The organism is Paraburkholderia sp. BL6669N2 (assembly GCF_003387275.1).
In the GTDB taxonomy this organism is placed as follows: Bacteria; Pseudomonadota; Gammaproteobacteria; order Burkholderiales; family Burkholderiaceae; genus Paraburkholderia.
Genome location: NZ_QUNA01000003.1, coordinates 111715 through 169385 on the forward strand (window position 1 = coordinate 111715; position 57671 = coordinate 169385).

Here is a 57671-nt window from a genome sequence, read left to right on the forward strand (position 1 = left end):
CGCAAGCTTCCGAGTCTGATTGGTACGAATAGGCGATCTGCTTCGCGAACGACGTGATCTGCCTCTATTGAAAACCTACCAACTAGTTGGTACTATCCCGGTACAGTGGATTTGGTCGCGATGATCTGGTCGTGGGGACCGGGGATTCGTCGGCTGGAGGAGCGGAAAAATGGATGCGTACGTTAATGGCATTGATATCGCTGCAGTTGCCAGAATGTCGGCTGTGGCGGGTTCGCCGGGCACTAATCCAAAAGCGAGATTTGGAGTGAAAACTGCTTGGGACGGACAAACTAGGACTGTTGCTACAGTGGATGGCTACAGCTTGGGCGACGAGTATTACAAGCGCAGCTTCACCATTGTCGGCGACGAGCCGACTGAGTTAGGTGGCCGCGATACGGGCCCGAATCCTGTCGAGTTGCTGATGGCAGGCTTGAATTCTTGCATCTCGGTAACGTACGTCACTGTCGCGGCAATGAAGGGTATTTCTATACGCTCATTGCAGATCGAGACGTCTGGCGAACTCGACATCCGAGGCTTCCTCGGCATTGACGAGAGCATAAATCCCGGATTCGATGAGGTTCAATATACTATTCTGATCGATGCAGACGGGACGCCAGAAGAAATCGAAGACATTCATCAAACAGTTCTTAAGAGATCGGTTAATCTGGCCAATCTCTCAAAAGCCGTTCGCATGGTGCCGACGCTCGTAGTTGCTCACAACTGAGGATCACGCGTCCTCGAATATCGAAGCAGAGTTGTTCCGGACTGACCGATGCAACAGAACATTCCAAACGTCCAGTTAATTCGGAGTCCAAATCTAGAAGGGGAGATTCTACATGTTCGACTGGAAAGAAACCATCCAAAGTATCAACGTACGCCTCAAGGAACTATCCACCCGCACACCGGACACCTTGCGTGGCGCTGCTCTTATGGGCAGCGCCGGTGTAAAGACGAATCACCTCGGTGCCAAGACGCGAGAATTGATCGCGCTGGCCGTCGCAGTTACGACGCGCTGCGATGGTTGCATTGCTTTCCATGCTGCCGAAGCCGTGAAGCTCGGCGTAACCAACGAAGAGATGGCTGAAGCGCTCGGCGTTGCCATCAATCTGAATGCCGGCGCGGCCATGGTGTACAGCACGCATGTACTCGACGCGATGGACGCGCTCAAGCAAGCCTGACCACTTAGAAACTGAAAGGAAATGACAAAATGCTCAAAGGAAAAACTGCACTTATCACCGGCGGAGCCTCAGGTATCGGACTGGCCACTGCAAAATTGATGCATGCAAACGGCGCACGCGTTGTTATCGCCGGACGCGAAGCGAATAAGCTTGAGGCCGCACGCAAGGAGATTGGCGACGACGTGATTGCACTCCAGGTCGACGTGCTCTCGCGAGACAGCCTTGCGAATATGGTTTCAGCGATCAAGGAATCAATCGGCGGCCTGGACGTGTTTTTCGCAAACGCCGGGGTGGGCTTTCGTTACGCCGCTGGCGACGACCACCGAGGAAGCCTATGACGCGCTTATGGATACGAACGTCAAATCCGTTTTCTTTTCCCTGCAGGCTGTCGAACCCGTCCTGCGCGAGGGTGCGTCGGTGATTTTGAACACCGCTTGGCTCAACCAGGTCGGCGTCCCAGGTCGCGCGGCGCTGTCCGCCAGCAAAGCGGCGGTGCGTTCATTTGCTCGAACGTTTTCGGCTGAGCTGTTGCCACGGCGGATCCGCGTCAACGCGGTGAGCCCCGGCCTGATCGACACGCCTATCCTTCGGGGTGTAGGACAGTCGGAACATCCGGGGCAGACCGAAGGGGAATTCAAGGAGTACCTGGCGGGCGCAGCGAAGATGATTCCGTTCGGGAGACTGGGACGACCCGATGAAATCGCGCAGGCCGTGCTCTTCCTGGCAAGCGATGCATCCGGATACATGCTCGGCTCCGAACTGGTGGTCGATGGCGGCTTTGGCGAACTCTGACGAGTTCCGTCCGTACGAGATCCTTCGCGTTACCAAACGCGAAGGTCACCGGCAGCGCTGACACATGTATTGCCGCGACCAAGCCAGCATTTGTCCGACTGCCGTGAGTTCAACTTCGGCAATATGTCCCCACTTCCCGCGGTCGGATCCGCCTTTAGGTGCCTAGCATGAGAAGGCGGTTATATGCAGGGATCAACCCCAGCTTCCGCGATGTCTACCATGATCCGCCGGCATGCTGCGACGTAAGCACGGCCCGCGTCGGTGAGCACGAGCTTGCGGTTGCCGCGCAGCAGCAGGCGGATCTTCAGATGCTCCTCCAACTCGGACACCCGTCGGCTGACGGTAACCAGCGGGATGCTTAATTGGCGGCTCGCCGCAGAAAGACTCCCGTTATCGACGGCCGCAAGCAAGACGGTCATGGCATCAGGTCGATCCATCGCCTTTCACCTCGTGGAAGGATGTCTCTTAAAGATATCGTCCATTCGACATGTTTCGAAGGGGATAAATTCTGTTCCGGGCGCGGCCCTGACGGCGGACTCATTCAACGTTCCAACTCAACGGAAGAAGTTCAACGGAAAAAATGATGATCAAACTGACTTCGGCGGCCATTGCCGCTGCTCTTGCACTCTCAGTGATCAGTCACGCGGCGTCAGCGGACGAATCGGGGGTCGTGCAGCCCCTGCATGTACAGAATGCCCTGGCACCGGATCCTGTGAAGGCCATTCGCCCATTCCACATCCACGTTTCCGACGCACAGCTCGCGGATCTGCGCCGACGCATCGCTGTGACTCACTGGCCCGACAAGGAGACGGTGGCGGATCGGTCCCAAGGCGCTCAGCTCGAAGAGATGCAGAAGCTCGTCCGCTACTGGGGAACGAACTACGACTGGCGCAAGGCCGAAGTTCGGCTCAACGCATTGCCGCAATACACGACCAACATCGACGGCGTGGACATCCATTTCATATGGGTACGGTCCGCACGTCCCAATGCGTTGCCGATGATCGTCACTCACGGTTGGCCAGGCTCGGTGTTCGAGTTCACCAAGGTCATCGGTCCGCTCACAGATCCCACCGCCTACGGCGGCAGCGCAGACGACGCGTTTGATCTCGTGATCCCGTCCATTCCGGGCTACGGCTTTTCGGGCAAGCCGAAAAACACCGGCTGGGATCCTGATCACATCGCGCGGGTGTGGGAGGAACTGATGCATCGCCTTGGCTACAGCCACTACGTTGCTCAGGGCGGTGACTGGGGTGCGCCGGTTACTAGTGCGATGGCGCGCCAGGCTCCAGCGGGCTTGCTCGGTATTCACCTCAATCTGGCGGCAGCGATTCCGCCAGAGGCGGCAGCGGCGCTTGCCGCGGGCGGGCCCGCGCCGGCGGGCCTTTCGGCAGACGAACGGGCCACGTTCGATGCGCTTTTGAACTACACGAAACAGGGAAACGCGGCCTACGTCACGATGCTTGGGGCGCGGCCCCAGACCATCGGCTATGGCGTGGCCGATTCGCCAGCCTTCCTCGCGGCGTTCATGCTCGGCCATCCTGGTTTCGCCCGGTGGACATATGGCAGCGATCCTCAAACGCCACCGACAAAAGACGATGTGCTCGACGACTTCACGCTGTACTGGTTGACGGGTAGTGCTGCATCGGCAGGGCGGTTGTACTGGGAGAACATGGGGCGAAGCCCGCTGTTTGCGGCCGCCCAGAAAACCAGTGAGATCTCGCTTCCGGTCGCCGTCACTGTGTTTCCGGAGGACGTCTATCGTCCGCCGCAAACGTGGGTGCGACGCGCCTATCCAAACCTCATTTACTTCCACGATGCCGCCCGAGGCGGGCACTTTGCGGCATGGGAGCAGCCGCAACTGTTCTCTGAAGAAGTCCGCGCTTCATTCCGGCCGCTGCGCACCAGGGCAGCAGGGACAAGCCCATGAGACGAACGGTTTCGATGCTGACGGCGACTGCGGCACTAGCGGGCGCCTGCATGGCACATGCCGGCTCCCGTGCGGGCGATACGACCTGCCAGCCGGATACCGCAACCGGACCTTGATCACACGCGTCTACACCGACAACCGTTACCCGGGACAGCGAAGGACAGTGAAAGACCTCGTTGCGGACTCTCAGATTTGGCAGATGAATGTCCGATTTAACGTTCTTATCGGTCTGTGGCTCGAATTATCCGTCAAGTATTTCCAGTTTAACGACGGCAGTGCTTCAGGGCAGGTACACGAGGCAGTTCACCCACTCACTCACCCAGATAAGCCGCCCGCACCTTCGGATCATCCAGCATCTGCTTCGCGTCACCCGACATCGTGACCAGACCCGAGTCCATCACGTAGCCGCGATTCGCCGCCTGCAGCGCGAGACGCGCGTTCTGTTCGACCAGCAGCACGGTCATGCCTTCAGCCGAGATCGCCCGCACCACTTCGAAGATCTTCTCGACCATGATCGGCGACAGACCCATCGACGGCTCGTCCAGCAGCAACAGCTTCGGACGCGAGATGATCGCGCGCGCCATCGCCAGCATTTGCTGTTCGCCGCCCGAAAGCGTGCCGGCGTACTGCGCCGCACGTTCCTTCAGACGCGGGAAGAAGCCGAACATGCGATCCACGTCCGCCTTGATGCCGTCCGTATCCGTACGCAGATAAGCGCCCATCTGCATGTTCTCGACGATCGACATGCGCGCGAAGATGCCGCGCCCTTCCGGCACCATCGCGAGACCTTTCTTGAGCAGCAGATGCGGCGGCACGCCCTTGATCGATTCGCCCATGTACTCGATGTCGCCGATCGTGTACGGCTTGAGACCCGTGATCGCCTTCATCGTCGTGGTCTTGCCCGCGCCGTTCGCGCCGATCAGTGTGACCAGCTCGCCCTGCGCAACCTCGAGGTCAATCCCCTTGACTGCCTGGATGCCGCCGTAATTGACCTGCAGGCCCTTGATTTTCAACATTGCTGTAGCCATTAGTGGACCCCCGCACCCAGATAAGCTTCGATCACCTTCGGATCCTTCTGCACGTCCTGCGGCAGACCTTGCGCAATCACCTTGCCGTAGTCGAGCACCGTCATCTGGTTGCACAGACCCATCACGAGCTTCACATCGTGCTCGATCAGCAGAATCGTCTTGCCGTCCGCGCGAATCTTGTCGAGCAGCTTGGTCAGCTCGACCTTTTCCGTCGCGTTCATGCCGGCGGCCGGTTCGTCCAGCGCGAGCAGCTTCGGATCGGTTGCCAGCGCGCGCGCGATTTCCAGTCGACGCTGATGGCCGTACGACAGGTTGCGCGACGTGTAGTCCGCGTACTGCGCAATGCCGACGTATTCCAGCAGTTCGATCGCGCGTTCCTTGATCTCGCGCTCTTCCTTGCGCTCGGCCGGCGTCTGGAACACCGCGCCCAGCAGGCCGTGCTTGGTGCGCACGTGGCGCCCGACCATCACGTTTTCCAGCGCGGTCATGCCGCCGAACAGACGGATGTTCTGGAACGTGCGCGCGATGCCGGCTTTCGCCACCTGATACACCGCGGTCGGCGTGTAGTTCTCGCCGTCGAGCTTGAACTCGCCCGAATCCGGCGTGTACAGGCCCGTGATCACGTTGAAGAAGGTCGTCTTGCCGGCGCCGTTCGGGCCGATCAGACCGTAAATCTGGCCGGACTTGATTTCAAGCCCGACGTCGGACAGCGCCTGCAAACCGCCGAAGCGTTTGTTGACCCCTTTCACCGACAGTCGAATGTTATCGCTCATGTTTTTTCTCCGGCGGTGCTTAGGCGCGCACCGGCTTCTTGCCGCTGCGCTTCGACAGTTTCGCGATCTTGTCTTCATGCTTGGGCGACGGCCACAAGCCTTCCGAGCGGTACAGCATGATCAGCACCATCGCGAGTGCGTAGACCAGCTGACGGATCACTTCCGTATCGACGATTTCATGGCCGAACACCATGTTCTGCAGCGGGCCCATCGTCGAGCGCAGGAATTCCGGCAGCACCGCGAGCAGCACCGCGCCGAGAATCACGCCCGGAATGTGGCCCATGCCGCCCAGCACCACGCACGCCAGCACCACGATCGACTCCGGCAGCGTGAACGATTCCGGCGACACGAAGCCCTGGAACGAGCCGAACATCGCGCCGGACAGGCCGCCGAACGACGCGCCCATCGCAAACGCCAGCAGCTTCACGTTGCGGGTGTTGATGCCCATCGCCTTGGCGGCGATTTCGTCTTCGCGGATCGCGGCCCATGCACGGCCGATACGCGAGTGCTGCAGGCGCGTACACACCCAGATCACCAGCAACGCGGCGAGCACGAACAGGTAGTAGTACGAGTACACCGACGGGAACTGGAAGCCGAACAGCGAGTGCGTTTGCGCGAGGCTGAAGTCGCCGACGTGCACCGGGTCGATCCCCGTGATCCCCTTCGGGCCATTGGTGATGTTCACCGGACGGTCGAGGTTGTTCAGGAAGATCCGCACAATTTCCCCGAAGCCCAACGTCACGATGGCGAGGTAGTCGCCGCGCAGACGCAGCGTCGGTGCGCCGAGAATCACGCCGAAGAACGCGGCGACGGCCATCGCGCACGGCACGATGATCAGGAACGGCACGTGCAGGCCATTCGGCGCGAGATGCGCGATCCACTCGAACTGCGAGGACAGATGCGGCGAGGATAACAGCGCCGCGGTGTAGGCGCCAACCGCGTAAAAGGCGATATAACCCAGGTCGAGCAGGCCGGCAAAGCCGACCACGACATTGAGACCGAGTGCCAGCATCACGTACAGCATCGCGAAGTCGAGCACGCGGACCCAGTAGTTGCCGCCGGCGGTGCCGATGATCATCGGCGCGGCGATCACGAAGATCGCGGTGATGATGCCGACGGTCAGCGTGTTCGTCAGGTTCTTTTCAGGGATGAGCGTCGTGGACGGCTCGATCGGTTGAATTGAGGTCATGTCTGTTTTCTCCCGGGATCAGGCGCGATCCGCAACACGTTCGCCAAGCAGGCCCGACGGACGGAACACCAGCACGATGATCAGCACGATGAAAGCGAACACGTCCTGATAGTTACTGCCGAACACACTGCCAGTGAGGTTGCCGATATAGCCGGCGCCCAACTGTTCGATCAGCCCAAGAATCACGCCGCCCACCATCGCGCCGCCGAGATTGCCGATCCCGCCGAGCACCGCTGCGGTAAAGGCCTTCAGGCCGGGGATGAAGCCCATATAGAAGTGCGCGTTGCCGTATTCCGACGCGATCATCACGCCGGCCAGAGCGGCGAGCGCCGAGCCGATCATGAAGGTGGCCGAGATCACGAAGTTCGGGTTCACGCCCATCAGCGAGGCATTGCCCGGGTTTTCAGCGATGGCCCGCATGGCGCGGCCGAGCTTGGTCTTGTGGACCAGCAGCAGCAGGCCGCCCATCACGAGGAACGCCACCACGATGATCACGATTTCAGTCATCGAGATCACGGCACCAGGCGTCGTGTCGGTGGCCTTGATCACGTTGAGCGGGTCGGTGGGCAACAGCTGCGGGAATGGCAGCGGGTTGCGCGACCAGATCATCATCGCGAGGGTTTGCAGCAGGATCGACACGCCGATTGCGGTGATCAGCGGGGCGAGACGCGGCGCTTTGCGCAACGGCCGGTAGGCCACGCGCTCGATCGTGTAGCCGACCGCCGCGCACACAATGGCCGCAATGATCAGCGCGATGATGAGCGTCGGCACATTGCCCAGGCCTGGGAAGTGGTTCTGCAGCACGCCTATGGCGGAGAGCGCGACCATCGCGCCCACCATCAACACATCGCCGTGAGCGAAGTTGATGATGCCAAGAATGCCGTAAACCATCGTATAGCCCAGTGCGATGATGGCGTAGACGCTGCCAAGCACCAGCCCGTTGAGAACCTGCTGGATGAAAATATCCATGTCTCCTTTTCCTCGTATCTGCGTGAATCCTGGTCCCTGCCACGCCGCACTGGTGCGCATCTGGACGTTGAGGTCCGGTGCTTAAAAAAACGGCGCAGGGGGCATGCTCCTGCGCCGCTGAGCGACTACAAGCTGGAGACCATTCCGGTACAACAAGAAACACGGCTAGACTTCGCCTATTTCTCGACGACACCGAGCAATGCCTGTTTACCGCCGACATACTTGTAGAGCGAAATCACACCATGCCGCAGATCGCCCTTGGAGTCGAACTGCGTTCTGCCGAGTACACCCTGATGATCGGTCGCGGGCATCGCCGCGAGGATTTTTTCGGCCTCGGTCGATTGCGCGCGCTTCATCGCGTCGACGATGACACCCACCGCGTCGTACGCAAACGGTGAATTCAGAACCGGCGCGTAACCAAAGCGCTTCTTGTAGCGCTCGACGAATGCCGGCCCACCGGCCATCTTCAGCAACGGCGCGCCAGCAATCGAGCAAATGACGTTGTCGGCTGCGTCGCCAGCGAGTTTTGCGAGGTCATCGGCGCACAATCCGTCGCCCGCAAGCACTTTCACTGCTATGCCCAACTGCTTCGCCTGTTTCGCGAACGGTCCGCCCGTGCCGTCGAGCCCGCCGTACATGATGGCGTCCGGCTTTTCGCCCTTGATCTTCGTGAGAATCGCCCGGAAATCCACGGCCTTGTCGGTGCTCGCATCGTGCGACAGCACCGTGATGCCGTTGGCTTTCGCCTGATTTTCAAATTCGACGGCAAGGCCTTGGCCGTAGGCGGTCGAGTCGTCGACGATCGCTATCGTCTTGACTTTAAGCGTCTTGGCCGCATAGTCGGCGAGCGTCGGACCTTGCTGCGCATCGGTCGCCACCACCCGATACGCGGTCTTGAATCCTTGCTGCGTATACACCGGGTTCGTAGCGGATGGAGACACCTGCACGATGCCTGCGTCGCTGTATATCTTTGACGCCGGAATGGTGGAGCCGGACTGCATGTGGCCGACCACGGCGACGACCTTGTGGTCAACCAGCTTCTGGGCGACCTGGGTGGCCTGACGCGGGTCGCCGGCGTCGTCCTGCGCGTCGAAGACAAGCATCACCTTTTTTCCGCCAATCGCGAGACCCCTCTCGTTGATCTCCTCAATTGCGAGGCGGGCGCCATTCTCGGTGTCCTTGCCGAGATACGAAGCGGGTCCTGTCACGGGCGCAGCCTCCCCGATCTTCACTGTCTCGTCGGCACGGGCAACTCCCACCGCGGCCGCAGCCAACATCCCCAGAATGCCGACCGTCGCCATGCAGCGACCCGTGGTTGTGTTTTTACGCATGCATCACCTGAAAAAAAAGTTGTGGTTGGCCAGAACGAAAGGAAAAGGCCGCCCGCCGAAGGAAACACACGGCCGTTTGCTGGATCGTTGTCGGTTTTCCTACTGCCTTCGTCCGATGATTCGCGCGCGAGGCACGGTGTCGTTGGTCAGCGGGATTGAATTTAAGTGGCCACAATCCGTTGGGATTGCATCGATCTGCCGGGAAATAGAAGAATTGCGGCAGGTCGGCTTTGCAGCGAATCGCCATTGCTCCACCGTATAATTGACGCCATCTACCTAGGAGGTCGCGCATGCTAGCCGCCGACGATCCCACCCGAGCGACTCGTTCTGCTCAGCAACTGGTCGAACGACTGGATTCGGTGCCGCGTACCGTTCAGGCTCGCCCAAGCCGTTCCGGTGCGGAACTGAGCATCGGCATTCTTCTATGGCCGCGTTTTCCGATGCTGTCGCTCGGCGGCCTTTGCGATGCGCTGCGTCACGCAGCGGACCGCGGCGACCAGAGCCGCCAACTGCGGTGCCTATGGACGATTGTGGGCGCACAGAACGAATCGATCGAAGCCAGTTGTGGAATTCCGGTACAGGCGCAATCCACGTTTCCGGACGTCGCGCAGTTTGACTATCTCGTCGTGATCGGCGGCCTGCTGCCGCATCTCGATCAGGTCGATCGACGCTATTGGGACTATCTGAAGCAGGCGGCCGAGGCCGGCATTCCGCTCGTCGGCATATGTACCGGCAGCTTCGTGCTGGCGCGTGCGGGACTGATGGAAAACCACGTAGCCTGCGTGCACAGCTTCCACCTCGACGATTACCGCCGCTTGTTTCCGACGCTGCGCGTGTCGACGCACGCCGACTATCTGATCGATGGCGTCCGTACTACCTGCGCGGGCGGCATTTCCATCGTCGAAATGGCCGCGCGCCTGATCAGCCTGCATTGCGGCCCCGACCGCGCGTCAAAGGTGATTCATCAGATGACGGTTAGCCGCGCGGGTGGTTCGTCTTTCGTTGAGCGGCGCGCGGCGCTCGGTTATATGTCGGTCGAAGATGCTACCGTGCGCCAGGCGGTGTTATTGATGGAAGAAAATTTCGAAGCACCGCTCAATATCGCCGTCATTGCAAAGATGATTGGCACTAGCGTGCGCAATCTCGAGCGGGCGTTCATCGCAGAGATGAACACATCGCCGAACGAATTCTACCGCCGGATGCGATTACGTTACGCGCGCTGGATGCTGGTCAATACGAGCCGCACGATCACGGAGATCGGTTATGAATGCGGCTTCGCGGACGCCGCCCATTTCATCCGCGTCTTTCGTGAGGCATATGGGATGACACCTGGCAAACTGCGCGCGCCGCGCGGCGCTGGCGCCATCTGACCGCCGCAGGTCGGCTTGACGCCGACAGTCTCGTTTGCACGCGCCTGTCGCGTTTCTTCTACTTTCCGGCAGATCAATGCAATCCGGTACGCCGACTGCACCGTACAGTCCGTTTAACGGGCCGGCGACAGACTTGCGGCATGCGGCCCTCCCCTCCAACACCTGAAAAAAGCGAGTGCGGCGGTATGCGGATATTGATTCTGGGTGCCGGCGTCATTGGGCTGGCCAGTGCGTATTACCTGAGTCAGGCGGGACATGAGGTCACGGTCGCGGACCGGCATCGGGACGTAGCGAACGAGACTAGCGCCGGCAACGGCGGCCAGTTGTCGTATACCTACGTCGCGCCGCTAGCCGGACCCGGTGTGGTCTCGAAGCTGCCGCGCTGGCTCACGCAAAGCGATTCGCCGGTGCGCTTTCGTCCGCAGCTAAGCATCGAACAGTGGCGCTGGTGCTTTCAGTTCCTCTCGGCGTGCACACGCGAACAGAGCGAACTCACGATACGCAAGCTGCTGCCGCTATCGTTCCTCAGCCGGACGCTGCTTCATGAACTGATCGCCGCTGAACCGTCACTCAAGTTTGACTTCATCCGCTCCGGCAAGCTCGTGCTACATCGCGACCCAAGCGCCATGCAGAGTGCGATCGGACTGCTTGAATTCCAGCGTTCGCTCGGCTGCGACCAGCAGGCGTTGAGCCCTGACGCATGCGTCGAACTGGAACCGACCCTCGCCGATTTGCGCCCTTATCTCGCGGGCGCGATCCATACCGCGAGCGAGGACACGGCCGATTGTCAGCGCTTTTGCAAGGGACTCGAAGCGTTGCTGCGCACTCGCGGCGTGCAGTTCCTGATGGACACATCGATCGAATGTCTCAAGTCCATTTCGAACGGTCGGGTCGAAGCCTGGAGCAACGGTGCGCCGCTTGCGTCGGATCATGTCGTCGTCGCCTCAGGCGCGGCTGCCGCCCACTTGCTCAGGCCCGTGGGCATCCATGTGCCGGTCTATCCGCTCAAGGGATACAGCCTGACATTCGATCTGCAACCGCAGACCGCCGCGCCTCGTATCAGCATCACAGACTTCAGCCGCAAAGTGGTGTACGCCCGGCTGGGCATGCGGCTGCGCGTGGCGGGCATCGCCGATATCGACGGCTATTCGCTCGAGTCCGATCCGGCACGGCTTGCGATGCTGCGAGCGGAGGCGGCCGCCGTTTATCCCGACGCCGTCGCAACCTGCCCGTCTAGCGACTGGATCGGGTTGCGCCCGGCGACGCCGCGGGGCACGCCTATTGTCGGACCGACGCACTACCGCAATCTGTGGCTCAACGTCGGCCATGGCGCGCTCGGCTTCACGCTTGCTACGGGTTCCGCGGCCCTGCTGACGCAGTGGTTCGCAAGCAGTAACGGCGACGAATTGCGCAGCACGTTTGCTCTTTCGCATTGAACCCCTGAGACCCCGTCTCCGTGACGTGCTCACTTCACCCAAAGATCAATATCGCATGATAGAAAAGGCCAACATCGTAGTTATTGGCACTGGCGGCACAATCGCCGGCCAAGGCAAAGCCGCGAGCAACACGTCCGCATACATGTGTTCGGTGCTCGGCATCGACGACATTCTCACCACCATCCCCCATGCGTCCCTGCCGGTGAATCTGCGTGCGGAGCAGTTGCTGCAAACCGGCTCTGAAAATTTCACCAACGAGCATCTGCTCGCAATCGGCAAGCGCGTGTCGACCTTGCTCGCGCAAGACGATATCGACGGCGTCGTAATCGCGCACGGGACAGATACAATCGAGGAGACCGCTTACTTCCTCCATCTCACGCTCAAGAGTCGCAAGCCGGTGGTGGTAGTCGGCTCGATGCGCCCGCCCTCGGCGATGAGCTCCGACGCGCCGCTGAACCTCTACGATGCGATCGCTGTCGCAGCGCACCCTTCGTCGATTGGCATGGGCACGCTGGTCGTCGCCAACGACGAGATTCACACCGCACGGGACGTTGTCAAAAGCAACAGCTTCAAAATCGAGGCGTTCCGCTCACCATACGGTCCGCTAGGATATGTGATCGACGGTCGGCCACGCTACTACCGTCATCCGGCCCGCGCCCATACGCTCGCGACACCGTGGTCTGCCGGGACGCTCGGGTCATTGCCTGCGGTCGACATTGTCTATGCCTACGGGGCGCTTGAACCGGCAACGGTGAACGCTATCGCCGCACGTGCGCAAGGGTTGATCTTTGCCGGCACTGGTAACGGCAGCGTCGCGGCTCATCTAATCGAGCCGTTGCGCAATGCGGTCCGGCGCGGCGTTCATGTAGTGCGTGCATCGCGCACAGGCAACGGAATCGTCGTGCAGAACGGAGCACAACCCGACGAGGCATACAGCTGGCTCGCCGTCGACGACCAGGTGCCCTCAAAAGCGCGCATCCTTCTGATGCTGGCACTCACCCAATCCCGCGACTTGCAAGTGTTGCAAACCGTCTTCGAGCGCTATTGAAGTGCTCACTCTTCACCAACTCTCACATACAAATCATGCACCTGATTACTGATGACGACGTGCGGCGCCTCATCACGATGCGCGACGCGATTAACGAACTGCGCCTCGCGCTTTTAGAACATGGCAGAGGTCACGCACGAATCCAACCCCGCGTCAAAACGAAGGTTGGCAACATCACCCTCAGCACAATGGGCGCGATCCTGCCGGATGCGGGTGTGTGCGGCGCGAAGGTGTATTCAACTCACGCTGGCAAGTTCGACTTTGTGATCCCGCTCTTTTCGAATGACGACGGAAGCTTGCTTTCGATCGTCCACGGCGATGCGCTTACCGAGTACCGTACCGCAGCGGTCACGCGCGTCGCATCCGAAGTGTTCGCGCGAGCCGACGCGCGGGTGCTCGCTGTGTTCGGCACGGGCCTTCAGGCCAAGGCGCATATCCGCGCCATCGTCGCGGACTCCAGCATTGAGCGCGTCCTGATCGTGGGGATCGAACGTGTCGCGCAGACGCTCGAGGAAATGCAAATTTGCTTCCCTGACAAACGCTTCGAAGCAAGCGACGCGCAAGCGGCTGTTTCGGTCGCGGACATCATTGTCACAGCTACGCGCAGCACCACACCTCTCTTCGACGGCGCGCAGGTGAAACCCGGGGCATTCGTCGCCGCAATCGGGTCGAGCAAGCCGGATGCGCGCGAACTCGACGATACGGTACTCGCCCGCGCCGGCAGGATCGTCGTCGAATCGCTGGAACAGGCACGACTCGAAGCAGGCGATCTGCTGATGGCGCAGCCGGGTATCGTCAATTGGGACCATGTGATCGAGCTTGGCCACGCCGTTTTCAACGGAACAGTTCCGTCGTTTGCTGAAGATACCACCGTATTCAAGTCGCTCGGGTTCGGGCTCGCCGATGTGGCGCTCGCCCAATTGGTCACGCAGCGTGTGATGGGCGAGCGCTTGCAGTAGATAGCTTCTCGCACCATCACGAGCCCGAAAAAGACCCGCAAGCGCGAAGGCGCGCGAAATCAGGATCGCATTGCCTTTCGCGTACCGCAGGTGCGGCATAGCGAATGATGTTTGAACGATATCGATCGGTATTCGCGGTCAGAAATACGTTGGCATGAAAGGCGGCAATGGTGCTGCATCGAGTCATTCGATGGAACGGAACGAGCGTCGCCTTTTGGGCCGAATTCGCCTATTCGCCTCCATAGGACGGACAACACGCGCGTAGCCGGGCCTTGGCTCGCACGAACCAGAACAGTATTCGTGTTGCCTCAGCGGCCACCGAGCCACCTGGTAATCGCAGGTCCCGCTCGGCAACGGATCGGCGCCGCACGGCATGATCGTCGGTCCGCATGGAGCATGCATGGATTACCGATGGCGGGCTGAACGCGATCGTCCGCGTCGATTCGAAGACTCTCGCTGTCGCGCGCTTCCCGTTGCCCAAAGACCGACAGAACGCCAACCTGAACACGGCCGTTTTCGACAAACGCGGGCACCTGTGGCTTACCGGACAAGGCGGAATCTATGGTGAGCTTGACCCAGGAAGCGGCAGCATCCGCATGTTCAATGCGCCGCGCGGGCCGGGCGCCTATGGAATCTGTGTCACCCCTGACGGCAGCTTGTACTTCGCTTCACTAGCTGGCAGCTACCTCGGCCGCATCGATCCGGTGAGCGGCACGGCGCAAGTCATCGAGCCGCCAACACCGGAACAGGGAGCGCGCCGGGTGTGGTCCGATTCAAAAGGTCGCGTCTGGATCAGCGAGTGGAACGCAGGAAAGGTGGGCGTGTTCGACCCGGCGGCGCATCGGTGGCGCGAATGGAAACTGCCGGGTTCCGGTCGCATGTGTATGCGATATTCGTCGACGACAAAGACATCGTCTGGCTCATCGAATGGAGCGCTAACGCGCTAGTGCGCCTCGACCCTCGAACGGAACGGTTCGAGATGTTTGCGCTGCCGCGCCCACACGCGAACGTACGCCAGATGAGGGAGACACTTTCTGTCAGTTTCGGTCGCCACGACATTTCACCGGTTAGACACGCGGTCCCTTGCTGCCTGCCTATCTCAACGCCGTGCTTATGAACGGCACCCCCTTTCTGCGACGGCGAGTCCGCTCACTCACTCACGCGCTGTCTAGTTCAGTCTCGTTATATAAGCTTCGGCTGCGTGTTCTGCTGCGTCGTTGGCGAGCGGGATCGCTCACTGGAGTCGATGATCCGGGAGCCTGAGCATGCGTACATGTCTGGCCTCAACGACTTCCGGAATTATCTTCTGGCCACGCAATGGGACATGAACCGGCGTGAGCTGGTGGGGCGCTCCCTGAATGACGATGGTTGTGTGCGCATTCAGGCCGATACACTGAGTTTTCAGGCGCGTATGGATCTTCTGCGCTATCTGTTGACACTTGACGCACTCGAGGTCGAGCGTGCGGAGCAGCACGACGCGGATCTTGCGTCGGGACGCATCGAGGACAACGCGGAGAATCGCGAATTGTGCGAGGTGCAGTTTGAGATGATCACACCAGCTCAACTGGTGGCGATCGACTTCATGCTGTCGATGCACCACTATGCGCCGCACGCGTTTCCGGCGTTGTCAGCATGGTACGAAGTGAACCGGCTGGGTAGACGCTACGTCATTCCAAAGGTAGAGCCTTTCCCCAAGGTTCCGGTTCCGAACCACGGCTGGTACCACGTCGGGCGTTTTGATGCCGAGGCTCCGGCTGATGGTTTGCGTGATTATCTCGCTGAGCAGTGGAATCCATATCGGCACCCCCAGCGCGTGTCGACGTATGCGCAAACGAAGCGGGGTGAGCGGGTTGTGTACTTCGAGGAAAGCGATCAACTGCACGTCGGCGCTGTACGCGCTTGTGAGTTTGTCACGTGTTCGTTCGACCATGCCTGGTACTCGCGTGTTCAGGGCCATACGGCGATCGAGTCCGCGCGCTTCTGGCTGAACGAAGCGATCCTGAAGCTGCCGGCCGGAAGCGCCCAACGCTATCAGGACATGGCGGTGCGGGGTCAATACTTCGCGCGGCTAGCGGAGCGTTTGAATCTTTCGCCGGCGGAGCTCGACCGGTATCTCATCGAAAACGCGATCAGCGACGCACAATCGCACCACGTCGAGAAGGCCCAGCTGGATCTCTTTGCGATGGCTGCGTAGCCATTGAATTTTTTCTCTATCCCTTGCGGGGCACGCCCGCGGGGGGCTGCTCCGCACTTTTTTTTGGAGTGGCAAATGACAATAGGACCACGCGTGCCCGGCATGCCGGTGCTGCAGAAAAACGCTAATGTAGATGACGGGCTGCTCGTTCGGGTGGGCATCCCGCATAGTGGCGGTCGGCTCGCATTTCACGCCTTCAACGAAGGGTATCCGGCGATGGTCTCGGCGTCCGCGTTCTGGAACCGGACGACGGGGCGCTTCCGTATCCCGCGAGCGACCGATCTGACGGAGATTGACTTCGCCCTCGATAGCGCGGGTTTCTCGGCGATGAAGCTGTTCCAGTCAAAGGGTGGGCAAAGCGGGATTGCGGGCGTCTACCCCTGGACCATGGAGCAGTACGTCGAACTGGCGTCTTCCTCCGGAGCATCCTGGGTCGCCCAGCCGGACATGTGCTGTGAACCGGAGCTTGCTGCGGATCAGGATGCAATTGACTATCGGGTGAATGCAACGGCGACGTTGCTGGAAGCCATGTTGCGCGTGGTCTATGCGTGGCAGGACCAGCTTGCGGCAACTTGCAGCGCGGAGGTCGTTCAGAACACAATCCGGATTCCTGTGCCCGTCGCGCAGGGTTTACGGATAAGTTTTGGATAAAATGCATATCAATGTAAGTTCTTGTGAAATGGACAACGCAGCTGAGCGATCGCATGGTGGCGGCATGCTCCTCGTTCGCCCGGCAACCGTCGAAATCGGGGTTTCCTCGCGACTAATCAAGCTGCAACCAAACCCGCCGCGCTCTTCGGAGCCGGCGGTTTTTTTACGCTCACAAATAGTTTGGTAAGTTTGGGAAAAAAAATGGATATCGATGTGTTCTAATTTACCGCTGATCTGTAGCTGTCTACCGATTTCTTTCTTATTTGGGCAAGCCCGCGTAGCGGGCGCGTCACCGAGTGTGGGCAACTTCGGGACCGGCTGCAGGCCGGCTGTACACAGGCTTGTCCTGTGTACAGCGAAGTTGTCCATACGGGGAGCTCCTGCTGCGGCTTGAACTGCCCGCTCAAAGTGCGACTTGAACAGAGAGCCAAATGGGAGAAGAAGAGTCGGGGAAGATCGTTAGGAAGGTTATCCTTCCCGTCCTGGCCAGGAGCTGGGTGTGCTCGGCAGAGGATATTGGCGCGCAGATGCGCGAAATCGGTAAGGACGGCTCGGCGACCGTGGCGTACCATTACCGACACGTGAGCGGCAAAAACGCGACTGATGCCGAAGGCTATATCAAGGAACACTACAACCTATTTCCGCTTGTCCTGAGTCGAGATGGCGCTCCGTGGGAGCCGGCCGTTGCATATATCTTCGGCCGACTTCAACGAAAGGCTTTTCCCAATATGCGGACCATTCACGGAATCGCGGATGACCTCGGCTACTTCCTCGATTTTTTGGAGGATCGTGGTATCGAGTACGACGATTTTCCATCGAACAAACAAAAGCGGCCCACCTATCGTTTCCATGGTTACCTCAAGCAGCAGATCCATGCGCGCGAGATGGCCCCGTCGACCGCGCAAAGACGCATGGAACCGTCATCGGCTTCTATCGGTGGTTGCTGGCTGAAGGTTTGCTCGCCCCTGAACATCCCCTCTGGCAGGAAACGGATCATTACCTGAGCTTCAAGGACGCGCGTGGGATTGCGCATGCGAAGCAGATCAAACTGACGGACGTTTCAATCTCGGCGCCACGGCAGGCCGATCCCTTCGACGGCCACATAGACGATGGTGGCAAGCTTCGCCCGTTGGCGCTGGGCGAGCAACATTGGATCATCGAAGCGCTGGTCGCGCTGCAAAATATCGAGATGCTGTTGATCCACGCACTGATGCTCACGACCGGGGCTCGCATCCAGACGGCGCTGACCTTTCGCGTTCGCCACGTCGTCCAGGAGCCGCCCTCTGGTGCTGCCGAGGTTCGCATTCGGGTCGGCTCGGGAACAGGCATCGACACGAAGAACAACAAGTTGATGACCCTTCACATTCCGTGCGCGGTCTACGAACGCCTGCGCCTGTATGCCCTCTCCGAGCGCGCAATCGCTCGACGCTTGCGGGCACAGGGGGGCGACGGACCAGACCAGTATCTCTTTCTCACCCAACAAGGCGCACCGTACTACGAGGCGGACGAGCATTCCGGCGTGTTTGACCCGACCTTCTCGCTGCGACACCGAAAGCGAGGCCAGACGGTGCGTGTGTTCATCCGCGATCATGTGCTGCCGTACATCCGCGAGCACTTCGATCGAGATTTTCATTTCCGAATTCACGATCTACGAGCCTCGTTCGGGATGAATCTGACTGACAGTGTGCTACGGCGTGTCGAGCAGAAGGATATGACCCTGCTCCAGGCCAGGCAGTTTGTCTCGACACGGATGGGCCATGAGCGGACTGAGACGACCGACCGATATCTGGGCTTCCGGCAGACAATGGACGCGATCGTCTCCGCCGTGGACGACCACGAGCAGTACATCCAGTCGTTGATCGCGATGGCTTGGGGAGGAAATCTCCATGCCGAATAATGGCGTAAGCTTTGAGGCCCGGGCGTTTGAAGTCCTCGATTTGCCGTTCGACGACGAGGTACCAATCTCACACCCGGAGCGAGTGATCCTGAAGATCGGGAGATCGACTGTCGATATTGGTTCGCTTTGCTACATCCGCCGTAGCGAGGCACGCAGGAAAAACAGCACGCGAAGCCAGATTTACCCGCGCCATGTAGACCTTTCGTCTTTCTCGTTGGAGAGATCTGAGCAAGTCACGAAATTGCTCCAGTTTCTGAACTACCGAATGATCGTAGGCGGGTACCGGCCCTCGGCAATTCAGGGCAGCTGCGGCGAAATCAGAGCGTTTATGGACTGGTGTGATGCTCGACAGCTGCACGACGCACTGAGCGGGGAGGTCGGTACCTACCGTGCCTTTGCGGAGTATGTGGAATATCTCCGCGAGCAGGTCAATAACCACACAATGCGTCAGGCCTACGCCTGGGGCACGCAACACAAGATCGGGAAGTTGCTTGAGTCGATCTTTGACCTCCATGATCTGGAGCGAGGCGTGAATCTAATGCCCTCCTCTTGGAGGGATGTGGTTCAGACGGAGCCGCCATCTGAATCCGATCTCGCGAAGCTCTGTGGGCTATGCGCGGCGGTCTTCGAAGGTATGTCGGATTTCGTTTTAAATGCCAAACCCTACCCCTTCCGGGTCGAAATGCCGAGGTATCTCGACTGGTCGGAGCAAGGGCTGTGGATATTCCCGGAGCAGCAGTGGTGCATGCCTCCTCATCTGCTTGAGCTGCGTGAGCGCCGAGCAGGACCGGCTCGGAGAAATCCGAATTACGACTACCGGAACGGCCGCGTGCTTAGCTTCGAGCAAGCTATTGCGACGCGGCGGGCCGGGAGCAAGGTGACTCGACAAGCCGCCCAGGAAGTGCTCGATCTCATTGACGCGGCGAACCGAGATCCCCGCAGTTACCACCGCCAGAAAGCTGCGATGCTGGCACACAACTGCTTCCTCGTGCTGTTCATTGCCCAAACAGGGCTGAATCCCTCTGTCGCTTGCGAACTGAAATGGGCCGACGACATGTCGGTCGATTCCGCCCAACAGGGATTTCGCGAATTGAAATGGCGAGCAGGCAGAAAGGCCGTTAGCGTTGTGGTTCGAGCTACTTTCCTCCCGCTCTTCAAAACGTTCGTGTCGCTTCGCTCCTATATTCTTGGCGGGAAGTGTCATGGCAGTCTGTTCCTTACCCGAGGTCCCAACCTTGGCCATGATCTCGGACCTGCGTCCCCGTCGACCATAAGTGCCGTGCAGACGGTCCTCAGACGCATAGACCCCGGCCTCAAGACTGTGCCGGCACGGGCGCTGCGTGCTCCAAAACAGGACTTTCATATCACCCAGTCCGACCCGGCGACTGCGGCTCAGATCATGGGGCACTCCGAGGAGATCGCGCTTCGAGCGTATTCGGCGGGCACGAAAGGCCGCCACTATGCTGAGATGTCCGGGTTCCTGGAGAGTATGAAGCGATCGGCCGAGCGGCGGGTGGTCCTCTCCGAATGCGACTCCCTCTCAGGCGCTAAAACTGGGAGTCTTGGAACATGCGTTGACTTCAATTCCCCCGTCCCGATCTCTGGCAACATTCCGATCGCACCGGATTGCCGCAAGCATGAAGGTTGCCTGTTTTGCGATAAGTACCGGGTCCACGCAGACGCTACCGATGTGCGGAAGCTGGTGAGTTGCGCCTACGTCATCGAGCAAACACTGTCCGTGCCGGGTGCCGAAGATCATTTCAGGCCGGTGCTGGAGCGTATTAGTGAGGTCCTGGGAGAAATCTCGAATCTCTCGCTGCACGCCGACATGGTCCCCCGCGTGGTGCGTGAAGTCGAGGTCGAGGGCGAACTCGATGCATACTGGGCCGAAAAGCTGACCCTGCTGACCGAAATTGAGATTGCACGATGAGCACAGCGCCGCTACCGATCAGGCGAGGCCAGGCAGCCCACGACAGTCGTTTCCGACCCAATGTCGATTTGGCTGTTCGGCTCCCAAGTGACCATGTCGTAAGCCGGACTCGCGACGGTTCGGTCGCGTCTCGCCTCGGGGATCTTCACTGGGACTGGTCCGCCTACGTGTTAAAGGGGACACGGGCAGTGTTGAGTTTCGACTACTGGAATACCCCGCTTCATCGGACTCACGCGTTGCTAACTGCCGTCCCGTCTGAGCGGCGGGAAATGGTCACTGATATGCAGCACATCATGAGCCTGGTGCTATTCAGGCGAAGGGGCTCGACCTATACATACGGAATGCTGTTCGCCTTCCTGTCACACCTGAAGCGCATGGCCCGTTTTTGTGACGAGAGCGGGCTCTAGCTTGATCAGCTTCTGGGGGACGCTGACCGCCTGGCCGCTTACGGCCGGACGATTGAAGGCGGAGCGCTCGCACGCTTTTGCGGACTCATCGGCATTCTCGTCTCCCTCGATGCAAACGAGGACATCGGATTCTATGTGGCGGGCAATCCGATTCTTCGAGAACTGAGAGACCGTGTCACCAGCATAATGAACGAGGCGGACCAGACCGCCCCGGTTCCCACTCGGATCTATTCTCACCTGATCTCGGCGCTCGGGACAGAATTAGCCTCAATCGAGAAGGTCTTGCCACACTATCTCAGCATGATTCGGACGTGCCTCGCGATGCAGAAAACGCATCCGCCCGGCACCGATCGCTGGCAAAACGTCGCCCGCAGACTTATCGAAGCGGATTCTGTCCTCGAACAGTATTTCGAGGAACGCGGTATGGCAAAACACCCCAAGGCGGTGATGAAAGGTCTGCGTGAAATGCAGGTGGTTTGCAAGCTGATGATTCAGACGTTCTCGGGCATGCGGGATGCGGAGGCGTTGATGCTCCCGTTTCACTGTATCGAGCGAGAAGAAAGCCATGGCCATACCCACTACGTGCTGTGTGGCCCGACAGCGAAGTTCAATCGGGGAAAGATGCGGCGAACCCGGTGGATCACCAGCGAAGATGGTTGTCGAGCGGCGACCGTTGCGCGTGGCATCGCCAAATTTGTCTACGACACGTTGGAGGTAACACCCGACCAGGCCGCGGCTCGCCTGAACCAGTACCCACTCTTTGTGCGTCCATCCTATCTCGGGCTCGGTGTGCCGAAGCCGGTCCAGAAGGATGGGTTCGCCAGGCCGGCGAGCCTTAACCCGCACGACGAAGGTTACGAACGGCTTCATGACGTACTGTGCCCTGCCATTGCCGAAGCCGACCTCCTAGAGCTTGAGACGATCGATCCTCACCGGGCCTGGAGAGCCGAAGCGGACTTCCAGTTGGGGCGACCCTGGTATCTCAAATCGCACCAGCTGCGACGGTCGCTTGCACTGTATTCGCAGCGCAGTGGTCTAGTCTCTTTGCCGTCGTTGCGGAGGCAGCTTCAGCACATGACGCGCGAAATGTCCCGCTACTACGCCAAGGGCGCAGAGTTCGCAATCAATTTCATCGACTTCGATGAAGACGAGGCGAAGAAGCACGTCGCCCGGGAATGGCGAGACGCGAAGCCGTTCTCGGAAGCTCTGGCATTCCTCCGCGACGTGGTCCTGTCGGACGAGGAATTGTTTGGCGGTGCCGGTGCGTTCGAGCAAGGCAAGAAAAACCGAGGCGAGATTACCGATCGCGCTGCAACCGTTACACGATTCAAGCGCGGTGAGATCGCCTACCGGGAAACTCCCCTCGGGGGCTGCATCAAAGTCGGCGATTGCTCCGTCGTCGGCCTGCGACTCGTAGATACCGACTGCCTGCGGGGCTGCGAGAACATGATCGGAAAGATGTCCCGCCTCGACAGCGCCATTCGACACCAGGAAACCTTGGTCGCGACTCTTGACCCAAGCAGTGTTGCGTACCGGATGGAAGAAAGCGACCTACAGGCTTTGTGTGCCGCTCGGGATCAATGGCAAGGCGCCTCAATGAGGAGAGAAAATGTCAAACGCGCTCGATGAATATCGCCAGGCGCTTCAGCGTTTCGAGGAAGGTCGGCCGCAGATCGTTCCGAAGGGAACACGGATCACCAATGACGCAGTCGCACTTGAGGCTGGACGCGGAAAGGGCAGTATCAAGAAGTCGCGCGAGATGTTTGCCGAGTTGATCGCGGAGATTTCGGCGGCGGCGGCCCGGCAAGCGAAACTCGGTGCCAATGACGCCGGGCCAGCTATCAAGGCAGCAAAGCACCGGGCAGAACAGTATCGTCGGCTGTGGGAAGAGGCGCTTGCGCGGGAGGCATCGCTAATGATGGAGCTTCTCGAAGTACGTCGGGAAATGGCACGGCTGACTGGCGAGAAGGTCCTACCCATTCGTCGGCGCCGAGAGGCTTGACCGATAGGGCACAGGGATAGCGTGCCGGGGATTCGGTGACAACGAAAGACCGTGCATTTTCGTTGCCTTTCCGGGCTGGACTGTCGCTCGTCGGCCTATCCCCATCAATATCCCCCGCGCGAAGGCGCATCGAAACGGCCGCTCTTGCGCCAATTTGATGCGCATTTCGGCGGCCGTAATCAGCCAGTTCGGCATCGCGAGTGCTGCAATCGATGTTCGCGAATACCCAAGCATCAGCCGAACCGAAGACCGTTGCCGACCCACTTCTGCCGGTCGGACCGGCACCCCCGTAAGGGCCGCTGCTAAGGTTCAACGGACATTCATCCCGTCGCCGGCAGTATTTGCCACTGCCGCTCGGTTGCTTCCGCTGGGCATTCCGTCAAAGAAACGGGCGCACCTCGACCGACGCCCGACATGCGACGATGACCTTGCGGTCCCACGTCAGCCCCTCATCCAGACCTGCGGCTTCCAGCATTCAAGAACCACCCACATGCTCCTTGGTCTCCAGCTACGGTCCGTCGGTGATGCGCACTTCGGAAATGTTCACGGCCCTTACTGGAAAGACGACCATGTGAATGGTAGGAACTCGGGTTCGTCAATTGTCACAGAGACAATGTTGAACTTGACGCGCTCGGGGTTCGCCAGCGTCCGCGCTTCGTTGATATTGACTATTTCCGCGTCGCCTTGCCATCGCAGAGGTGGCCATGTCACCGCTTCGACGATGCCGAATGAAAAATGTAAGTAGCTGCCAGGAAAGCCGAAGTATTCGGTCTTGGAATAGATGTTGAACTTTGAGGACCCGTTGTGAGACAGCAAAATCTCTCCTTCGGGAAACACGTCCCTGAAGGTGTCCCTGCCCAGCACGAACTGCAACGGATGCACGCGGAACCGATGCGGCCAGCGCGGCTTGAGCGTCGCCAAGGTCACTGCGGTAATGACGTTGTCGTCGTCGCGTTCGATCTGTAGCAGAGAATCCGCGAACCGATAAGACGCTTGCGCCTTCCATACGTGGTGAGGCTCGCCCAGCAATTCCGCGACTTTCCCGTAGTTCGAGAACGGTCGAATCACCTCCAGCAAATTCGAGGGAGTCAACTGATACCCAACTTTCGGCGGGAAGAACCGCTTGCGGGCGTATCCGACTGCGGACTTTGCAAAACCTCCTAGCCCCTTAGCTGCACCGAGTAATTCCAGCGGCATGGTCTTCTCTCAGAAGTCTTATTTTTGATGCGGCAGTATCGCATGCTCGACGGTCTCGGTGGGCTACCGCTTACCTTGGGGCTTCCCTTGGACGGCCTTGGGCGCGACGCCCTTTGATGCCTTGCTACGGGTTTTGCGGATTGTCGATAGTGGCCTGTATGCCTCGGACGTCGCCGGGGTCTTAGCGGGCTTCGAGCCGTCCCATTCGGTCGGTGACTCGGGCTTGATGTTCATTCGGTTCGAAGTCATGCAGATTGAGTTGGGCCGGTCAATTCGATCCCGTATTGCTGTCGGGCAGCGTCGATAAACTGGACGTCTGAGTCAGCGACCAGCCTCCGACACCCAGCCGGGTCACCAGGCAGAAACACGAAGCCCACTTTACCTGCATAGAAATAGATGGCCGTCGCCCGAGTGCCAGTGTTTGCAGCAAGAAGCGTATAGCCGGTAAGCCCTTCTTCAATCGACCGCCCCACGTACACCGCTTGCAAATACTCCAGTTCTCCGGAAATTCTGGCATTCACCACACGGGTAATCGCGTCAGTTACTGCACCGACCGTCTGGACACACTTTTTATGACACAGCGCCTCTAATGCTTCCGTCGCAATTGCGAACCATTGCTCGCCGTCCATTGGCTCGAAAGGCTCCGTTATGAATGAACCGTTTGGCTGTTGCACCATGCGTATCTTTGGTCCAGCATACGCGCCCAACAGTCCGGTTAGCTGTCGGTAGCCTTCTGCGTCACCTATGTAGGCCCTTTCTGCATTCCGTACGCCGTCCTCTAGCGTCACCTTATCAAGCCTCGGGCCATCATCCAGCAAACGCAGAATCAGAAAATCTGAGCGTTTGGCCTCCAGTACCTCGGTTGCGCGTTGCCGGTACTTCTCGAAAAGACGTTGCGGCACATCAAGGTCCTGGTTCGCCTCAGTCTCAGCTTTTAGCTCGGCAATGACGTCGCAGGCCAAGCTAGGGTCCCCAGCGAACGCGACCGCAAGGCGGCCTGACAGTATGTGGATCTTTAATGTATGACTGACACCGTTGAACGGACCCTCATCGCCTTTCAATGGGACGGGTGAGCTTAGCAGGGTGTCGGCAATCAAAAAGCCTATTTCTTTCGTGGCGTGTCCGATAACCAAAGTCATCTTATGTCCTTGTTCGAGGGGCCCCACCTGACGCGGTCCGGCGCCTCAAGCATAACCGGCAGGGACACAGCGGGGTGTATAGCTTGCGACTACTTGACCCAAGGAAGGACGCGGAAAGACCGCTTTCAGAGCACAACAGGTCAGTCGTTTGACGTTCATTTGCGCCCGCCGAAGGGCTGAAACTGGCCGAGGCCGTGTGAAAACGCGAAAGTACTCGGTTTTCGGGTGTCGCTTTACCCTTCCCAAGTGGCCAACAAGCCAATACAGCGCGATCTGAACGGTCGATTTTTCAGGAGGCCACATTCAGTGCGCGTTTTCACACGGCCTCGGCCGGTTGCTGCCTGACGGCGTTCAAGGCTGGATCGCGTTAACGCCGAGGATCTGCATCAAGGTCTTCGCGTTTCGCTGTCCCTGATCTTCCCAATTGTTGTTAAAGACGACGTGTGTGCGTTGCACGTGTCGGGCTATCTCTCTGATCTGTTCGGCCAACGCGGTCAGCTCCTCGTCCGTATAGTCGTAGTTAAACCGGGATGAAGCAGCTGCCGCGTCCTTAATGTTCCACGTTGCGTGATTACGCCCATGAAGGCGAACAAGCGCCAGTTGCGGATTGGTGTACTCCCATACTGCCGGTATTGAATTGGTCGACGTGTTTGGCTCGTCCACAATCACGTTGACGAGATCGAGCTTCCGCTCAAGTGCCAACGTCTGAGTACCCGCTTTCGCGGAAAACCACGATTTGTGCCGAAACTCTGCAGCCAACGTAAATCCTTTCATCATGTCTGCCAGTGCTCGACGTGTGTGCGTCCGTCCTCGTTGTTCACTACCCATGGCGCAAACTGGAAATGGACCGCACCGAGCTTTCCCGCCTTCTTTAGCGGATCAACCGCTTCAATATAACGACGCCACAGTTCCTGAAGTATCTCGCCGGGGGTGTCCTTGTAGTACAGGTTTTTCTTGTCGCTGGCCGGCAGCGCCGCCAGGATGTCCTTCAGAAGTTTGGCGCGATCCGTCTGGTGGCCGGTGAAAAGTCGGAAAGCCTTAATGTTGAATATGAAGTTCGCGGGAGTGCGTTCGACCCAGAGGACTGAAATGGATGCGCTCGGCATCGCGTAATAGCTGGAATCCACTTCCACCAGCGGAAAATGGGTGGCATAAAATCGCAAGCGCGCTTCCGCGCTAGTGCATCCAGGCGGATAAAAACGCTTGGACGCAATTAGGATTGGGTCAGTCCAGGATGCGGTCCCCACAAAAATTGTCATTTGACCTCCGTCGTCATAGCGCTCTCACGGCATATCTTGTGCCTGACCGACCCAGCTTCGCCTTGCATACGATGAGCTTCGAAGAATGTTCAAGCAGGTCAAGGACGGCATGGATGGCAGATATCTGCGGCTGGTGCCAATGCTCTGTACCATCTTCTTCCCGTGAGTGTGGGCGCCATCCGTTCGTCGGCAAATGAAAAGCGTTTGTCGACGTATCGCGCCTAACCTGCAAGCCCATCATTCATTTTTTCTCGCCCAGCGGCAACTCGCCAGTCAGATAAGCATCGCGCCACGCCTTGGTCGCGCGGACGGGCACGAGTCCATAAGCGTTCTCCAATGACTGACTGAACGCGACCAGCGTGTCGAGAACTCCATCGTCGACAAGAACCGCCGGCGCAACGTCGATATCCGTGTACGTTGCGATACGCCCCGACTTGAGCGACTGAGCGACGACATGGTCAACGTTGAGATGAAATAGATCGCTGTCGTTGTCAGTGATGTGATACTTCTCGCGATAGGTCGTGTGTTCGATCAGTGGGATCCAGCCGGCTGGATCGCCTTCCCGGATATCCATGATTCGTGCCGCGAGCAAGAGCGGGTTGTCGGTCGATGCCGATGCGCCGGCCTCTCTGAGTTCGGCGAACGTTGTGTCGAGATTGTCGATCCAGTTGAATTCCAGCCGCGCAATCACGCCGCTGTGTTCGTAAGCAACCAGCGGCAACTCGAGGTTGAGCGCACGCGCTTTCTCGTCGGCGGTCCACGTCATAAAGGAGCTGGTCTGCACACGTTCGCGCATCGACATCATGCGCGGAATCAGATGCGCCGCGTGATCTGCCATCGCGAGGTCCCAATAGTGGTCCACGCTTTGCGAGCCCTTGTCGCGTTGCTGGTGACGGACGGTAAGATGAGCGAAGCGCGTGTTGCCCGGCAACAGGACGTTGCCCGTCGGCATCGCGTGACTCGCCGCGAGTTGTTGTTTGATGTGCGCGAGGATCGATTCCGAAGATGCGCTCAGGCGTGCCTCGTGTTCGAGAGACAGCTCGACCGGTTTGTTCGCGGCGTTCGCTCGCGATGGCTGCCAATGCAGTACCTGGAAACCCCGTCTATCGGTTGTTTCGGTCACGTTGGGAGTGTCCTGGCGCACGCGCTCGCGGGCCTTCGCCAACGATTCCGGTTCGACGGATAACGTGACGTCTGCAGTGACTGGCGCGGGAGCGGGTACATGTGAAGCGCGCAGGCGATCGCAGAATTGTTTCAGCCAGCGCAGGCCTTCACCGTAGAGAATCAGCGCGGCATCAGGCCGGCCTTTTTCGAGTCGGCCGGGGGGCAAGCCGAGCAGGTTGGACGCCATCGCCAGTTCATATCGCGCCTGCCAGTGGATATCTTTGTGAGCAGAGGCAAATTGCTGGACGCGTTCGAGACAGGAGTCCACGATCGATGGCGTGAAGGGCGGCGGATCGAACTGATAAGAAAGCTCGTCGACGCCGTCCTGTTCCGAATAATCGGCCTTGACTGCGACTCCTGAGGCCGGCTTTTCGATCGGGCCAGTGCCCTGAACGAAGTGGGTCAACTTGGCGATATCGAAGAGGTAGTCACCCGTTTCCCATTCTTTCGGATCGATCAGTTTGACCTCGATGCCCGTCACGCCGGTGCGCATCAGAATATTGCCCGGATTGGGATCGCCATGCGCGACCGTCGTGAATTGCGGCGTGATCTTCATCAGAAAGTCGGTGTGCTTGCCGAGCAGGTCAACGTAGTGCTGCCACGGTTCGAACAGATCGCCGTTGATCCTCAGCCGCCGCGACGCGAAACGGGCATCTTTCGCGGCCACTTTGCTCAGGCGCTCGTTGATCCGGCCGACGTAGTCGACCACGATATTCGGCAGCGCACGGGTCTGGACGCTCTGCACGTAGCCGTCGAAAAGAACGTCCAGCGTCGCGTTGGTGAGACGCGTTGCTTCCGACGTCGATGCCGCCGGCGTGCCGACCGGCGGATAAAGCCGGTCTTCGAGCGAGGTCCAGCCGTCTTCGCGCGGGAAGTACTCCATCAGATAGGCGTACGGCGCCTTGTCGTGAATCGCGTAGATAACGGGCCATGCCTGCCGGAAACGCTCTGATAGCTTGGAGTTGTTTCGTACCTTGCGCATCATCTCGCCCTCAGCGGCGAGTTTCTCCGTGGTGCGGTCGAGTTTGAATACGAACGGCGCATGGAGCGTGACACGCGCGACCAGTTCCGCAGTGTTGCCGCCTTTCAACGGATCGGTTTCGACAACCGACGTGCTGAGCGGCAGGCCGGAGGCGATCGCCTGCTGCACGAGATTTTCCGCGACCTGGTCGGCGTGACTCTGTCCGCCCGCATGCATGCGCAAAGCGCGCACCGTGCGCGTCCCTCCGGTCGTTGTCCCTTGTTCGATAAGGGCGCGAAGTTCTGCCTGCAGTGTTTTGACGCTCTTCATGCGGCCCCCTTGGCCTATGGTTGAATCGACTCCGGCGATGTCCGGTCATGCAAAGCAAACGACAGTAGGGATCAACGTCGTGTTGACGGACGAGCCCATGCGTAAGCTCCAAGCCGGCGTCGCACCTGGTCCATATGTCGCTGGGACCTTGTCACGGCAAGCGGAAGGTCTTCAATACGTTCGTTGAAGCTGTTCTTGCCGAATTCCAGGCCGAGGCGGTTCCATGCCGCCTCGGCGAAGTTATGCGCCTGGGTGACGACTTCATAAGCGCGATCGCCGGGCGACGGGTGTTTCTCTTCGAGAATCGATTGGGCGAGCGCGATCAGAAACGTCACGCGGACCAGCGTGGACGGGTGACTCCCCTGTGCATCGACCTCGCTCAGGTTCTGGCCCAGAAGAAAAAAGACAAAGCTGATTGCGTAGCAAAGCCGTCCGGCGAGTTCGAGTATCGGGTCGCTTGCCGATTCCAGCCGAAGGTAGTGCAGGAAACGCGTGCGTGTGCGCCGGTTCTTGACCGCATAACTCCATACCATCCCGAAAGCGCTTTGATCCGCCGCGAGTTCCCACGCGCGGGAGACCCGTCCCGGCACGCTTTCGCGCGTGGAGCGTAATTCCATCAGCGCGAGATTGCGTTGATCGGCGAGGATGCCGGTATGGCCCAGCACGATATGGCCAATTTCGTGGGAAAAAACAAAGACCGTAGCCAGTTCGGCGAGGGCAAGCGCCATCAGCCGCTGCCATTTTTCCGGCGGCATGGCGTCGCGCAACACGGTGTCGATAGCCGACGCGAGATGGATATCGTCCTGATCCGCAGCGGCGAGAAACTGGGGAAACAGGAAGTCGCCGGGCTGCGCGTCATCGACCGGCGGCTCATCGGGACTGGTAGAAAATGGGTTTGTCGAGCCGAGCACCTCGAAGAACAGCGCCAGCAACAATGCGGGCGTCGCGGCGGATACGTCGATGATGTGTCGTCCATCCAGCGCATAAGCGCAGGCGTTGAAATCCGCTTCGATGGTATAGCCGATATCGAATTCGCTTGCGAGGCGGGTGTTGTTCGTTGCAACCAGAATGGCTTCTAGCGTGCGCTGCGCGACGTCGAGGGGGCGCGCGAAAACCGGGCGCAAGGGCTCGCTGATCAGAGCCGGATCGAAGCGGTTCGGATGGATGTCATACTCCATGAGCAAGTCACCGGTTTGCGTGCCGCGTACAAAAGCCGTTATCTGAAGAGGCCGGCCCGGGTATTCTTCGTCCTTCGTCCCGGTCGTTGTCGCTGTTGGCGGGCGGACGTGCATTCGCAATCGGGCGTCTCCGGCAGCTTAGTCCGTTTGTATGAAACTTGAATAATGATTTTTGCGGGCTAACCTGATGTTTCGCGCCCGGCTCGTATTGTTCGCAATGCGAGAAGTCCGTTGAAGTCCGCTCACGTATCGCCTACCGGAGTTCACTCATGCCGGAGCAACCGCCAGCCTCGTGGGACTTCGATCTGAAGGAGATCGAAGGTGTCTTGCGGCGCGCGTGTTTGCGTTGGGTGCAGGGCGACGCGGCACTGGGTTTCGCGGTGGTTCAGTATTTCCTGAATACAGCCGGACGATACGACGAGGGCGTCATCGAAGACATGATCGCCAGCGCAATGGCCACGGCGGGAGTCACGGAGATAAACGAACCTGGGAACGAACGGGATTTTCTCCAGCAGCTGCTGGACCAGAGCCGGGACGCGCTCAGGGCGGGAGACCTGTCGCTTGCCTGCGTGGGCTTTCATGCGGGTAGCCTGCGAGTTGCCGGCGAGACGATCTCCTTCTTCCCCTGGATGGTGGTCGGACATCTCGCCGCGTTGATCGGGCGAGGCGATACCGCGATGGCGGCCGACGTGTCGATGTGGGCGATCGGGGTTCCCCCTGAGCAGGCTGACAGGAAGGAGCCGACGGTCAGCGACAGCATCAAGCTGATATTCGACCAGATTGCCAAACTCCGCGGTGCCGGCCCGCTGCCGGAGATCGAGACCGCCTACGCGCTCGCCGTGCAACTCATGGCCTCCCTCGACGACACCATGTCGAATCGCTTGCAGATGGCGGGGACGCAGATGTCGCGCGGAGAAAATCTGATCGGCCTGGATCGCCGCGAGGAGGCAGAAGCGTTGCACGCGCACGCCCAGTCGATCTTCGATACGTTGCCGGACGGTCACCGCACGCGCCTCAATCGCGCGATGGTGCGGTTTCATCGCGGGCAGAATCTGGAAGCGTTGCGACGTCTGCGCGATGCTGAAGCGAGTTACGCCGCGGCTGTCGCGGTATTCGCTACGGTGCCGGAATCCGGACCCGACATCGCGCGCTACAAGCTCGACGCAACGTTTGCTTACGCCGAATGCCTGTCGCTGCTCGGCCGCTTCGAGCAGGCTGAAACCGTCTATCGGGATGCTGAGACCTTGTTGTCATCGCTCGCCCAGGAAAAAGTCCAGTCCGTTCCGCGCGCGCCAGGTCCGCGCACGACTTTATCCGGACGAAAGCGAAAAGGAGCCCGTCAAAAGTCAACGAGCGCTGCGGAGCTTTCGGGTCGTCCGCTGGTTCATCCAAAAACGGCCGCGCGTGCGAGCAACATGTTGTGCCTCGGATGGCTGAGCGATGCCGAATCCTATTTCCGTCACATCCGCAACACCGAGCCGGAACAGGGCCTCGCGGACGAAATAGCCGGCTGCGCGTCGCGACGCGCGTTGCAGGCGGTCCGTCTTCAGAGCGAAGGGCGCCATGCGGAAGCCGAGCCGTTTTTTATCGCCGCGAACGCGATGTTCGACCTGCTGCCCGAGACCGAGCAACGCAATTTCCGGCGTGCGTACCTCAAGGCGGATCGCGGAGAAAATCTGTGGCGGCTCGGCCTCTATGAGGAAGCCGAAGATTTCCTGCTGGACGCGCAAACCTTGTTCGATCAGTTGCCGATATCGCAGGATGTCATGAGCGGAAGAGCGAAGGCGCGCACGAGGCGGGCCCGGAACCTCGTCTCGCTTGGGCAGCACGCGCAGGCTGAAGCGCTCTACGTCGAAGCACAGACGCTGTACGATCTGCTCGCAAAATCACGAAACGATTATTCGGACGCAGCGCAAATAAGAGGATGGCGCGCGAACAATCTGTACTGGCTCGAAATCTATGGGCCGGATCGGCCGGCCATGGATCCCGAAGCGCTGTACGAGGAAGCGGAGAGGCTGTTCGAGCAGGTGCCGCTCGACTCTCACAGTGTGTCGAACCGGGCCGGCGTGCTGATGGACCATGCCAGTTATCTCCTCACTCATGGCCGCGCGGAAGAGGCGTCCGAGATTTACCGGACCACCGACATCCTGTTCGAGTCGCTGCCCGATGACCCCGCTTTTTACGAGAACCGCGCGATTGCGTTGCTGAACCATGCGTTGAGCTATCGTGTTTCCGCAGAGCATGACAAGGCCGAAATCGCACTCGGTCACGCTCAGCAACTGTTCGATTCGTTGTCGGACAGCGACGCGACGAACGCGTACAGGTTCTATGTCCGCGTGGCGAGAACCTCGAATTTCCTCGAATCGGGACAAGTCGAAGAAGCCACCCGGCTCTGGGATGACAGTCACGACATATTGGCCCGGCTGATCGGACATCTGGGCTCGAACATTCCGGCGATGGTGAAGCAGCATGTAGGCAATCTCTTTCTGCTTGCACAAGGCACCGACATGGAGCCTGACGTCTGCGAGAGATTGGCGCTCGATCTGTTCAACTGGGCACTCGACTGGGTGGATTTGACGTCGGACCCAGGCGGGACCAGCGTGCTGCTGGACGAACCGGTCGTGAATCCCGATGCCGTGGCGCCGATGCGCGAAACCGATCTCGATAGCCTGTTCGGCGCCTGTCTCGCGTGGTGTGTCGACCGTGAACGATACGATGCGGCGCTTCGCATGCTGGGCGACCTGTTCGGCCGGTATGCCGCGGCCGAGCGTGTTCTCTCGGCGGGCAGGGGCCAGGACACGGGGTCGAGCGAGATACATCGTCTGCGAGTCAGGCTACGGGCGATCAATGGAAGCATTCAGGTGCTCGGCGAGCATGCGGGCGCGCCGGAGCCGGCTGCCGATTCCGGGGACGCGCGCGAAGCCTTGTGGCAGCAGCGCAGCGAAACGATCACGCAACTACTCGGCAAACTCCGTGAGGAACAGGGTCGTCAGGCGGCCGGCATGCTGGACACGGTATCGATCGATCGCGTGAAAGCTGGACTGCAAGGCCCCGCTCAAACGAACAATCGAGCAGACAGTCAGACGGGCCGCATTGCGCGAGGCCTTGTCGTGCTGTGCCGGGTCAATGCCCAGGGAACTGCCCGGCACGCACGTGCGATAGCGCTTGTTTTCAAAGGTGACGACAGTCCCGTGCGCGTGATCGAGCTTCCGTCGATCGTGCGGAAGACCGCCGCCTTCACGCGTGTTTTTCTGTCGACGCCTCATGGCAACCGGCAAGCCCTCGAGCCGATGCCTGGCAAGCCGGTGCGCGGCACGTACTCCGGCGGTAGCGCGGCGCCGGACGGCGCGCAGCTCAGGGCGGCCGTCGACAGCGGTTGGGAACTCATCGACGCCGAACTCGACGGTATGGACGAAGTCTTTGTCGCGGTTCACCAGGAACTGGGCCATCTCCCCTGGCAGGCCGTCGACACGCGCTATCTGCTGCGGGTTTTTCACAGCGTGCGGCTGGCCGTGTCGGCGATGGACCGCAGCGACTCTGTTGCGCGAATTGCGCCACCGGATGAGTCGTTGCCGCTTGGCGTGCTCGCCCATTCACCGGCTTCGTTCGATCCCGCCATGGAGGAAGTGTTACGCCGAAGCGGGGCCAATCCCATCCCGGGTGTCTATGCCGACCGGCACATCGCCTGTGCGAGCTGGCCGGCAGTCGAAATCATTTCGGGCAAGGACACGCTGCTGGGTTCGTCCTTGTCGCTCATCCAGCTCTCATGTCACGGTGACGCAAGAAAGGCCTACACGGGGAAGGGGCACCTGTACACGACCGCTTTCGAATTCGAGCGCAAGCTCACGCAACGGATGCGGGCCCTCTTGACCATCGCGTGTTCGAGCGGTCAGGCGGGCACGAACGGATTTGGCGAGTCCGGCGGCTGGTCAGCGGTCCTCAGCGAGAAGGTCGATGTGACGCTCGCCGCGTTGTACCCGGTGGCCGACCGTTATTGTCCGCTGTTCGTGCTGTTGCTCCATCGAGCATGGAGGCAAAGCGCGGATTTGCGCACCGCGCTGGCCGACACGCGGATGCGCCTGCGTTCGGGACAGTGGGCCGATTCGGCCGATCAGGAAGCTGAACTCGCCCGGGTCTGGACGGATGCCGTACGCGTGTCGCGCGAGACGGAGCGTGAGCAGGAACCTGAGCAGGCGCACAATCAGATGCCGATGGACGCGCCCGAGACCTGGGTCGCGTCCTGTCTGACGGATCGCAAGTCCCTCTATGAGACGGATGAAGACTTCCGGCTGGTGGCGGAGGCGTTCGTGATTTTCGGCTAGCAGCGAAACAGAACAAGGAGAATATCTTGAAGGCAAGGTACATCATCCTCAGAGACAGTGGACCGGCCGCGCGTTCGTCGCCGCAGGTCAGGTCTTTCAGCCGGACGGCTTCATCGTTGACCATCGACGTGGAAGAACTCGCTCCGCGGGATCTCGCTTCGTTAGCGGAGAAGAAAATCTTCGTAGCCCCCGCGATGCCGATGCGTCTGATTGCTCCATTTGCTGCCCCGCTCGCGGTCCCGGGTTCGGACGACACGCCACCTTCGGAAGAGACCGAAGCCTGTGCATGGGGCGTACAGGCCGTGAAGGCCGACACGTCGCCTTTTACCGGCGCGGGGGTGACGGTTGCCGTGCTGGATAGCGGCATCGTCAGGAGCCTGCCCGTGTTCGACGACATCGACGTGATCGAGAAAGACTTCACCGGGGAGGGAGTCGTCGATGTGGACGGCCACGGTACGCACTGCGCCGGAACGATCTTCGGTCATGACGTGTCCGGAACGCGCATTGCGGTGGCACCAGGTGTCAAGCGGGTGTTGATCGGCAAGGTGCTGAGTACGGAAGGGGCGGCCAGCGACCAGATCGCCAACGCGATTATGTGGGCCGTCGACAATGGCGCGCACGTCATCTCGATGTCGCTCGGCATGGACTTTCCGGGCTTCGTCAAACAGCTGGTCGAAGAGGATGGCTATCCTCCTGAACTCGCCACGTCTCACGCATTGGAGGGATATCGCACGAACCTTCTGCTGTTCGAGCGGCTGGCATCCTACCTGCGGGTGAAGGCGCGTTCCACGCTGCTGGTGGCGGCCGCGGGCAATGAAAGCCGCCGCGATATCGATCCGCGTTTTCAGATCGCTGTCTCGCCGCCAGCGGTCGTCGAGGGCATTTTGTCGGTCGGCGCCGTGGGCAGGCATGACGACGGCCTGCGGGTCGCGAACTTCTCAAACTACGGGCCAAAGGTGTCGGCGCCCGGTGTCGAGATCATGTCGGTCGCTCTGGACGGAAAACTCCAGGCGCTGAGCGGTACCAGCATGGCCGCGCCTCATGTAGCGGGAGTGGCTGCCTTGTGGGCAGAAAAAATGCTGAAAAAGGGACCGCTCGGCGGGACGCAACTGGAGGCTCGCGTTGTCGGACAAACGAGTACTGACGAAATGGCAGCGGGCTATAGTGCGAGTGACATCGGTGAGGGAATTGTCCAAGCCCCGCAGATGTAAATGTTCAACTGTCGACATCCAATCCAACCCGGCTTCTGGATATGCCGACAAAAACCCACCCGCCAAAAAAATAGCCCACCCCACGAAGGGTGAGCCGTCCAAACACACATGCATCCGGAAAAGGGAATCAAAGACTTCCCGGACAACGGACAATATTCGCTACGCATCTTGCGAATCAAGGTGGCCCGTCTACCGGACCGGATCACGCCGCGGAATGACTCAAAATCTGGCCAGTGTGAAAGTCATCGGGAACGCGGGTTTGCCGGTCTGCGATTTCAGCGTAGGATACTGTACATCCATACAGTATTTGCAGCCATGATCGCCGCCCAGCCCGCTCCCGAGACCATACATCCAGGCCTTTGGCTCGGATCCCAGCTGGCGCGGGGCGTTGGTCGATCTGTCGATACGGGCTATGCAGTCCTTTCCGCCGAACTTCCGGGAGGCGGCTGGCCAATTGGTGCACTGGTTGAACTGCTCGTCCAGCAACCGGGCGTCGGCGAAATACGGTTGCTCCAGCCGGCGCTCAGCCGTAAATCAAAGCAAAGTTGTCACCGGTCGGAGGCCGCGCACACGAGCGAAGAGCCTGCCAGTTGACAACATTCCTTCGCTTCGGAACGAAGTAATGTCGTCAACTCGCATCAGCGCGAAGTAAACTCGTCAATTCGCGTTCGTTCTCGACGACAAATCCTCGAGTGGGTGACGAGGATAGTTTGCGTTTGCGAAGTTGACGCGTTTAACATTTCTTCGTTCAAGGAGATGAGACGCGAGTCGCCCCAACCATCAAAATGCGTGAGTTAATATAGATGATTAGTATTGCTATCCAAGGCCGTTGGCGAAATACTCGTCGAAAATCGCATGTCGGAGGCGAACTGTAAAGGCAGGGACGTGTGACGCTTCCGCGCGGCGGAAGTCACAACGAAGCGCGTAGTTAGCAAAGCCACCCCCCACATTGTCCAAGATTTCCGAAATCACACGGCAGGAAGAAAACGTCGTGGCCGTGACGAGTACGGTTTTTAGTTATCGGACTAGGGCGCTCAGTGCCGGCGCCATGGTGAGCCGAAGCTTTTCGTCCTTTCGTCTCAATCAAACATTTGTCTAAAAAAATCCAAAAACTGATGTTGACAACATTACTTCGCTTTTGGTGACAACTTTTCTTCGCTCTACGTGTTTCTCATTGCGGCTCCCTGGCCATGTCAGAACAACCTTCCATAATATTTACGGCTTCTTCGCATGATCGCTGAAGGGCGCGTCCGCCGAATAACATTCAAATACTCGTTCTATCTCGATGTTATTGACGTCAGCGTGCTGCAAGCAATTCGCTTGCACCGTCTTTGAGACGTTGGTAGAAGAGGTACGATCATCGGCTTAGGGTCGAGGGAGCGTTGACGATTGGCCGCTTTCCGGCGATACATTTGAAGAGCGAACCGACCCACTCCGGTCAGATAACTTTCTCCGAAGCGGTCAATCAGCTAACTTCAGGTTTTGCGAACTGAAGCGCCAATACCCGCCCGATGCGCAATGCGTTCACGGCACCATGTCAGTTGTTCATCACTTGTTGAAGTGAATGTTCACGAACTACCGTCCGTGATGTGCACGAGCCGCCGGAATATGCATTTTGTTCTCGGCACGTCCATCTGGTATCTGAAGCAAGCTGGAATCCCGTCCATTTCCTCGACTTTATGATGGACGGTGCGCCCCTGGGCGTTCCCTTGATCTGGTTTGGTTTCGGCGTGTCCATTGCCGGCAAACTTTTCCGTAAGGGTTGGTCAGTTGACGATTACCGACGAAGCATCGATCTGCTACTGCAGGTGTGGGAGCGTTGGATGCCGTGGATCGCAGCGCCGGTTCTGATCGGCCTCGGGTCGGTCTGCCGACGGCACCTGGCGGATCCCCGGCACGGGCTGTTCGCCATTCTGGAAGGGCTGGAAGCGCACCTGCCGAGCGGATGCAAACTTCACCTGTTTGGTGTAAAAGGGCAGGCCCTCGAGCGCGTCAAGATGTACGACTGGGTCGCCAGCGTCGATTCCATGGCGCCGGACTTCGCTGCTCGGGTCAAGGCGCGGCAGGCAGGGACGTCGAACACCATTGCTCACCGTGCGGCCGAGATGGATCGCTGGATGAGAAGTGCGTCGCGGCGGGCCGCGCCTGCGGTCGGCGATCAGTTTCGCCTCGCTTTCAACGCGTGAACGCCAATAGTGTCTTGATCAGCCCGTGGGTTCCTCTGGAACCCCGGGCTTTTTTTTCGTCTGCGACAGGCCGTGTCGCATACCCCGCGAGGTTATAAATGCGGCCAGCATATTCTCCGAACGGCAACGCCGCTTCGATTGCGTAAACGTGGCAATTCGTCATACCTTACGGTGGTCACAGGTTCAAAGGACTGGTATGCCAGCGCAATGCACATTCGCACTTAATGGACGGAATCTCTCGACCCTCCTCTGCAGCGGGTTTGGTGGAGTAGCGGCGTTCTCCGGCAATAAGGATCACGTTGATAACCCCGCAGATACTGCTGTCGTCGGTGCCGGTCCTATTCCCAAGGGTCGCTATTACATCATCAAGCGCGAGACGGGTGGGCGGCTTGGGCGCGTGCGCGACCTCGCCCTGGATATGTGGTCAAACAGCGATCGGGCGAGTTGGTTAGCGCTGTACAGCGCCGACGGCAAGATCGATGACTGGACTTTCGTGAACGGCGTGAAGCGCGGCAATTTCCGGTTGCATCCGAACGGCCGCTGGGGTGTCAGCGACGGCTGTATAACGCTCCCATCGCAGGCGCAGTTTGACCGTCTGAGCGCCTACCTCCTGTCACAACCGTCAGCGGTGATCCCCGGCACGGATATCCCCTACTACGGAACGGTGGACGTGCGATGAAAGGTCTCTTGCGCGTGGGCCTTGCGGTCCTGCTCACCCCACTCGTGTTCATTGGTCTTTCGCGAATTGACCCACTCGCGCGCTGGGTCGGAAGCGACGCCGTATGGACGGCGCTCACGCCCTTATTTCGTATATTCGGCGCCGTTGGCACTGAAGGCGAAGAAAGCGTGATGCTCTCCGTGCTGCTCGCCGTCAGCTTCATCACTGCGGCGCTGCTGGTCTGGATTGCATCAGTCCTTATCCAGAGGCAAAGACGCCCGACGTGACCCCGACGCCGCGCTGCCCGCATTGTGCAGGCGCCCGTGGCCGCCTGCACCAGCGGGCGAATGAGTATCATCCTGTGCCGTGGAGCTCAGCCCATAGGCTACCGACGAACACTGTAAGGGCGGGATTTTCTGTATCGCCGTACCCCCTCTCTCTTCCGTGCGTAATTGGCTCGCGCGCATCGAATACAGCTTCATGGATGACGGAGCGTTCCGGTCGCCGGGTCGATTGTCCTTTCGGTATACCTGCCATCACATTCTGACGATCTGGATTGAGCGGTGATTCCAGGGTATATCCAGGTGCGCGTCTGGCCAAAAGGTGTCGGCCTTAAGACCGAACGGTTACCGCCCCGGCTCGATCGGAGCGGCGTCGTGAAAAACCTTGAGCAGATCGTTGCGCAGTTCAGACACATCCATTTCATGCCGTGCTCGCGTGAGGCCAACGTACAGCAGGCGTTTTTCCTCATCGGTCACCGTGGTGCGGCCGTCATCTTCTGTCTTGAAGCGGAAGTCGCCGCAGACCTTCACGCGGTTCCATTCAAGACCCTTCGCCCGGTGAATCGTTGAGACCACATAGTCGGCCTCGGCCTCCGGAGAGGCGCGGGACAGGAGGTCGCGCAGATACGCGGTGCCTTCACGATCGATAAGCTGGACGACCGGCAGGAGGTCACGGCCCGCGTGGCTCGCTGCGTATTGCTGGACGTCGCGCCATGTTTCAAATAACGCGAGCGACGCCGGGCTGAAGGTCCGTTGGCCCCGCATCAGGCGGTCTGCTCCGTCGGCGAATGCGAGGATTTCCTCAATGTTCGCCCGCACGGCGACCTTGTGGCCGCTCTGCAGGCCGTTTGCCAGGGTCCCGATGACGGTCACGTTCTTCCGGCAGAGGATCGCGTCGAAGCTCCGTGTGGGGTCATGCTCCTCGAAGAAGGTCGATGAGACGCTGGCCTGGCCGCGAAGCGGTACCCGCTCGCCCAGCAGGTTCAGAATGCGTGAAGCAAGCGCGGCAAAGTGCGGTCCGAAGCGAAACGACTCGGTGAGCGCGCACTCCCGTGCGTTGATGTATTCCATCGCGTTGACCGCGCCGCGCCACTCGTAGATCTGCTGGTAGGGATCGCCCACATAAATGACCTGCGCGTGCTCCTGGCGACGCATTACCGACAGCATCAGACCGTCGCTGTCCTGCGCCTCATCGAACAGGATGAAATCGGCGCCGATCTGCGGCCGCGACCGCTCCCATGTCTTCAGATACGTGTCCGGGGTGATGGCGGTCTTCCCCTGCGGGTCGATGCTCTCGTTCCAGTGGCGCTCCACGAAGGGCAACAGCATCGTCCGCAACTCTTCGGCCGACTGCTCCGTGATCATCTCGTCCACTGGAATGTGCCACGCCTGGGGCTCGTCCTGAGCGGACCGGCAAAAGCGTGCGGCTCCGTCGGCAACGAGCCGGCCAACCTGGAAGGCGGATAGCTCGACATTCTTGCCGATAATCGTCGGCACGCGGATGGGCCCGAGCCCGTACCGGGCGGCAAGGAGGTGAGGCGGCTCCTTGGGGAGGTTCAGCCGCGCGGTCAGCGCCTTGTCGCTGGCCCGGAACGCGACCGAGTGGACTGTCTGGCACATGACGTTGCGCGGAAACTTCCGCTTTGCTTCGGCCGCAATGTCCTTGTTGAAAGCGAGGTACTGGCCACGCTTCGTGCTGAACCGTTCCGCAATCATCCCGAGCGTCGAGGTTTTGCCGGCGCCGGCGTACGCTTTCACTTTTACCCTCGCGCCGGAGGCGACCGTCTCGTGTGTGTCGAGCTGCTCCTTCGTCGGCTTGATTGTTTTCATGCGTTCTCGAATGGTGGTGGGCAACGAAGGGCTGTGATGTGCGTTGCAGGTCATCGGATACAGAAACTCTCAAACATTCTGGCAGGTCGCCGCATGCACGCGCTCGGAAAAGACGGCTTAACTGCACCGCCTTTCGAGCTTGCGCGCTGGGCGACGTCGTCACACGCCTAGCGCAGCGCGTTAGCAATGTCGCGCGGGACGGCAACAGGCTCGGCGTGGCTGGTCTGTACGCGGGTGCGCCCGGCGACAACCGACTCGGACCGGATCGCGACGCGTTCCCGGAACAGGCCGCGACCAGTGGTGACATGTGTCGCTTCATAGGGATTGCCGCGCTTGATGTAATCCCCCACGTCGAAATCGATAGGAAATAGCGACGACGAGTCGCCGCTCTCGACGACGAGCCGGATGGCGTTCAGCGGCACGCCGCGCAGGTGGACGTCAAGAATGCGATTGAGGATCTGGTCCCGGACGATGGACGACTCCATCGGACCCTGGTAATCGGCCCTCGTCTCGAGCAGATGGACGACGGCCAGACGTTCCGTTGCTGCGGTGAACGCAATGCGGAACTGAAGCGCGCATGGCCGGCCCGTTTCATCGGGATAGGCCATGTCCATGAAAGATGTTCTGTATGGCATGTAGCACTCCGAAAAAAGATTTTGCCGGAACCGATGAACCGGCAAAACCAGCCTACGGAGTGGGGTGCGAAGTCAAGTCGTCGGCGCGGTGATAGTGGCGCGAAGTCGCGTGACGGTGCGCTGACTGGCGAGACCGAGCAACGCGCTCGTCTGCTCGTTGGTCCGGCCCGACAGCAACTGGCGACGCGCGAAGGTATTGCGCAACACACGCGGGCTCATGTCCACCGCGGCGAACCCGATTGCCTCCAGCGCTTCCCGCACGATCGCACCGAGCAGGACGTCGTTGATGGGCTTGTCCCCGGTCCGTGGAGCCGGAAACAGGAGCGTCCCGTCCGACGCAGGATGCGCCCGCTGCCACGCGGCTAACGGAGGCGTTGAGAACGGAGGCAGGGCAACTGTGCGTTCGAGGCGTGCGCCCCGTTTTGGAATCCGCACCTGCGGCCGTATGCCGTCGATAACGATATCGCGCCAGCAAGCGCCGCGAAGTTCGGCCGCAGTGAGTCCTGCGCCGAGCAGCAGCGCAACCACCGCCCGGTTGCGGCAAAGGCGAGCGTCGTCGCCGGCGTCCGGCTGCGCGTAGGCCTGCAGCGCAGCGTCGGCGGCCGGATCGAGGAAGAGCGGCTCTGGCTCGTCCTCTGGCCAGGCGGCCGAGAGCGCGAAGGGTGCCGCCGGATTGCTCTCCCGCAGGCCGATGTCGACAAGATGGCGACTCAGCCGGTCGATCAGCTTGACGTAACGCAGGCGCGTGGTCGTACCCGGCGCACAGCGGTTTTCGACGTCGCCAAAGAATGACTCAAGGTGCTCGGGCCCGAACGTCGCGAGCGCCACGCCGCGGGTGCCCAGATGGCGCAGGAACCGGTCGAACATCGCCTTGTGCTGCACGATCGAGCGTTGGGAGAACCGGCGGCGGTCTGCACCGGCCGCTTCGGTTGTCTGCCATTGCGCGTAGGCGGCGTGCGGCTCGGCTGCCCAGAGATGTGATCCGTTCATCAAGTGCGGCACCTTATATACTGGATTAGCGTCATCCCGCCACCTTGCGAATCTCCGATTCGCCTCCCCGTCTACAGGAAGAGGGGGTCATCCCCTTGCTCCATGCGTCAGCGATCGCGTGCAGGCAGGCGAGAGGCCCGCCCTCGACGATCTGCGCCGCGCACGCGAGCATCAGGTTGACGGGAAGTTCGAAGTCCTCGACCAGATAGCCGCGCTCGCAAACAGCGCCGAGCGCTGTCGCAATGCACGGCACGCGCTCACGCAGTGCGCTCAGATCGTTGCGATAGGCCCATACCGGCTTTCCCAGCGCCGCGGCAAAGCCTATCTCGAACGCGGTGCCGCTATCTGGCTCGCCAACGCCGCGAAAGTCAGCCACATTGGCCATCACGATATCGGCACGGCGAATCGCGGCCACGTTGGCGCGGTAGATCCACGTGGCCTTGTCGTGAGGCGACAGGTTCGCTGGCGCGATCGCGTCGAGCGGGTAAAGCCCCTCGAATCCCAGACTGGCGCAAAGTCGCTGCAGCGAGCGACCGTACTTCAGTGCGTCGGCGCGAAAAACGTCGAAACCCGCGAGATAGATCTGCGCCCTCACGGCGCCGCCATCTGCCGCGGTCATTCGGCGATGCGAAAGCGTTCGAGGTCCTGATCCTTGAGCCATCGTGGCGCGCGTCCGCGCCCGCTCCACGTATTGCCAGTTTCGGGATCGCGGTACTTCGCGGCCGCCGGCCGGCCCGCGTTCTTGCGCCGCTTGCCAAACACCTGTTCGGGCGTAAAGCTGAATTCGGCCACAGTCTCGCGCACCTTTTCCAGCGCGGACGCGGCCTCGTGCTCCCGTGCCTCTGCGATCAGTTTTTCAAGCTTCTCTTTTTCCGCGAGCAGTTCTTTGTACCGTGCCATGATGTTGAATTTTCGTTGAGGATGATGGACGATTCTACCAGGCGCGAATTGCTGTCAAGTTCCCCGCCGGGGCTGACAGGCGCACGGAGCGATGTTCGTTCCAGGCCTCGCCAGCGGTAACTCAACGTCCCACATTCGCAGTATCGACCATCGATGAAAAGAATCTCTGTCCGCCGCTCGAGCGTTCACGGTCGCGGCGTCTTTGCGCTGCGGCTCCTATGTGCCGGCGAGCGCATCCTCGCGTACAAAGGCACGGTTATGAGCCGGAAGCGCGCGATGAGTCGCCATCGCCGGTTTGGGAAGGAGGGCCATACGTACCTCTTCGGACTTTCTGATGGCCGGGTCATTGATGGTGCGCTCGGCGGCAACAGCGCGCGCTGGCTCAACCATGCCTGCGTCGCCAACTGTGAGGCCGTCGAGGATGACGGAAGGGTCTACATCCAGGCGGTGTCGAATATCCCGCCCGGCGAGGAACTGTTCATCGCATACGGTCTTACGACAGAGGGCCGAGCTTCGGCAGCGGTGCGCGCGCAGTATGCGTGCCACTGCGGTCACCGGCGATGTCGCGGAACGATGCTCGCCGGTAGTTCAATGCGCTTCTCCGGTTCATTCGACGTTGAGCAGGCCGATTAACGTGAGAGCAAAGTCCTTCCCGTTCGGGTTGAGGCGGTCGCCGTTGGGCTGGACTCGGCCACAACCGGTCCCTCGACGCCTTGGTCCAAATCGTCAACAATCGCCTTTTCGGGGCAGTCCGGGCATGCACAAGGGGCCATAGAACCACTGAACATATGCCGCCTCTAGTGTTACCGCCTAGGCGAACTCGTGGATCTTGGGCGGCCGGGCACATTGTTAATCGTTTGCTCGACCTATCCTTGAGAGCGCAACAGCCTAGCTAGCTTTGGGCGTAGCTTCAATCATCGGCGATTTATTCCAGCATCCCATCAAATCGATAAGTAAGCTTTTCAGAAAATTATGGAAAATTTTGCCTTATCTGATGCAATCTGTTCCTAAAGAAGTCGTTACCATGTGCGGTTAACCACACATATGGAGGTCGGACAGCATGATATTGTCGATCGCTTCGGTGGCGCAATGACATTCGTCGATGCTCATAGGTTTTAAGCGTGGAGATTGTCGTGAATGTACAAAATCTACGGAATATTATTTTTGGCATCGCATTGGCGGCGCTGGTCGGGTCAGGATGGGCGCAGAGCGGAAGTGAGTCGGACGTTCCTCAATTTCAAGACCAAATAAAAATTCTATATGAGGCGGGGCAGTTTCGTGACGCTATTTCTATAGCGCAGAAAATTCTAACCATAGTCGAGCATAAGTTCGGACCCGATCGACCGGAAACTGCGGAAAGCCTCAGCGTGCTTGGTAACTTATATGAGCTTTCAGGATTATATCCTGAAGCAGAGCCCGTTTTTAAGCGCGCGTTAGCCATCAATGAGGCGATACTTGGTCCAGAACATCCAGCAACCGCTACGAGTCTTAACAACCTCGCCGCGTTGTATGTGGCAACGGGGGAGTACGCCAAAGCGAAGCCGTTGTTTGAGCGTGCACTTGCCATCGACGAGAAAGTTCTTGGCCCTGAAGCCTACAATACGTCAAGCGACCTAATAATCTGTCGGCTGTGTATTTGAACATGGGCTCCTACGCGAAGGCAGAACAGCTTTTGGAGCGCGTGATTGCCATTCGCGAGAAAGTGTTAGGCCCGAACAATCCGGGCACCGCGAGAAGTCTTGGCAATCTCGCCGAGGTTTATCGGACTGCGGGAGAGTTTGCAAAGGCTGAGCCGTTGGATCAACGTGCTCTCGCTATTAACGAGAAGGTGCTAGGAGCAGAACACCCGGCCGTCGCTCTTAGTCTTGATAATCTCGCGGAACTCTATAGAGAGATTGGTTCGTACCGCGAGGCCGAGCCACTTTATAACCGTGCGCTCACGATTCGCGAAAAGACGCTCGGGCCAGTTAGTCCAGAGACAGCCGCCAGCCTTAATAATCTGGCTCTCCTCTATTGCGATACTGGTCGTTATGACGATGCCGCGCCGCTTTTCAAGCAGGCGCTGGCCATCAACGTGAAATCACTCGGACCAGAACACCATATTACCGCGCTGACTCTTAATAATATTGGCATGCTGTACCTGACAGTTGGGGCAGATAAGCAGGCAATCGAAGCCTTGCAGATGGCACGCGCTATCGACGAAAAAGCACTTGGACTTGAGCATCCAAATGTAGCAAGAGATCTTAATAACATCGCGTTGGCGTATGAAGGTGAGGGAAAATATGCGCAGGCGGAATCGCTGTACAAGCGCGCGTTGGCTATAAACGAGAACGCGCTCGGCCCCGCAAACCCCAATACGTCGAGATCTCTAAACAATCTTGCTGACCTGCACTGGGCTCAATCCAACTGGTCAGAAGCGGCTGACAATCTTAGGCGAGGTGCGCAAGCGAGTGAGTTGTTCAGCCAAAGTGTCCTAGTACTTGGCGGCGAGCCGAGGAAGCGCGCGTTTATGAATATGTTGGACGGTGAAACCGACGGAGATGTCACTTTTTCGTTAGTGTCGCGCGGACACGTTGCCGATGCTGAGTCTTTTGGAATGCAGGTGGTTCTTCAACGCAAGGGCAGGGTCTTAGACATTCTGGCCGATGATTTCGAAGCGGTAAGAAGGAGTTTAGCACCGGGTGATCGGCAACTGTTTGAACAATGGCGCGAGATCACCACGCAGTATGCGTCACTACTCTTACGTGGACCGGAGCGGATGTCACCGGAGCAGCACCGCAGACTACTGGACCAGGTGAAAGCGCAGGCCACATCGTTCGAAAGCGGACTCAGTCAGCGCAGTATCGAGTTCCGCCAGCATGTTGAAACAGTGACGCTCGAGCGAGTCCAGCAGGCCATTCCGGAAGGCGCAGCCCTTATCGAGTGGTTTCGGTATCATCCTTTCAATCCGATTGCCGTCGGTAGCGAGCCGAAGTATGGTATGCCGCGCTATATGGCGTACGTGCTAAAGCGCCAAGGTGCACCTGCCGCGGTGGATTTAGGTGACGCGAAGACGATAGATACCGCAATCTCGGATCTGCTTGCAGCTCTGCGAGATCCGCACAGCATTGTGGTAAAGGACATTGCACGAGACGTCGAGGTGCGGCTGATGCAGCCTTTGGTCCCTTATATGGGAAACGTAGGGCGCGCTTATCTCGCGCCTGATGGTCAACTTAATCTGGTACCCTTCGGCGCCCTTGTTGACGACAAAGGGAACTACCTTACGCAATCGTTTGAATTTACGTATCTCACCAGCGGGCGTGACCTATTGCGCTCCCCTAGCAGCATTCCGAGTCGCCACGGTCCTGTTATCGTCGCCGACCCAAACTTCGATCTTCTTCAAAGCACTGTCAATGAGTCGGTGGGACGGCCGAAGGGTCACTCGTCCGAAGTACATGCAGGGACTCTGAAGTTTACGCCATTGCCCGGAACAGAGGCGGAGGCCAAGGCGATTCGGGAAATTCTCCATCTCCCGCGCGAACGAGTTCTCACAGGAGACACAGCAACAGCGTCCGCGGTGAAGCAACTTTCTGGCCCACGCATCCTGCACCTTGCCACGCACGGCTTTTTTCTCAGCGACCAAGCTATGAATCAACGATCCGAGGAAGCAGGATTTCTCGCTGAGCGCAACGAGCAGGCGCCCAAGGGAGAGAACCCATTGTTGCGTTCAGGATTGGCGCTCGCCGGAGCAAACCAGTTGCACGCTGGGGGAGATGACGGAATTCTCACCGCGCTCGAAGTCTCGGGGTTAGATTTGGCGGGCACCGAACTAGTCGTTCTATCTGCCTGCGAAACGGGAGTCGGGCAGGTGCAGAACGGCGAAGGGGTCTACGGACTACGTCGCGCGATGGTGTTGGCGGGAGTGCAAACTCAGGTAGTGAGTCTATGGAAGGTGGATGACATAGCAACAAAGGATCTGATGGTAGCCTACTACGGGCGCTTATCCACTGGGGTCGGCCGCTCCGCGGCCCTGCGTGCTGCACAATTGGATATGCTAAATGATCATAAACGTGCCCACCCGTACTATTGGGCGAGTTTCGTTACGATCGGTGCAGCGGGGCCTTTGTCGCCGTAGCGTAATCTGGCTTCCCGTCGCTCGCGGCCGATTTGCTATCGCGCGTATAGATTGATTGACTGGACATTAACATGAGCCGAGCATCATTTCAATTTCCAATGCGGACACTTGTTATTGTGGTCATCGTGAGTGTATCGATTTTGGTGATCGCAGAGGTTGGGCTCGGATGGTCTTTTGACGCTAAGGAAAAGTCATTTATCGTACTAATAGTGTTATTAGCCACTGTAATTTTCAACCGGCATATAGGGAGCTTAAAGAGAGGGAAGCATGAATAAGCCGAGGCGTTTCTTTTCGACTTTAGTTAACGTGCTTCTGTCTCTCGTTTTGTTCTTTGCTTGGTCAGGAATCGATGTCAATGCGGAGCCCACTGTGGGCGCAGCAGCGTCCTTGCGAAGCGTTTGCTTACCCGACCAGCCCGTAGTGCAAGCGGGGAAATCGGTGACACTTAGAGTTTGGGCCACCGACGCTGATGGCGCAGTCATTACAAGGCCAATTCGGCTTACTTGGGCCGCATCCATAGGCAGAATCGTTGGCGATCAAATAGCCACGTGGTCGTTTGAATCGGGTGCTGATGGCTCTGCAGAAGTTATCAAAGCCCACGCGGTTGTGACCATCGATGACGAAATGCTCGGCAGGGCTGTTTGCGATCTGTCGGTCTACCTTTCGAAATCAAATAACTCGCTGGGGTTATCCGGCGCCAACCGCTCGCCGATGCTTAGTGACCGAGCGTTTTTGTTGCACAGCAGTGACCCGCCCCGTGGATATGGTTTGTATAGCTACTTATTGTTTTATGCTCCGCCGGGCAGCGACGAGGAGCGACAACGATATTTGAGCGCTATCGAAGCCTACTTGCTTATCCTGCAGCCTCTCGAAGAGATGGAACGCTATCGTCGCCGTAGTGAACTCGACATTATCCTTTTACCGCTCAAGAGTAATGTTGAGATTCCCGCAGATTTGTCGAATCAGGATCAGCTTACTCATATGGCGGAACGCGTGCTTGCAGCTTATGACTACGCGCGTGCTAAGGTTTTGCTCTTTGAATTTGGCAAGGCTTCCAGCACCACCGGACCGTACCTTGTCTCGAAGATCGCAGATGAAGGTAATTCCAGTGCAGCAGGAAGCCTGCTGAGCTTTGATATGAGTCATGTCGTTCCAAAGCTTGTGCACAATTGGGTAAGAACCTTCTGCTCCTTAACCGCACAGGAGCATTCGTGGAGTGATGTCGTATTGGCGAAGATTGCGCTTGATACTCGCAATGTGATTGCGGTGGGAGCTAATGAGACTCCACAGATAGTAACTAGCCTTAAGAACTGGATTCAATTAGTGAAAGCGCAGTGACGTTATCCTACTCCGTCGAGTTGAGTTCCGAGTTCTCCGAGCCATAGACGTCGATCGCGGCGGATTCACTATGCGAGTGTCCGCAATCGAGAACGCCGGAGGTCTCGTCTGGGTCGAGTGAACGAAACCGCTCGCGCGGTAGGGGGCTGCGGTCCGACGCTGGAGGTCAGGGAGGGGCCGGTCGCGCGGTTTATGTTGGCGAATGAGGCAATCCGCCTCGTTCTTCAACAGGAGCCGCATCATGACCTCCTCTCAACCGACCGTCAGCCCGTTGCGCCAGCGCATGATCGACGACATGCGTATGCGCCAGCTTTCCCCGAAGACGCAAGCCAACTATCTGCGCATCGTTCGCGAGTTCGCCCGATACCTCGGGCGCTCGCCTGATACCGCCACGGTCGAGGACCTGCGAACCTACCAGCTGCATCTGGTCGATCATGGCACGTCACCGATATCACTGAACGCCGCGATCACCGGGCTGAAGTTCTTCTTCGAGACCACGCTCCACGAGTCCGAACTGATGGCCCGGATGCAGCCCGTGCGCGTGCCCCGTACGTTACCGGTCGTGCTCAGCCCCGATGAAGTACGGCGGCTCATCGCCGCCACAGGCAACCTGAAGCACCAGACGGCTCTCTCGGTTGCCTACGGCACCGGGCTGCGCGTCAGCGAAGTGGTGGCGCTGAAGGTCACAGACATCGACAGCCAGCGCATGACGCTGCGTGTCGAGCAGGGCAAGGGCCGCAAAGATCGCTACGCGATGCTTTCACCGGTGCTGCTCGAACGCCTGCGCGTCTGGTGGCGTGTGGCCCGTGCCCAGGGCAGGATGCCCGACGGCGGGTGGCTGTTTCCCGGGCTCGACCCCATCGATCCCCTCACGCCGAGGCAACTCAACCGTGCCATCCGTGCGGCCGCCGAGGCCGCGCAGATCGACAAGCGCGTGTCGATGCACACGCTGCGTCACAGCTTTGCCACGCACCTGCTCGAACAGAAGGTCGACATCCGCGTGATCCAGGTGCTGCTTGGCCACAAGAAGCTGGAAACCACCGCGCTTTACGCGCAGGTAGCCACCGACCTGCTGCGCGAAGTCACCAGTCCGCTGGAGCGCCTGCCCGCCAACTGACCCGGCGCAGTGCCTCATGCCGGAGGTCGCGGACATCTTCCGCGCACGCGGGCCGGCGTGGCGTCGCACAGTCCACCTGAGCCTCGGGCAGCTGAAGGTCATGTCAGCCATCGAACAGTGCCGCAGCGCGGCGCTGGGCGGGCATGTGCTGCGCTGTTCCGGCTGCGCGCGCACCGAGATCGCCTACAACTCCTGCCTTATGGGAAGTTCTGTCTAACGGGGAGTTGCAGATCAGGTTCGGCGCGAAACCTACCGGGCGTATCTGGTTTTGTATCTGGCCGGTCGCCATTTAACACCCCATAAAATCGCGGTCCTCCTTTGCTATGGTGGTTGGGCCTTCCCAGGCAACCCTCATAGGAGGATGTGATGCTGGACACCTACCTGGTAGCACCCAAAACCTTGAAACGCCTGCGCTCGGGACCCAGCGGAGTCTTCATTGACGACTTTGCTGACGCGCTTGAACGAGACGGATATTCCGCGGCCAGTGCCATACGTTACCTGCGAGCTGCCGACCATCTTGGTCGCTTCATGCTGGCACACGGCGGTACCCTGGCCGATACTGGTCCACAAACCCCGGAAACCTTCTTTCGTCATCTGCCAACTTGCACTTGCCCGGAAGTAAAAGGTGGCAGGACCGGCCACCACGTCTATTTCGGCGCCAAACGCTTTCGCGAATACCTGATCGAGATCGGCGTCTGCCCGGACGACAAGCCTTCGATTGCAGAGATTCGGGAACCGGCAATCGTAGGTGGTTTCCGGCGATGGTTGCAAAAGCACCGGGGTGCGAAGGATCCAACCATTCGGCTCTACTGTCGTGATGCCGCAGTGATGCTGAAAGTGCTTGGCGATGACGCCAGCCAGTGGGATCCGAAGCAGATACGTACGTTCCTGCTGAACAGTGCCTGCAGTTGTGGTGCTGGTACCGCTGAAAAGCGGGTCACTAGCGCGCGAGCCTTCTTACGCTACCTCGGGGTTCACGATCTGTGTCGGCCGGGTCTCGATCAGGCGGTTCCGTCGCTGGCGCATTGGCGCCTGGCGTCACTGCCAAGGTGTCTGAGCGCTGACGAAGTTGACCGCCTGATCGCCGCATGCGATGACGATTCACGCAGGCGTCTTCGCGATCGTGCGATCGTCCTCCTGCTTGTGCGACTTGGGGTTCGCGCAGGTGACCTGGCGAACCTTCGCTTGAGCGGTATGGAGTGGGACTCCGGGACGCTACGTGTCTTGGGAAAGGGGCGCTATGAAGTTCGCCTTCCGCTGCCGCAGGATGCTGGCGAGGCACTTCTGCGGTATCTCGAATCGCGACCTCGGGTTGCCGGCAGCGACCATGTCTTTGTTAGAAACATCGCACCCGTCAAGCCGCATATCTCAAGCGACGGCATATCTTCGATAGTGAAGCGCGCACTAAAACGGGCCGGGGTGAGTTCGCCCGCCAAAGGTGCACATCTGCTGCGCCACACGGCGGCGACTGAGATGTTGCGCCACGGGCTTCCCCTCGACCAGGTTGGCCTGATCCTGAGGCATCGCGGCATTGATACCACGGCGTATTACGCCAAGGTCGACGTAGCGCTGCTCAGCCAAATCGCTCGGCCATGGCCGGAGGTGGCGAAATGATGCCGGCCGTGGAGTCCTATCTTGCCGCGCGGCGTGCCGCCGGATTCAAACTGCTGAACGCAGACTACCTGTTGCGCAGTTTCGCGTGCTTTGCTGTCAAACGCGGTGAAATGCACGTTTGCACGCAGACAGCAATCGACTGGGCCGGCGAGGCTGCGTCGGTGGCCCAGCGTGACGCAAGGCTAAAGACCGTGTGTCGGTTCGCCCGGTACATGCGTATGGAGGATCAAAACCATGAACTACCACCCGCCCGCCACTTTGGTTACCGAAAGACGCGTCGCGTTCCGTTCATCTACACCTGCGCTGACATTGAGCGCTTGATAAACACAGCCTTGCAATCGGGCCCTCGGGGCACGTTGCAACCACAAACGTATGCGACATTAATTGCCCTGCTGCTAGCCACGGGCATGCGGATCTCGGAGGCCCTGAACCTGCGCCTTGCCGACATGACTTCCGAAGGACTGCTGATTCGAAAGAGCAAATTCCAGAAGACCCGTCTAGTTCCACTGCACGAGACAGCGGTGGCGGGTTTGCAGAGGTATTTAGCACTGCGGCGACGAGCCTGCCCGGGTGACGACCATGTGTTCGTTGATGACGACGGTCACGCGCTCAGATACACGGTTACTTACTGGATGTTCCAGAAGCTGCTGAAGTTTGCCGGCATCGGCACCACCCACAACGGCCACCGTCCCCGCTTGCATGAGCTCAGACACACGTTCGCCGTCAGGGCACTGGAGGCAAGCCCGGAAGGCCGAGACCGGGTCGGGCGGCACATGTTGGCCCTTGCGACCTACATGGGACACGTCAACATCAACGCCACCTATTGGTATCTCGAGGCCACGCCCGCGCTCCTGCGCGACATTGCTGTCGCCGCAGAGGGGTTTCTCACCGGAGAACAGAAATGATGCCGATCGCGCCGCACATTGTTGCATTCCTTCGTCAAAACCTTGCCCATGAGAGAGGCGCCAGCCAACACACCTGCGACTCCTATGCTTGCACCTTCCAGCTTCTGTTCGAGTTCGCCGCCAGGCGACTCAAGGTGACGCCCTCGTCGCTAGCACTGGAGCAGCTCGATGCGAGGCTGATCAGCGACTTCCTGGAATATCTCGAAGATGCGCGCCACAATTCGCCTGAGACGCGTAATGTCCGGCTGGCTGCAATCAGGTCATTCTTCCACTTCCTTGAGTATCGCGAGCCCGCGATTCTTGAGCAAGCGCGACGAATCCTGGGCATTCCCTATAAGAAAACCGATTCCCGTCTGGTGCCATATCTGCTCGAGGATGAGGTTCGGGCTCTGCTCGATGCGCCAGATCCGTCAACGCGCGAGGGTATTCGGGACCGGGCGATGCTGCATCTGGCCATCTGCGGCGGCCTGCGTGTATCGGAGCTGACGGGATTGCATACCGCCGATGTTGTCCTCCCGTCGTTGAGCATCCGTGTTCACGGCAAGGGCCGGCGGGAGCGCGCCTTGCCCCTGTGGAAAACGACCGCTAACGCGTTGCGTGCCTGGATGGTGATACGGGGAAGTGTCGCAGTACCGGAATTGTTCGTTAATGCACGGGGCGAAGCGATGAGCCGTTGGGGTTTCGCGTATGTCCTTAAATGCCACACTGCGACGGCTAGTCATAAGTGCCCCTCGCTGTCGAAGAAGCAGGTATCACCGCACGTCTTGAGGCACACCTGTGCAATGATAGTACTGCGAAGCACTCAGGACATCCGAAAGGTTTCCCTGTGGCTCGGGCACAGCGATCTGGCGACCACTGAAATCTACACTCGCGCTGATCCAACTGAGAAGCTCGAAGCCCTCAACGCGATCGTCCCACCGCATTTGCGCAGGGGTTCGTTCCGGCCGTCCGATAAGGTAATCGCCATGCTCAGGGCCAAGCTTTAATGGAGAGCTGAACGGGCGCGGAGTTCACTCCGTGCTCGCTCAGGGGGTGCCTTCTCCCCATAGCAAAACACTTCCCATAAGGCAGGAGTTGTAGGCGATCTCGGTGCGCGCGCAGCCGGAACAGCGCAGCACATGCCCGCCCAGCGCCGCGCTGCGGCACTGTTCGATGGCTGACATGACCTTCAGCTGCCCGAGGCTCAGGTGGACTGTGCGACGCCACGCCGGCCCGCGTGCGCGGAAGATGTCCGCGACCTCCGGCATGAGGCACTGCGCCGGGTCAGTTGGCGGGCAGGCGCTCCAGCGGACTGGTGACTTCGCGCAGCAGGTCGGTGGCTACCTGCGCGTAAAGCGCGGTGGTTTCCAGCTTCTTGTGGCCAAGCAGCACCTGGATCACGCGGATGTCGACCTTCTGTTCGAGCAGGTGCGTGGCAAAGCTGTGACGCAGCGTGTGCATCGACACGCGCTTGTCGATCTGCGCGGCCTCGGCGGCCGCACGGATGGCACGGTTGAGTTGCCTCGGCGTGAGGGGATCGATGGGGTCGAGCCCGGGAAACAGCCACCCGCCGTCGGGCATCCTGCCCTGGGCACGGGCCACACGCCACCAGACGCGCAGGCGTTCGAGCAGCACCGGTGAAAGCATCGCGTAGCGATCTTTGCGGCCCTTGCCCTGCTCGACACGCAGCGTCATGCGCTGGCTGTCGATGTCTGTGACCTTCAGCGCCACCACTTCGCTGACGCGCAGCCCGGTGCCGTAGGCAACCGAGAGAGCCGTCTGGTGCTTCAGGTTGCCTGTGGCGGCGATGAGCCGCCGTACTTCATCGGGGCTGAGCACGACCGGTAACGTACGGGGCACGCGCACGGGCTGCATCCGGGCCATCAGTTCGGACTCGTGGAGCGTGGTCTCGAAGAAGAACTTCAGCCCGGTGATCGCGGCGTTCAGTGATATCGGTGACGTGCCATGATCGACCAGATGCAGCTGGTAGGTTCGCAGGTCCTCGACCGTGGCGGTATCAGGCGAGCGCCCGAGGTATCGGGCGAACTCGCGAACGATGCGCAGATAGTTGGCTTGCGTCTTCGGGGAAAGCTGGCGCATACGCATGTCGTCGATCATGCGCTGGCGCAACGGGCTGACGGTCGGTTGAGAGGAGGTCATGATGCGGCTCCTGTTGAAGAACGAGGCGGATTGCCTCATTCGCCAACATAAACCGCGCGACCGGCCCCTCCCTGACCTCCAGCGTCGGACCGCAGCCCCCTACCGCGCGAGCGGTTTCGTTCTGTCGGCCAGGAAGTGACGTTCGCCCCACCGAGTTGCGGACATTGAGGCGTCGGTTGAGCACCAACAAGCGGCCATTCAACCGCCCCGTCCGCTGCCGTTAGCTGACGCGGATTCAATCGCCGACGTGGATCGCGTCCCACTGATCCCCGCATGGCAAGCTCCGTCGGAACCCGCCCAATAGCGCGACATGGCACATACGCGTCGTTTATTTGTGATGGACGCTCCTCCCCGTTGATCAAGACGGAAGGTACCCGTAATCATTGGCCTCCAACCCCACCTGACCCCGCGCCGCAAAGACTGCATGGCGCGCGAAGCGCCAGTAGATGCCACGCGGCCTGACCGCCTCGCGCAACCGCACCGAAGCCTTTTTCGGCGGCAGCTGCATGTCGGCGTGCCGCAGCGCCTATCCGCGAGCACTTGACAACGCAAATTTGTCCTGAGACGGTATACAAAATACTGAAAAGTGAACGCCGATGTCAGATCTCGCAGAGAACGTCGCCCGCGTCGGAACGGGACAGGCCGCTGAAGCCTGGCGCTATGCGTCGGCTGCGCGCGCAGCGGCCGCGCTGCGCCGCCACGAAGTCAGTTCCCGGGAGCTCGTTGCCGCGTGCGAAGCGGCTTGGCGCGAGGCTAACCCGCGGGTCAACGCCCTCGTGCTAAGCGACTTCGAGCGCGCGCACGCCATCGCGAGGCAGCGCGACGAAGAACTCGCGACGGGCCGCCCGCGCGGTCCGTTGCACGGCGTGCCGTTCACCATCAAGGAGTCCTTCGACGTCGCCGGCTGGCCGACCACCGTGGGCGATCCCGCGTTCCGCGACAACATCGCCGCGCGCGATGCCGCCGTCGTGCAGCGTCTGAGCGATGCCGGCGCAGTGCTGCTCGGCAAGACCAACGTGCCGTTATGGCTGCGCGACTGGCAAAGCTACAACGACATCTACGGCACCACGCGCAATCCGCATGATCTCGCGCGCACGCCGGGCGGTTCGTCGGGCGGCAGCGCGGCGGCGGTGAGTACCGGCTTGGCGTTTTTCGATGTGGGCTCCGACATCGGCTCGTCGATCCGCAACCCCGCGCACTATTGCGGCATCTACTCGCACAAGAGCACGCACGGCCTCGTGTCGCTCGACGGACATGGCTTGCCGGGCGGCGTCGCGTGTCCCGACATCAACGTTGCCGGACCGCTTGCACGCAGCGCGAACGATCTCGCGCTCGTGCTCGAAGCGATCATGGGCCCGCCGCCCGATGCCGCGTGCGCGGTGCGTTTCGAGCTGCCGCGCTGCGATACGAAGAATCTCGATCAGATCCGCTTCGGCGTATTGAGCAACCATCCGGTAGCGCCGGTGGATGCCGAAGTCGAGCGCTGCATCGTCGAGCTTGGCCGCGCGCTGGAGCGGCGCGGCGCGCAAGTGCTGTGGGATGCGCGTCCGCAACTAGACGCCGCGGAGTTGCTGCGCACGTACACGCTGCTGCTGCGCGCATCGACGTGCGGCTATCTCGGCGACGAAGCCTTCGCGAGCGCGCTCGCCGGCGCGGACGCCGCTAATCCCGCCGACACGACCTACGCGTCGCTGCAATACACGGGCGCGGCGATGCGTCATCGCGACTGGCTGAAATTGCAGCCGCTGCGCGAGAAATATGCGGCGGCGTGGCGCGTGCTTTTCACGCGCGTCGATGTGTTGCTATGTCCGGTAGCGGCGACGGCAGCGTTCACGCTCAACGAAGAGGGCGCGCCGTGGCAGCGCACGCTCGATGTGAACGGCGAGCCGCAGCCGCTCACCACTCAGTTGTTCTGGGCCGGGCACTCGGGTCTGTGCGGTTTGCCGTCGACGGTCGCGCCAGCGGGACGCACCGCGAGCGGCTTGCCTGTGGGCGTGCAGATCGTCGCGCCGCTGTATCACGACCTACGCTCGATTCAGGTGGCAAGCCTGCTCGAAGCCGAAGGCTACGCCGCATACGCACCGCCCGGTGCACTGTGAACAAACCCGTTAAGCGCTGATGCCGCGCGCCGAACCCGACTCACTCGATCGCACACGGAGCCCACGCTCATGTCCTGGTTCACCTCACTGTCAAAAAACGAAAAGAAGGCGTTTGCCGGCGCGTTCGTCGGTCACGCGGTGGACGTCTACGACTTCATGATCTATTCGCTCCTCATCCCCGTTTTGATGCAGACCTGGCACATGAGCAAGGCGACGGCGGGCAGCATCGTCACGTGGACCTTGGTCGCGTCGCTGGTCGGCGCGATCGGCGCCGGTCTGCTCGCCGACCGATACGGCCGCATACGAATCCTGCGCTGGACCATCGCGCTGTTCGCGCTGTCGTGCTTCGCGTGCGGGTTCGCGAATTCGCCGACCCAGCTCGCGGTACTGCGCGCGGTGCAGGGGCTCGGGTTCGGCGGCGAGTCGTCGCTGTGCATGGTGCTGGTCACGGAGATGATCCGCAATCCCGCGCATCGCGGGAAATTCTCGGGCTTCACGGCGAGCAGCTATTCGTTCGGCTGGGCCGGCGCCGCGCTCGCGTATAGCATGCTGTTCAACTGGCTGCCGCCGGAGTGGGCGTGGCGCGTGTGTCTGTTCGTCGGCATTCTGCCCGCGCTGCTGGTGGTGTGGCTGCGGCGCAATCTGCGCGAGCCGGAATCGTTCCACCGCACGCTCGCTGCGCGCCGCAACACCAGCGCGGGCGAGGCGTTGCGCGCGGTGTTCAGCGGCCGGCTCGCCGCGCGCACGTTGTGGTGCAGCCTGTTGTCGGGCGGCATGCTCGGCTCCTACTACGCGATCGCGACGTGGATGCCGATGTGGCTCAAGTCGGAGCGCGGCCTTTCAGTGACGGGCACCGGCGTGTGGCTCGCCGTGACGATCGGCGGCTCGCTGGCCGGTTACGCACTGGGCGCATGGACCACGGACCGCTTCGGACGACGCCCAACGTACATCCTGTTTGCGGCGGGCGCGTTCGTGATGAGCATCGCGTACATGCTGATCGACGCGCCGACGCCGGTCATGCTG

Annotated in this window: 47 protein-coding genes and 5 pseudogenes (1 of these 52 running past the window's edge); 34 read left to right on the forward strand and 18 right to left on the reverse strand. The window is 59.9% G+C overall.

Translation table 11 applies throughout. The features are described 5' to 3' along the window. The first annotated feature begins 169 nt into the window (after nucleotides 1–169). The 4 genes from B0G80_RS44420 (at nucleotide 170) to B0G80_RS47710 (ending at nucleotide 1970) form a co-directional block, all read left to right on the forward strand. Nucleotides 170–724 carry an OsmC family protein gene (locus B0G80_RS44420; RefSeq protein WP_116124071.1) on the forward strand — a complete coding sequence of 185 codons (555 nt, stop codon included), beginning with the start codon at nucleotides 170–172 and terminating at the stop codon, nucleotides 722–724. Nucleotides 725–836: 112 nt separating this feature from the next. Next, nucleotides 837–1178 (forward strand): carboxymuconolactone decarboxylase family protein, encoded by a 342-nt coding sequence (locus B0G80_RS44425; RefSeq protein ID WP_116124072.1) that lies wholly within the window; start codon nucleotides 837–839, stop codon nucleotides 1176–1178. A gap of 29 nt (nucleotides 1179–1207) precedes the next feature. Next, a complete protein-coding gene (locus tag B0G80_RS47705) occupies nucleotides 1208–1516 on the forward strand; it encodes an SDR family oxidoreductase (protein WP_258879288.1) in 309 nt (102 codons plus the stop codon). A gap of 7 nt (nucleotides 1517–1523) precedes the next feature. After that, on the forward strand, nucleotides 1524–1970 hold the full coding sequence (locus tag B0G80_RS47710) for an SDR family oxidoreductase (protein ID WP_258879289.1): 447 nt from the start codon (nucleotides 1524–1526) through the stop codon (nucleotides 1968–1970). A gap of 179 nt (nucleotides 1971–2149) precedes the next feature. Here the strand turns inward: B0G80_RS47710 and B0G80_RS44435 are convergent, their stop codons facing one another. Beyond that, nucleotides 2150–2407 carry a LysR family transcriptional regulator gene (locus B0G80_RS44435; protein WP_116124073.1) on the reverse strand — a complete coding sequence of 86 codons (258 nt, stop codon included), beginning with the start codon at nucleotides 2405–2407 and terminating at the stop codon, nucleotides 2150–2152. A 143-nt stretch (nucleotides 2408–2550) separates the two neighbouring features. Between B0G80_RS44435 and B0G80_RS44440 the strand changes: the two genes are divergently transcribed. Continuing rightward, on the forward strand, nucleotides 2551–3897 hold the full coding sequence (locus tag B0G80_RS44440) for an epoxide hydrolase family protein (protein WP_181920236.1): 1347 nt from the start codon (nucleotides 2551–2553) through the stop codon (nucleotides 3895–3897). A gap of 311 nt (nucleotides 3898–4208) precedes the next feature. On the opposite strand, the gene B0G80_RS44445 is transcribed toward B0G80_RS44440, so the two are convergent. From B0G80_RS44445 to B0G80_RS44465, 5 genes are all read right to left on the reverse strand, one after another. After that, on the reverse strand, nucleotides 4209–4925 hold the full coding sequence (locus B0G80_RS44445; RefSeq protein ID WP_012434106.1) for an ABC transporter ATP-binding protein: 717 nt from the start codon (nucleotides 4923–4925) through the stop codon (nucleotides 4209–4211). Next, the gene (locus B0G80_RS44450; RefSeq protein WP_095418433.1) at nucleotides 4925–5698 is read right to left on the reverse strand and encodes an ABC transporter ATP-binding protein; all 774 of its coding nucleotides are present in this window, start codon (nucleotides 5696–5698) and stop codon (nucleotides 4925–4927) included. The genes B0G80_RS44445 and B0G80_RS44450 overlap by 1 nt, the downstream gene beginning before the upstream one ends. Before the next feature lie 19 nt (nucleotides 5699–5717). Continuing rightward, nucleotides 5718–6887, reverse strand: a complete 1170-nt coding sequence (locus B0G80_RS44455) for a branched-chain amino acid ABC transporter permease (protein ID WP_116124075.1) — start codon at nucleotides 6885–6887, stop codon at nucleotides 5718–5720. Between the two features lie 18 nt (nucleotides 6888–6905). After that, nucleotides 6906–7856 carry a branched-chain amino acid ABC transporter permease gene (locus B0G80_RS44460; protein WP_116124076.1) on the reverse strand — a complete coding sequence of 317 codons (951 nt, stop codon included), beginning with the start codon at nucleotides 7854–7856 and terminating at the stop codon, nucleotides 6906–6908. Nucleotides 7857–8032: 176 nt separating this feature from the next. Continuing rightward, nucleotides 8033–9157 (reverse strand): branched-chain amino acid ABC transporter substrate-binding protein, encoded by a 1125-nt coding sequence (locus tag B0G80_RS44465; protein ID WP_116124077.1) that lies wholly within the window; start codon nucleotides 9155–9157, stop codon nucleotides 8033–8035. 320 nt (nucleotides 9158–9477) lie between these two features. On the opposite strand from B0G80_RS44465, the gene B0G80_RS44470 reads away from it, so the two are divergent. The 12 genes and pseudogenes from B0G80_RS44470 (at nucleotide 9478) to B0G80_RS44530 (ending at nucleotide 23081) form a co-directional block, all read left to right on the forward strand. Continuing rightward, entirely contained in the window at nucleotides 9478–10557 is a 1080-nt protein-coding gene (locus tag B0G80_RS44470) for a GlxA family transcriptional regulator (RefSeq protein ID WP_116124078.1), read from the forward strand. A gap of 185 nt (nucleotides 10558–10742) precedes the next feature. Beyond that, entirely contained in the window at nucleotides 10743–11993 is a 1251-nt protein-coding gene (locus B0G80_RS44475) for a D-amino acid dehydrogenase (protein WP_116124079.1), read from the forward strand. A 55-nt stretch (nucleotides 11994–12048) separates the two neighbouring features. Next, nucleotides 12049–13041, forward strand: coding sequence for an asparaginase (locus tag B0G80_RS44480; protein ID WP_116124170.1), 993 nt, complete (start codon nucleotides 12049–12051; stop codon nucleotides 13039–13041). A gap of 35 nt (nucleotides 13042–13076) precedes the next feature. After that, complete coding sequence (locus tag B0G80_RS44485; protein WP_116124080.1) at nucleotides 13077–14000, forward strand: ornithine cyclodeaminase family protein; 924 nt, start codon at nucleotides 13077–13079, stop codon at nucleotides 13998–14000. Between the two features lie 337 nt (nucleotides 14001–14337). Continuing rightward, nucleotides 14338–15021 (forward strand): annotated as a pseudogene (locus B0G80_RS44490) (lyase); the annotation flags it as partial. A gap of 252 nt (nucleotides 15022–15273) precedes the next feature. Next, a complete protein-coding gene (locus B0G80_RS44495) occupies nucleotides 15274–16194 on the forward strand; it encodes a hypothetical protein (RefSeq protein WP_220377543.1) in 921 nt (306 codons plus the stop codon). Between the two features lie 93 nt (nucleotides 16195–16287). Next, nucleotides 16288–16845, forward strand: coding sequence for a hypothetical protein (locus tag B0G80_RS44500; protein WP_181920237.1), 558 nt, complete (start codon nucleotides 16288–16290; stop codon nucleotides 16843–16845). A 431-nt stretch (nucleotides 16846–17276) separates the two neighbouring features. Next, a complete protein-coding gene (locus tag B0G80_RS44505; RefSeq protein ID WP_116124081.1) occupies nucleotides 17277–17849 on the forward strand; it encodes a hypothetical protein in 573 nt (190 codons plus the stop codon). Beyond that, nucleotides 17801–18742, forward strand: coding sequence for a site-specific integrase (locus B0G80_RS44510; protein WP_116124082.1), 942 nt, complete (start codon nucleotides 17801–17803; stop codon nucleotides 18740–18742). Before B0G80_RS44505 ends, B0G80_RS44510 begins: the two co-directional genes overlap by 49 nt. After that, entirely contained in the window at nucleotides 18732–20672 is a 1941-nt protein-coding gene (locus tag B0G80_RS44515) for a hypothetical protein (protein ID WP_116124083.1), read from the forward strand. Before B0G80_RS44510 ends, B0G80_RS44515 begins: the two co-directional genes overlap by 11 nt. Nucleotides 20673–21265: 593 nt before the next feature. Beyond that, complete coding sequence (locus B0G80_RS44525) at nucleotides 21266–22708, forward strand: hypothetical protein (protein ID WP_116124085.1); 1443 nt, start codon at nucleotides 21266–21268, stop codon at nucleotides 22706–22708. Continuing rightward, complete coding sequence (locus B0G80_RS44530) at nucleotides 22689–23081, forward strand: hypothetical protein (protein WP_116124086.1); 393 nt, start codon at nucleotides 22689–22691, stop codon at nucleotides 23079–23081. Before B0G80_RS44525 ends, B0G80_RS44530 begins: the two co-directional genes overlap by 20 nt. 552 nt (nucleotides 23082–23633) lie before the next feature. Here the strand turns inward: B0G80_RS44530 and B0G80_RS44535 are convergent. The 5 genes and pseudogenes from B0G80_RS44535 to B0G80_RS44555 form a co-directional block, all read right to left on the reverse strand. Next, nucleotides 23634–24278: a hypothetical protein gene (locus B0G80_RS44535; RefSeq protein ID WP_147310013.1), complete on the reverse strand. Its 645-nt coding sequence runs from the start codon at nucleotides 24276–24278 to the stop codon at nucleotides 23634–23636. Nucleotides 24279–24523: 245 nt separating this feature from the next. Continuing rightward, a complete protein-coding gene (locus B0G80_RS44540; protein ID WP_116124088.1) occupies nucleotides 24524–25417 on the reverse strand; it encodes a hypothetical protein in 894 nt (297 codons plus the stop codon). Nucleotides 25418–25768: 351 nt separating this feature from the next. Continuing rightward, nucleotides 25769–26676 (reverse strand): annotated as a pseudogene (locus tag B0G80_RS44545) (DUF72 domain-containing protein). Between the two features lie 241 nt (nucleotides 26677–26917). Further along, complete coding sequence (locus B0G80_RS44550) at nucleotides 26918–29131, reverse strand: phosphotransferase (protein WP_116124089.1); 2214 nt, start codon at nucleotides 29129–29131, stop codon at nucleotides 26918–26920. A gap of 71 nt (nucleotides 29132–29202) precedes the next feature. Beyond that, nucleotides 29203–30309, reverse strand: coding sequence for a hypothetical protein (locus B0G80_RS44555; RefSeq protein ID WP_116124090.1), 1107 nt, complete (start codon nucleotides 30307–30309; stop codon nucleotides 29203–29205). Nucleotides 30310–30578: 269 nt separating this feature from the next. Between B0G80_RS44555 and B0G80_RS44560 the strand changes: the two genes are divergently transcribed. The 6 genes and pseudogenes from B0G80_RS44560 (at nucleotide 30579) to B0G80_RS44585 (ending at nucleotide 38973) form a co-directional block, all read left to right on the forward strand. Beyond that, the gene (locus B0G80_RS44560; RefSeq protein ID WP_116124091.1) at nucleotides 30579–34631 is read left to right on the forward strand and encodes a hypothetical protein; all 4053 of its coding nucleotides are present in this window, start codon (nucleotides 30579–30581) and stop codon (nucleotides 34629–34631) included. A 26-nt stretch (nucleotides 34632–34657) separates the two neighbouring features. Then, complete coding sequence (locus tag B0G80_RS44565) at nucleotides 34658–35842, forward strand: S8 family serine peptidase (RefSeq protein ID WP_147310014.1); 1185 nt, start codon at nucleotides 34658–34660, stop codon at nucleotides 35840–35842. A gap of 315 nt (nucleotides 35843–36157) precedes the next feature. Then, nucleotides 36158–36373: pseudogene (locus tag B0G80_RS47715) on the forward strand (recombinase RecA); the annotation flags it as partial. Between the two features lie 1058 nt (nucleotides 36374–37431). After that, complete coding sequence (locus tag B0G80_RS46325) at nucleotides 37432–38028, forward strand: hypothetical protein (RefSeq protein ID WP_181920238.1); 597 nt, start codon at nucleotides 37432–37434, stop codon at nucleotides 38026–38028. A gap of 196 nt (nucleotides 38029–38224) precedes the next feature. Then, nucleotides 38225–38707: a DUF2778 domain-containing protein gene (locus B0G80_RS44580; RefSeq protein WP_116124093.1), complete on the forward strand. Its 483-nt coding sequence runs from the start codon at nucleotides 38225–38227 to the stop codon at nucleotides 38705–38707. Continuing rightward, nucleotides 38704–38973, forward strand: coding sequence for a hypothetical protein (locus B0G80_RS44585; RefSeq protein WP_116124094.1), 270 nt, complete (start codon nucleotides 38704–38706; stop codon nucleotides 38971–38973). The genes B0G80_RS44580 and B0G80_RS44585 overlap by 4 nt, the downstream gene beginning before the upstream one ends. Nucleotides 38974–39312: 339 nt before the next feature. Here B0G80_RS44585 and B0G80_RS44590 read toward each other — a convergent pair whose 3' ends face one another. From B0G80_RS44590 to B0G80_RS44610, 5 genes are all read right to left on the reverse strand, one after another. Beyond that, on the reverse strand, nucleotides 39313–40797 hold the full coding sequence (locus B0G80_RS44590) for a 3'-5' exonuclease (protein WP_116124095.1): 1485 nt from the start codon (nucleotides 40795–40797) through the stop codon (nucleotides 39313–39315). Nucleotides 40798–40964: 167 nt separating this feature from the next. Next, complete coding sequence (locus B0G80_RS44595) at nucleotides 40965–41411, reverse strand: hypothetical protein (protein WP_258879290.1); 447 nt, start codon at nucleotides 41409–41411, stop codon at nucleotides 40965–40967. Between the two features lie 93 nt (nucleotides 41412–41504). Beyond that, complete coding sequence (locus B0G80_RS44600; protein WP_116124097.1) at nucleotides 41505–42422, reverse strand: site-specific integrase; 918 nt, start codon at nucleotides 42420–42422, stop codon at nucleotides 41505–41507. A 31-nt stretch (nucleotides 42423–42453) separates the two neighbouring features. Beyond that, the gene (locus B0G80_RS44605; RefSeq protein WP_181920239.1) at nucleotides 42454–43041 is read right to left on the reverse strand and encodes a nucleoside 2-deoxyribosyltransferase; all 588 of its coding nucleotides are present in this window, start codon (nucleotides 43039–43041) and stop codon (nucleotides 42454–42456) included. Then, nucleotides 43038–43322: an H-NS family nucleoid-associated regulatory protein gene (locus B0G80_RS44610; protein ID WP_116124099.1), complete on the reverse strand. Its 285-nt coding sequence runs from the start codon at nucleotides 43320–43322 to the stop codon at nucleotides 43038–43040. Before B0G80_RS44610 ends, B0G80_RS44605 begins: the two co-directional genes overlap by 4 nt. 153 nt (nucleotides 43323–43475) lie before the next feature. On the opposite strand from B0G80_RS44610, the gene B0G80_RS44615 reads away from it, so the two are divergent. The 9 genes and pseudogenes from B0G80_RS44615 (at nucleotide 43476) to B0G80_RS44655 (ending at nucleotide 53396) form a co-directional block, all read left to right on the forward strand. Continuing rightward, nucleotides 43476–43955 carry an SET domain-containing protein gene (locus B0G80_RS44615; RefSeq protein ID WP_116124100.1) on the forward strand — a complete coding sequence of 160 codons (480 nt, stop codon included), beginning with the start codon at nucleotides 43476–43478 and terminating at the stop codon, nucleotides 43953–43955. 500 nt (nucleotides 43956–44455) lie between these two features. After that, entirely contained in the window at nucleotides 44456–44962 is a 507-nt protein-coding gene (locus B0G80_RS44620) for a tetratricopeptide repeat protein (RefSeq protein ID WP_181920240.1), read from the forward strand. Nucleotides 44963–44964: 2 nt separating this feature from the next. Next, nucleotides 44965–47436: a CHAT domain-containing protein gene (locus B0G80_RS44625; RefSeq protein WP_116124102.1), complete on the forward strand. Its 2472-nt coding sequence runs from the start codon at nucleotides 44965–44967 to the stop codon at nucleotides 47434–47436. A 267-nt stretch (nucleotides 47437–47703) separates the two neighbouring features. Then, nucleotides 47704–48774, forward strand: a complete 1071-nt coding sequence (locus B0G80_RS44630; protein ID WP_116124103.1) for a hypothetical protein — start codon at nucleotides 47704–47706, stop codon at nucleotides 48772–48774. Between the two features lie 241 nt (nucleotides 48775–49015). Continuing rightward, complete coding sequence (locus tag B0G80_RS44635) at nucleotides 49016–49891, forward strand: site-specific integrase (protein ID WP_116121856.1); 876 nt, start codon at nucleotides 49016–49018, stop codon at nucleotides 49889–49891. A gap of 16 nt (nucleotides 49892–49907) precedes the next feature. Beyond that, nucleotides 49908–50087 (forward strand): annotated as a pseudogene (locus B0G80_RS44640) (transposase zinc-binding domain-containing protein); the annotation flags it as partial. A gap of 170 nt (nucleotides 50088–50257) precedes the next feature. After that, entirely contained in the window at nucleotides 50258–51505 is a 1248-nt protein-coding gene (locus tag B0G80_RS44645) for a tyrosine-type recombinase/integrase (RefSeq protein WP_220377483.1), read from the forward strand. Then, entirely contained in the window at nucleotides 51502–52410 is a 909-nt protein-coding gene (locus tag B0G80_RS44650; RefSeq protein ID WP_116120079.1) for a tyrosine-type recombinase/integrase, read from the forward strand. Before B0G80_RS44645 ends, B0G80_RS44650 begins: the two co-directional genes overlap by 4 nt. Then, a complete protein-coding gene (locus B0G80_RS44655) occupies nucleotides 52407–53396 on the forward strand; it encodes a tyrosine-type recombinase/integrase (RefSeq protein ID WP_116120080.1) in 990 nt (329 codons plus the stop codon). The genes B0G80_RS44650 and B0G80_RS44655 overlap by 4 nt, the downstream gene beginning before the upstream one ends. Before the next feature lie 81 nt (nucleotides 53397–53477). On the opposite strand, the pseudogene B0G80_RS44660 reads toward B0G80_RS44655, so the two are convergent. Both B0G80_RS44660 and B0G80_RS44665 read right to left on the reverse strand, forming a co-directional pair. Beyond that, a pseudogene (locus B0G80_RS44660) lies at nucleotides 53478–53657 on the reverse strand (transposase zinc-binding domain-containing protein); the annotation flags it as partial. 16 nt (nucleotides 53658–53673) lie between these two features. Further along, on the reverse strand, nucleotides 53674–54549 hold the full coding sequence (locus B0G80_RS44665) for a site-specific integrase (protein ID WP_116121856.1): 876 nt from the start codon (nucleotides 54547–54549) through the stop codon (nucleotides 53674–53676). A gap of 596 nt (nucleotides 54550–55145) precedes the next feature. On the opposite strand from B0G80_RS44665, the gene B0G80_RS44670 reads away from it, so the two are divergent. Continuing rightward, complete coding sequence (locus B0G80_RS44670) at nucleotides 55146–56648, forward strand: amidase (RefSeq protein ID WP_116124104.1); 1503 nt, start codon at nucleotides 55146–55148, stop codon at nucleotides 56646–56648. A 69-nt stretch (nucleotides 56649–56717) separates the two neighbouring features. Then, nucleotides 56718–57671: the 5' portion of an MFS transporter gene (locus B0G80_RS44675; RefSeq protein ID WP_116124105.1), read on the forward strand. Its footprint extends 369 nt past the window's final position; only the first 954 of its 1323 coding nucleotides appear in the window; it begins with the start codon at nucleotides 56718–56720; the stop codon falls past the right edge of the window.

Coding starts and splice junctions, on each gene's coding strand:
- B0G80_RS44420 (WP_116124071.1), top strand. CDS start 170: ATGGATGCGTACGTTAATGGCATTGATATCGCTGCAGTTGCCAGAATG.
- B0G80_RS44425 (WP_116124072.1), top strand. CDS start 837: ATGTTCGACTGGAAAGAAACCATCCAAAGTATCAACGTACGCCTCAAG.
- B0G80_RS47705 (WP_258879288.1), top strand. CDS start 1,208: ATGCTCAAAGGAAAAACTGCACTTATCACCGGCGGAGCCTCAGGTATC.
- B0G80_RS47710 (WP_258879289.1), top strand. CDS start 1,524: ATGGATACGAACGTCAAATCCGTTTTCTTTTCCCTGCAGGCTGTCGAA.
- B0G80_RS44435 (WP_116124073.1), bottom strand. CDS start 2,407: ATGGATCGACCTGATGCCATGACCGTCTTGCTTGCGGCCGTCGATAAC.
- B0G80_RS44440 (WP_181920236.1), top strand. CDS start 2,551: ATGATGATCAAACTGACTTCGGCGGCCATTGCCGCTGCTCTTGCACTC.
- B0G80_RS44445 (WP_012434106.1), bottom strand. CDS start 4,925: ATGGCTACAGCAATGTTGAAAATCAAGGGCCTGCAGGTCAATTACGGC.
- B0G80_RS44450 (WP_095418433.1), bottom strand. CDS start 5,698: ATGAGCGATAACATTCGACTGTCGGTGAAAGGGGTCAACAAACGCTTC.
- B0G80_RS44455 (WP_116124075.1), bottom strand. CDS start 6,887: ATGACCTCAATTCAACCGATCGAGCCGTCCACGACGCTCATCCCTGAA.
- B0G80_RS44460 (WP_116124076.1), bottom strand. CDS start 7,856: ATGGATATTTTCATCCAGCAGGTTCTCAACGGGCTGGTGCTTGGCAGC.
- B0G80_RS44465 (WP_116124077.1), bottom strand. CDS start 9,157: ATGGCGACGGTCGGCATTCTGGGGATGTTGGCTGCGGCCGCGGTGGGA.
- B0G80_RS44470 (WP_116124078.1), top strand. CDS start 9,478: ATGCTAGCCGCCGACGATCCCACCCGAGCGACTCGTTCTGCTCAGCAA.
- B0G80_RS44475 (WP_116124079.1), top strand. CDS start 10,743: ATGCGGATATTGATTCTGGGTGCCGGCGTCATTGGGCTGGCCAGTGCG.
- B0G80_RS44480 (WP_116124170.1), top strand. CDS start 12,049: ATGATAGAAAAGGCCAACATCGTAGTTATTGGCACTGGCGGCACAATC.
- B0G80_RS44485 (WP_116124080.1), top strand. CDS start 13,077: ATGCACCTGATTACTGATGACGACGTGCGGCGCCTCATCACGATGCGC.
- B0G80_RS44495 (WP_220377543.1), top strand. CDS start 15,274: ATGTCTGGCCTCAACGACTTCCGGAATTATCTTCTGGCCACGCAATGG.
- B0G80_RS44505 (WP_116124081.1), top strand. CDS start 17,277: ATGGGAGAAGAAGAGTCGGGGAAGATCGTTAGGAAGGTTATCCTTCCC.
- B0G80_RS44515 (WP_116124083.1), top strand. CDS start 18,732: ATGCCGAATAATGGCGTAAGCTTTGAGGCCCGGGCGTTTGAAGTCCTC.
- B0G80_RS44525 (WP_116124085.1), top strand. CDS start 21,266: ATGAACGAGGCGGACCAGACCGCCCCGGTTCCCACTCGGATCTATTCT.
- B0G80_RS44530 (WP_116124086.1), top strand. CDS start 22,689: ATGTCAAACGCGCTCGATGAATATCGCCAGGCGCTTCAGCGTTTCGAG.
- B0G80_RS44535 (WP_147310013.1), bottom strand. CDS start 24,278: ATGCCGCTGGAATTACTCGGTGCAGCTAAGGGGCTAGGAGGTTTTGCA.
- B0G80_RS44540 (WP_116124088.1), bottom strand. CDS start 25,417: ATGACTTTGGTTATCGGACACGCCACGAAAGAAATAGGCTTTTTGATT.
- B0G80_RS44550 (WP_116124089.1), bottom strand. CDS start 29,131: ATGAAGAGCGTCAAAACACTGCAGGCAGAACTTCGCGCCCTTATCGAA.
- B0G80_RS44555 (WP_116124090.1), bottom strand. CDS start 30,309: ATGGAGTATGACATCCATCCGAACCGCTTCGATCCGGCTCTGATCAGC.
- B0G80_RS44560 (WP_116124091.1), top strand. CDS start 30,579: ATGCCGGAGCAACCGCCAGCCTCGTGGGACTTCGATCTGAAGGAGATC.
- B0G80_RS44580 (WP_116124093.1), top strand. CDS start 38,225: ATGCCAGCGCAATGCACATTCGCACTTAATGGACGGAATCTCTCGACC.
- B0G80_RS44585 (WP_116124094.1), top strand. CDS start 38,704: ATGAAAGGTCTCTTGCGCGTGGGCCTTGCGGTCCTGCTCACCCCACTC.
- B0G80_RS44590 (WP_116124095.1), bottom strand. CDS start 40,797: ATGAAAACAATCAAGCCGACGAAGGAGCAGCTCGACACACACGAGACG.
- B0G80_RS44595 (WP_258879290.1), bottom strand. CDS start 41,411: ATGGACATGGCCTATCCCGATGAAACGGGCCGGCCATGCGCGCTTCAG.
- B0G80_RS44600 (WP_116124097.1), bottom strand. CDS start 42,422: ATGAACGGATCACATCTCTGGGCAGCCGAGCCGCACGCCGCCTACGCG.
- B0G80_RS44605 (WP_181920239.1), bottom strand. CDS start 43,041: ATGACCGCGGCAGATGGCGGCGCCGTGAGGGCGCAGATCTATCTCGCG.
- B0G80_RS44610 (WP_116124099.1), bottom strand. CDS start 43,322: ATGGCACGGTACAAAGAACTGCTCGCGGAAAAAGAGAAGCTTGAAAAA.
- B0G80_RS44615 (WP_116124100.1), top strand. CDS start 43,476: ATGAAAAGAATCTCTGTCCGCCGCTCGAGCGTTCACGGTCGCGGCGTC.
- B0G80_RS44625 (WP_116124102.1), top strand. CDS start 44,965: ATGGGCTCCTACGCGAAGGCAGAACAGCTTTTGGAGCGCGTGATTGCC.
- B0G80_RS44630 (WP_116124103.1), top strand. CDS start 47,704: ATGAATAAGCCGAGGCGTTTCTTTTCGACTTTAGTTAACGTGCTTCTG.
- B0G80_RS44635 (WP_116121856.1), top strand. CDS start 49,016: ATGACCTCCTCTCAACCGACCGTCAGCCCGTTGCGCCAGCGCATGATC.
- B0G80_RS44645 (WP_220377483.1), top strand. CDS start 50,258: ATGCTGGACACCTACCTGGTAGCACCCAAAACCTTGAAACGCCTGCGC.
- B0G80_RS44650 (WP_116120079.1), top strand. CDS start 51,502: ATGATGCCGGCCGTGGAGTCCTATCTTGCCGCGCGGCGTGCCGCCGGA.
- B0G80_RS44655 (WP_116120080.1), top strand. CDS start 52,407: ATGATGCCGATCGCGCCGCACATTGTTGCATTCCTTCGTCAAAACCTT.
- B0G80_RS44665 (WP_116121856.1), bottom strand. CDS start 54,549: ATGACCTCCTCTCAACCGACCGTCAGCCCGTTGCGCCAGCGCATGATC.
- B0G80_RS44670 (WP_116124104.1), top strand. CDS start 55,146: ATGTCAGATCTCGCAGAGAACGTCGCCCGCGTCGGAACGGGACAGGCC.